Raw genomic sequence first — 46,889 nt, 5'->3', positions numbered from 1 at the left:
CGAATGCTTAAGGCAGCTAAAGCCACCTCGCATCCGAAGCGCCTTATATCCCCCTAGCTAAAGCTAGGGGGATATAAGGCGCTAAGTTATAAAATTGCAATGCGCTGATCCACATACAGGGTCCTCATTTACATTTAGCTTAGGGAAGAAACTTCTTGAAGCAAAATCATATTTTTCGCTTTTTGCTGTGATCGAAACGCCCAGTCCATCCGGCAGGTTTACCAACTTTGAAAAGTCAGGTGAAGCATTATATACATCTTGTTCTTTTTCGAGTACGAACATTAAGTCTCTGCCTAAATAGGTCTCAACAGGCCGTACACCAAGTGCTTCGACCATTTGTTCTGAAAGTGGAAAAACATCAGGCATTCTGCTTGGGAAATCCATTTCATACAGCTCACCTTTCTTTACAACAACAAGTTCTCCGCTTCGTGTCTGAAACTTGATTCTCTCAACATTTAATTCATAGTAGTTGGCAATAACATAAGCGGTTGCCAAGGTTGCATGCCCGCAGAGATCAATCTCATTACCTGGGGTGAACCATCTTAGCCGATAACCATCTCCTTCTTTTACAGCAAATGCTGTTTCAGAAAGGTTATTTTCAATTGCAATTTTTTGCATGATATCATCGGGAAGCCAAGCATCCATAATACAGATTCCTGCTGGATTTCCCTCGAAAACTTTCTCTGCGAATGCATCCACCACAAAATACTTCATGAAATATTTCCACCTTTGCCTCTATTTTTGAACAGCTACACGTCAGACAAGTGACATATCATGCTGCACTACCTTGACCTGAGGCGAACCACCGCTATTTAGCGACGGGTCTGCGTGGTCATCTCGTGCAGCGATCACCGTTCCGGATATCTTCTCGCTAGAAGCCCCGAAGCGCTTCTGCTGTGCAAGCCGGAGCTGTTCCTCGTACCAATTGAGTTTGGCCGTCAGTTCGGTATTTTGTTGTTCAGCCTGGCATGTTGCTGCTGGAGTTGTTCCAGGGTGAGGGATTCCGATTCCTTTTCATAAAGAGAGATTCGTCAGGAGGGCGGAAAAATCCTGCTGCCCATGTGTAGATCGCCACTTCCGGCGAGACCTGAGCGCTGGGTAAGCATCAGGCCGTCGAGCAGCCAGCGCAGCTCACGCTGCGTCAGACATAGTAGAGCTGTGCCGCCAGCGGCCACTGAAACGAGCCGCGCTCGAGCCTGCGGTAGTAGAGCAGAAGCCAGCATGATCCCAATGCAGAATTGAGCTTGTCCCGTCTGCGATTACAAAACACGAACAGCGCCGAGGAAAACGGATTGAGCGCAAATTGTTCCTGTACCATAGCGGCCAGCCCATCAATGGATTTGCGCATGTATTTTAATTGATCTCCAATTCGAATGGTTCCGCCACGCACTTTTTTTCATTTATTTCGTAACATTTGTCACAAAGAAGAGACAGTTTGCCGATATAGAATGTACAAGAAGCTACCGCTTCTTGGAATTCACAAGGTATGGATACGAGATTAGGGGCGAGTGCAAACCTAATTTCAACAAGTGATTACACAGGGGAGCGATGAGAATGAAAAAAAAGAAAAAGTTGGTGGTGTTAATTTTCAGTTTTGTTATCGGGACTAGTATCTTAGGATTAAACGAAATAACGTATGCTGCTGACACAACGAGTCCTAATTTTATGACTCATTATAGCCCAGCGGATAAAGCAAAGGCAGAAGCTTATAGCCAAGAAAGATACGAAATTTGGACGAAAAGCTTTACCAATAGTCAAAAGGATATGATTAATAGCTATAAGAAGGACGCAAATGAAACAAATAAATTACTAGTTGAATTCCGAGGTCATATTCAAGCACTTCAATTTTTAGCGCAACAACCTGGAGCAGATCCTAAATTAGTGAAGCAAGTGAATGAAATAGAAGAAATGAATAAATTAATTAAAGTAGAAGAAAATAAAACACCTCAAACCCAAACTATATACACTAGCTTTAGTGCAACCGATATTGGTTTTGCATCGAATCCAGATATAGAAGATGGATTTCTAAATTTAGATGAGAAAAAAATAAATACAATTATAGAATGTTTAAAAATGGGATCCTTTTCAGATTTTCGAGCAGGAAATTTAGTAACATCCGAACCATATTCCACAGTAAATGCTTTCTTTACACAAAAGCGAATTTTAATAGAGTTAGAGGTTCCGGCTGGTACTTATCTTGCGCATTTAGGAAACGGTCAAACCATTTTCCCTTTAGATTATGGAATGAAGTTAACTGATCAGGCGGGAACGGTTATTGGAAAGCAAGTATTAAAATTGAAAGCGCTTGTTGTCCCGAAGGATGATATTCTGATAGAAGGTGATGCACAGTCGCTCATTTTAAACAAATCAATATCCAATATATTGCGTTCTAAGGGATTTGATGAAAAGGATATAGAGAGTTTGAAAGCTCAGTGCAGGTTTATGTTTTCAGGTCCTAATGTATCGTTGGCAATAGAAAATTCTCAAAGTGCAATGCTTGATTTAGTAACTAATGAGTATATACCAAATAATTTATTAAGAGATATGTTGTTAAAATTAAGACTATGCGCGGGGATTACTTTTCAAAGTGTGCCTATTGGTAGGAATATAGAGATAGATGGGATTACAAATTTTCCAGAAAATGGTGATAATCCCTACATGAGGATAATCCCTACCCATCAAGATTTGCTGAGCCAGTTGGATGAACACCAAAGTACATTACGTACATTACATCATGAATTTGGTCATGTAATAGATCGAGAAATTCTAAATGGGATTTCTTCCACTCCAGAGTTTAAAGCGCTGTTTGAAAAAGAAAAAAATAATATTACAGAAATAAATACGTATGCCAACTATGCAAAAACGAATCCACAAGAATTTTTTGCAGAGGTTTTTAAATCTATGGTTTCCATGGGGAATGAGAAATATCCATCAAGTTATTATCGTGATTCTATTGAGAAAGAAGCTCCTGAGACTGTGAGATTTATAAAAGATAAATTGAAAGAGAAAGGATATGTACTTTAAATCGTAGCCTTCAGTATTCAGGAATTGGATTTCCCAATTTATTAAATTATAATTACCGTTATCTGGTTAATCAACAGGCGTGCATTGGTTAGTACGTATAAACGTATTAACCAATGCATCTAATGCACCCCTCACCTTTAACGGAACAGCTAACGGAACAGCCTATCAAATATCGCTAGGAAGGCAACAAAACCAAGTAATCACATTCCATCAACATCCCTCTAATTTTCTCCAATTCGGGCGGCTCCGTCATGCACTTTTTTTCATTTATAATTAACAATTGTTCAATATACAGTTTGCCACACAGAAAAAGAGCCACGTATTTCGGTCCAAGCGGAGTATTAACAGTATGACAGTATGGAGGAGATTTTCCCCTTGTTAGCCCTAATGGCGAGCGCAATGTTTTTTTCATCGCTTTTCGTGCAAAGCTTCGGGAAGGAATCTGCTGTTATAATCGAATTCCCGCCTAAAAATGATGTCCCACTTTACAGTCCTCTGCAGGCACAGCAGCGCGGATGATAAGAGAGTTTCCTTACATGATAAGGGATGAAAGCGCGGAAGTCGACTTTTTGCATCGTTCTTTGAAGGTATGCTATCATAAATACAGCGTACAACAGATCGGAGTTCGGGGGTGTAACAGATGGGAGGGAATGATGGGACGGTTACGAAGTATGAGCAGTTGCTCTATCATATCGAAGGCTTGAAGCCAGGAACGAAAATATCGGTGCGCAAGCTAGCGAAGGAGATGTCGGTGAGCGAGGGAACCGCTTACCGTGCCGTCAAGGAGGCGGAGAGCATCGGCATCGTCATTACAAAGGAGCGGATAGGAACGGTCCGCGTCGAGAAAAAGCCGCGCAATCTGTCGGATAACCTGACCTTCAGTGAAGTGGTTGACATATTGGGCGGACATGTGTTGGGCGGTGGCAAAGGGCTCGAGAAGACGTTGAATAAATATGTCATCGGGGCGATGAAGCTCGACGCGATGGCGCGCTACATTGATGCCGGTAGCCTGCTTATTGTCGGCAACCGGGAGAATGCGCATCGGCTTGCCCTGCAACACGGTGCGGGCGTCCTCATCACCGGCGGATTCGGCACCAGCCGCGAGGTCAAGCTGCTTGCCGATGCGCTGAATCTGCCGATCTTTTCGTCGAAATATGATACGTTCACCGTCGCCTCGATCATTAACCGCGCGCTGTTCGACCGGTTAATCAAGAAGAAAATTATGATTATCGAGGATATCGTTACGTTGAACTCGAAAATGGATGTGCTGCGTCCTTCCAGCACGGCGCAGGAGTTCGAGCGGATGCGGGAAGAGACCGGGCATAGCCGCTTCCCGATCGTGGACGAATGGAACCGCGTCATCGGGATGATGACGTACAAGGATATGCTCGGCGCGGATGCACAGCAGACGATCGAGAAGCTGTATACGCGAAGCCCGCTGACGGTTACGCTGCAGACAACGCTGGCGACGGCTGCCCATACGATGGTGTGGGAAGGGGTGGAGTTGCTGCCTGTCGTCGATCGAAGCCGGAAGCTGATTGCCGTCGTGACGCGCCGCGAGGTGCTGAATGCCCTGCGGGACGCCCGCCAGGAGACGCAATTGGGCGAAACGTTTGTTGATTTGATATGGAACGGCTTCGAGGAACAGCGGGACGAGGAAGGCAATCCGATGTTTCGGGGGGGGATTACGCCCCAGATGGTTAACGGCTTCGGCGCGGTGTCTGAGGGCATATTGACGACGCTGATGTCGCAAGCCGCGCTGCGGGCAGTCAAGGAGATGCGGAGCTACGATCACGTGATGGACAATATCACCACGTATTTCGTCCGTCCGCTCCAGATTGAAGATGTCGTCACTCTGAAGCCCCAATTGATTGAGATGAGCCGGAAGTTCTGCAAACTGGAGGTCGAGATTTGGCACGGCGAGCTGCTGGCGGCGAAAGCGATGATGACGATGCAGTCGATCGATCACGACTGAACCTCGCCTTCCAACGGCGAGCAGCCTCTGCCCACTCGGGCAGAGGCTATTTGTTGCGCGCCCGAGCGGGTTATTTCGGGGAACCGACCCTATCATGAATGCGCTGGAAGTGCATAGTGTTGCTTTTCATAGGTTATGGCTGTCCCTAGCGTATCATAGATTTCGCCGCACCCCAATTTTTAGGGCACCTTCGCCGGAATATAAGGTTTGACATCGATCCACGCGTGAAGCACGCCCTCGGTGACAAGCATCGTGCGCAGGAGCACGGTGTAGTCCTTCTCATGCACATCGGGATATATCTTGTTGGCCAATAGGCTTTCCACCAGCTTCGAATATTCGTCGATCTGGAACACATCCCTCCCCTTCAACCCGGATAAATCCTTGAGCAGGCGGCGCCGGATTTCGGTCTCGTGGGCCTGGGGAAGAGCCGTGCTCGTGGCGGGTCTATAAATATGAACCTCGATGCTTTTGATAATCGTCCGCCGGTTCTTGTAGCGAAGCAGGTCCTCTGCCTCTGCCTTGTAATGGGCTAGTCTGTCCTGCAGATCGATGTTCATCATCATCAGTTCGTTGAATTGATGCAGGTGCATCGCATGGTATACCGCCGCGCCAAGGACGGCTCCGGCAAGAACGAATGCGAGATCGCCCAGCCAGCCTGGTACTGACTTCAACCGCATAGGATCGCCCCCTCTTGCAACCTACACCCTACGGCTAAATTCGGCTTCGGCATATCCATTGAATCAGTTCGGTTCCCATATGGGCGCCGATGAAGGAGACGAGGATGTAGATCAGCTGCTTGAAGACCGGGGAGAGGTTCCCATCCAGGAAATTGCTTTCGATGACGCGTATCGGATCGATCGTTCCGCCGACGGCGGCGACGACGGCCCATATTTTCAATTGTTCGGAAATATGCTGCATCGTATCGACCGGAGATTGCAGCGCGACGACGGCACCGATGCCGGCCAGTATCGATCCGCCCAGCACAACGCCGAAGGCGATGAAAAAATCGATGAGCGCTTTGGATAGAAACGTACCCATTGAATGACTTCTCCTTTCCTGCTCCCGCAGGTGCCTGGCGGACAAGATGTCCTTAATACATATATAGAATTTCCGTGAAAAAATATGATACAATACAAGATAGACGAAAATATGTTCTCATACATGGCACGGAATAAGAAGGGGAGGGGAAGGCTATGGAACCGTTCGTGCACCTGCACGTTCACAGTGAATACAGCCTGCTAGACGGTGCGGCTCGCATCGAGAATCTGGCCGCGCGGGCGGCTCAGTATGGGATGAAAGCACTGGCGCTTACGGATCATGGGGTCATGTACGGGACCATCGCCTTCTATAAAGCGTGCCTGGCACACGGCGTCAAGCCGATAATCGGCATGGAAGCCTATGTTACGACTGGGTCTCTTCATGAAAAGGGCTCCCGCAAGGAGCAGCCGATCTATCACCTGATTCTTCTGGCGAAGAATGAAGAAGGCTACCGTAATCTGATGCGGATCACGTCCGTCGGGCATCTGGAAGGATTCCATTACAAGCCGAGGGTGGACATGGACACGCTGCGCCGGCATGCGGAAGGCATCATTGCGCTGAGCGCCTGCCTTGGAGGAGAGGTGTCCCATCATATGCTCCACGGGCACGAAGAGGCCGCCCGGGAGGCGGCGGAACGTTACCGCGATGTATTCAAGGACGGATTCTATCTCGAGCTGCAGGATCATGGGCTGCCTGAGCAGAAGAAGGTCAATCTCGGCCTCGTCGCGCTTAGTGAGTCGACGGGCATCCCGCTTGCGGTTACGAATGACGTACATTATATGGAGGAAGAGGATGCTTCGGTGCAGGATGTTCTCATTTGCATCGGCACGGGCAAGACGAAGGAAGACGAGGATAGGCTGAAAATGGGGACCACCCAGATGTACTTCAAGTCGGCGGAAGAGATGAACGCGCTGTTCCGCCACATTCCGGAGGCGGTGGCCAATACGGCGCGCATTGCAGAGCAATGTCAGGTAACGCTGGACCTTGGCGCCTCGATTCTTCCTTCCTTTGAGCCGCTGCCGCCGGGGGTGGCTGCCCCCGGTTATTTGCGTCGGCTGTGCCAGGAAGGGCTTGAACGGCGCTATGCGGATCTGCCCGCCTGGTCAGACGAGGAGTTCCGTACGGCCGCGCAGGAGCGGCTGAACTATGAGCTGGACACGATCGAGAAGATGGGGTTCTCCGATTATTTCCTTATCGTGTGGGATTTCATCCGCTTCGCGCATGAGCAGGGCATTATGACCGGTCCCGGCCGGGGTTCGTCCGCCGGCAGCCTTGTCGCCTACAGCTTGCGCATAACGAATGTGGATCCGCTCAAATACCGGTTGCTGTTCGAGCGGTTCCTCAACCCTGAACGGATTACGATGCCGGATATCGACATTGATTTCAATGACGAGCGGCGCGACGAAGTCATCCGCTATGTCGCGGACAAATATGGCCATGATCGGGTCGCACAGATCATCACCTTCGGTACGATGGCCGCACGGGCGGCCGTACGCGATGTCGGCCGGGTGCTGAACGTGCCGTATAACGAGACAGATCGGGCCGCCAAGCTGATTCCGAACCAGATTGGCATGACGCTCGCGAAGGCCCTGAATGCAAGCGGCGAGCTGCGCACATGGAAGGAGCGTCAGCCCCGCATTGGCGAACTGCTCGATATGGCGGCGAAGGTGGAGCGGATGCCGCGCCACGCCTCGACCCATGCGGCGGGCGTTGTCATCAGCCGCGAGCCGCTGACGGATTACGTGCCGCTTCAGGCCGGAACGGAGCATGCGGCGCTTACGCAATATTCGATGGAGCATCTGGAAGCGGTCGGGCTGCTGAAGATGGACTTCCTTGGCTTGCGCACCTTGTCCATTATCGAGCGTACACTCTGCTGGGTGAAGAAGGATACGGGAGACGAGATCAGCCTGAACGCGCTGGACGACACGGATCCGTCCACCTACGCTCTTCTGAGCAGAGGGGAAACGACGGGCGTATTCCAGTTGGAATCGGCCGGCATGCGCCGCGTGCTGCGCGAATTGAAGCCGTCCTCGTTCGAGGATATTGTGTCTGTCCTCGCGCTGTACCGGCCGGGACCGATGGAGTTCATCCCGAATTATATCCAGAGCAAGCACGGTCTGAAGCCGGTGGAATACCCGCATCCCGACCTGGAGCCGATTCTCCGGGACACGTACGGCATTATCGTCTATCAGGAGCAGATCATGCATATCGCTTCCAAGATGGCGGGCTTTAGCCTAGGGGAAGCGGACCTGCTGCGGCGGGCCGTGTCGAAGAAGAAGCGCGAAGTGCTGGATCAGCAGCGCCAGCATTTCGTGGAAGGCAGTCTGGGGCAGGGCTATTCGGACGAGGAAGCGAACCGCGTGTACGACATGATCGTCCGCTTCGCCGACTACGGTTTCCCGCGCGCCCATGCGGCGGCGTATGCCGTGCTCGCCTTCCAGACGGCTTATCTGAAGGCGCATTATCCGACAGAATTCATGTCATCGATGCTGACGGCCAATATGGGCAGCCATCGGAAGGTGGCGGAATATATCGACGATTGCCGGCGGCTGGGCATCGAGGTGCTGCCGCCGGATGTTAACGAGAGCTTCGTGCCATTCACGCCAGTCGTGGGCGGCATCCGCTTCGGCCTGGGCGCGATCAAGAATGTCGGCACGCTGGCAATCGACAGCATTCTTCTCGAGCGGCAGGAGCGGTCTTATGCGGATTTGCTCGATTTCTGCCAGCGGGTCGATCTGCGTGTCTGCAACCGGCGGGTCATCGAGTCGCTCATCCAAGGCGGAGCCTTCGATTCCTTGCCGGGGCACCGCGCCCAACTGCTCGCGATGATCGACGAGACGCTGGAGGCGGCCGGGAAATGGCGCAAGGATCGGGAAGATTTGCAGATCCAGTTCCTCGATCTCATCGAGGTAAACAACTGGATGATCGATTATCCCGAGGTCCCGCCGCTCACGATGTCGCGGCAACTGGAGATGGAGCGAGAACTGCTCGGTCTCTATCTGTCCGGGCATCCGCTGGATGAATATGATCAATTGCTAGAGGAACTCGACACCGACCGGCTTGTCGACCTGCACGAAGCGCCTGACGAGAGCGAGTGCATCGTCGTCGGCATGATCGTGTCGCTCCGTACCATTACAACGAAGAAGGGTAAGCCGATGGCCTTCGCTGAGCTGGAAGACCGCGTGGAACGGGCCGAGGTTGTGCTGTTCCCGGAAGTGTGGAAGCGGGCGGAGCGGCTCGTTGGCAAGGGAGCGCTCGTGGCGGTGCAGGCGAAGGTGCAGCTTGAGGACGAGGGCTTCAAGCTGCTCACTCACGAGGTGGTGCCGCTTGAGGCCGGCGCTGTCTCCGGCCTGGCGAAGCGCATTGCCGCCCGCCGGCGGAAGCCGCTTGCGGTAGGGAGGGGCGCACCGGATGCCGCCGGCCACCGCGCCGGACCACCGAGCCCGGCTCTGGCCCGCCAGCCGCAGCAGGCGCCACCGACGGGTTCCGGCACCAAGAGCGCGCCGCGCGGGGTGAAGCGCCAGCGCGTCTACATCAAGATTACGTTCGACCGTGAGCGGCAGGAACTACTGGAGGAGCTCAAGCAGCTCCTCCGGACGCAGCCCGGTCCGCTGCCGACCGTGCTGTTCTACGAGCGCGAGCAGCAGTTGCTTGCGCTGAACGACTCGTACGCGCTGAAGCCTTCGCCGGAGCTGTTCAAGCGCATCGAGGCGCTGTTCGGCGAAGGAAGCGTACGCGTAAAATAAGGATGAAGCGGTGAACATTTCTCTGCCCTTCGGCATACATTTTAGATACGTCTCAGATGCAGGAGACGAGTCCGAACGGAGGACAGGGAAGGGAGGGGATGGCCATGCCAACCGATATAGCCGAGCAATGGCTCAACCGGCGGGGTGTCACCCTGGACAGCATCGCGGACATCGTCTATCAGCTCCAGGCGCCATACAACGCGTCTCTGACACTGGAAGCGTGCCTCGAGAGCGTGCGGACGGTAATCCGCAAGCGGGAAGTGCAATATACGCTCATCACTGGCATTGCGCTGGATGAGCTGGCGGAGCAGAAGCGGCTCCCCGAGCCGCTGCAAGCCATTATGGAGGCGGATGAATCCTTGTACGGGGTGGACGAGACACTCGCGATGGGGATTACGAACGTATACGGCATGATAGGTTTAACGAGCTTCGGCTATTTGGACAAAGCGAAAATCGGCGTCATCCGCGAGCTCAACGATAACCGGGAGCAGGTACACGTATTTCTCGACGATATTATCGCCGGATTAGCGGCGGCGGCTTCCGCCCGCATCGCGCACCGGAACCGGGACGCGCGCAGCTACGATGCGGCAGATGACGCGTCGTAGCTTGAGCGGAGGCCCCAAAGATTCCCCCCTGACATAAATGTCGGCTAGTGAGTCTACCGGATTTGGTTGCGGTGAAAAAGTCAATTATGTTATCATTATGGCATTATATAAGCCGTACTTGGGACGTTAGGGGGGGTCATACGCGCATGTGGACAGTCATCTACATCGCTCCGACTGCCAATTTAGCAGAGAAGATCCGGATCAGATTGACAGAGGAAGGATTTCTCGTTCAGGTTCGCCCTGTCCATCTCTCCAAACAACAATTTGAAATCTTGGTACCTTCCGGGGAAGTCGAGGAAGTGCAAGAGGTGCTCAATTCGATTTTGCATACATGAGACGGCTGATGGATGAACGCCAGGCCAGGTTGTTCAGACAGCCGATTTTTATTGCCTGCGTTTGGACAATCTCTGGGGAGCCGCAAGCCGCTCCTTGCTGAGAAAAAAGAGGTGTAACGGGTGTTTAAAGACCTATTTCAAAAGAAAAAGTACGCAACAGTACCTTTGCCGATGATGAACGATGATCGTCCTAAGCGTGAAATACCCGAAGGGTTAATGAACAAATGCCCGAAATGCGGCACGATTCAGTATCATAAAGAATTGCAAAAAAACCTGAAGGTATGCTCGGAGTGCGATCATCATCTGCGATTGAATGCGTGGGAGCGCATCGATATGATCTTGGATGAAGGCCGTTTTTTTGAATATGACGCGGAAATGCGTTCAAAGGATCCGCTTCAATTTCCGGGATATGCGAAGAAGATGGAGCAGCAGCATATCAAATCAGGATTGAACGAAGCGGTGGTTACCGGCGAGGGGACCATCGGCGGCTTCCCGGTCGTGGTTGCCGTCATGAGCTTCGACTTTTTCAGCGGAAGCATGGGATCGGTCGTGGGCGAGAAGGTGACGCGCGCGATCGAGACGGCGCAGCAGAAGCAATATCCACTGATCATTTTCTCCACCTCTGGAGGAGCGAGGATGCAGGAGAGCATCCTAAGCCTGATGCAGATGGTGAAGACAAGCGCGTCCTTGGCCAAGTTCCACGAGGCCGGCGGATTATATATTTCCGTCTTCACCGATCCGACGATGGGCGGCGTATCGGCCAGCTTCGCGATGCTTGGCGACATCAACCTGGCGGAGCCAGGTGCGTTGGTCGGCTTTGCGGGGCGTCTTGTCATCGAGCAGACGATTCGCCAGAAGCTGCCAGACGAGTTTCAGACGGCAGAATTTAACTTGAAGCACGGACAGATCGATTTGGTCGTTCCGCGCAAGGACATGCGCCAAACATTGATCAAGCTGATTCATCTGCATACCGTGAAAGGAGAGGTTACGCATGACGAGTGAGCTTCCGTTCGAACAGCCGTTGGTAGAGTTGAAGAACAAAATCGACGAGCTTGAGCGGTTCGGCGAAGAAAAGAACATTGACTTTACGGAAGAGATCGCCCGGTTAGAACAGCGTTACGCAAAGCTGGCTGAGGACATCTACGCCACGATCAGTCCGTCGCAGAAGATGCACCTGGCACGACATCATCAACGTCCGACCGCGCTTGATTTCATTCAGCATGTTTTTACCGATTTCATCGAATTGCACGGAGATCGCCTGTATGGCGACGACCTCGCGATTGTCGGCGGATTGGCGCGTCTGAACGGCATTCCCGTCACGGTCATCGGCCATCAGCGCGGAAAGGATACGAAGGATAATATTGCCCGCTGCTTTGGCAGTCCCCACCCGGAAGGCTTCCGCAAGGCGCTGCGCCTGATGCAGCAAGCAGACAAGTTCAGGCGTCCGATCATTACGTTCATTGACACCAAGGGCGCCTATCCGGGAAATACTGCGGAAGAGCGCGGTCAATCTGAGGCGATTGCCCGCAACCTGCGGGATATGATGCTGCTCCGAGTACCGGTCATCTGTGTCGTTATTGGCGAAGGCGGCAGCGGCGGAGCCTTGGCATTGGGCGTCGGCAACCGCGTGTTGATGTTGGAAAATGCGATCTATTCCGCCATCTCCCCAAACGGGGCGGCCTCCATCCTGTGGAAAGATGCGTCAAAGGCTGATCAGGCAGCAGAAGCGATGAAGATTACGGCAGACGATCTGAAGGAAATGGACGTCATCGAGGAGATCATTCCCGAGCCGCAGGGCGGAGCCCACAAAGATGTGCCGGCCGTCTCTGCTGAAGTCAAAGAAGCGCTTGCCCGCCATCTAGCAGAGCTGCTGGAGATGAGCGCCGATGAGTTGCGGGAGGATCGGTATGAGAAATTCCGCCGCATCGGGGTTTTTGAAGAACAAACCAAGGTCAGAAGTACCGAATCATAATAACGGTGTTTGCTGGCAACACTAAATATTATGAGAATCTTCATATACAAACTTGCCGAATTATAGTAGATTAGATTAATGAGAGCATGAGCAAGATATGCAAAGATGGACATAATAAAGACAGCACAACATTGGAGGAAACTCATATGCGCAAAACGAAAATTGTCTGTACGATCGGTCCTTCCAGCGAATCCTTGGACAACATCAAGAAATTGATTATGGCCGGCATGAACGTTGCTCGTTTGAACTTTTCGCACGGCGACTTTGAGGAGCACGGCAATCGTATCAAAACGATTCGCCAGGCTTGCGCTGAACTGAACAAGACAGTTGCTATCCTACTCGACACAAAAGGCCCGGAAATCCGTACAGGAAAATTGTCGGTAGAGCCGATTGACCTCGTTCAGGACGAACATGTGACGTTGACGACGGAAGAAATTTTGGGAGACAAGGATCGCATCTCGGTTACATATAAAGAATTGCCGCAAGATGTAGAAGCAGGTTCGACGATTCTGATCGACGACGGTCTGATCGGATTGTCTGTCGTTGATATTCAAGGCACGGAAATCAAGTGTAAAATCGTTAACGGCGGAACGATTAAGAGCAAAAAAGGCGTAAACGTTCCAGGCGTGAAGATTTCTCTGCCAGGTATTACGGAGAAAGACGCAAATGATATCCGTTTCGGGATTGAACAGGGTATCGACTTCATTGCGGCTTCTTTTGTGCGTAAGGCGAGCGACGTCATGGAGATTCGCAGCTTGCTCGAACAGAACAACGCAGGCCATATCCAAATCATTTCCAAGATCGAGAACGAAGAAGGCGTGGACAATCTCGATGAGATTTTGGAAGTGTCTGACGGCCTGATGGTTGCGCGCGGAGACCTCGGCGTCGAAATTCCGGCAGAAGAAGTGCCGCTCGTTCAGAAGCGGATGATTGAGAAATGCAACCTGGTCGGCAAGCCGGTTATTACTGCAACGCAAATGCTGGATTCCATGCAGCGCAACCCGCGCCCGACCCGCGCCGAAGCGAGTGACGTGGCGAATGCCATTTTTGACGGCACCGATGCGATTATGCTGTCCGGTGAGACAGCTGCAGGTAAATATCCGGTAGAGTCGGTACTGACGATGTCTCGCATTGCGGAGAAAGCCGAGTCTGCGCTCGAATATCGTGACATTCTGGCGAAGCAAAGCTCGAAGCAGCAGGCGACCGTAACCGCCGCTATCAGCCAAGCGGTAGCGAACTCCGCATTGGAGTTGGATGCGAAGGCGATTATCAGCTCTACGCAGACAGGCTATACGGCACGGATGGTATCGAAATATCGTCCGACGGCGCCAATCATCGCCGTCACTCCATCGGAGCAAGTGATGCGTGGTTTGTGCCTGACCTGGGGCGTCGTTACTGTCAAGAGCGGAGCGGCCAATTCGACGGACGAAATGTTCGATGAAGCGGTTCGCGGCGGCATGAAGACAGGCATCGTATCCGAAGGCGACCTCGTCGTCATTACGGCTGGCGTGCCTTCCGGCTGCGCTGGCTCGACGAACTTGATCAAGATTAGCCAAATCGGTCAAAACCGCTGCTCCTAATCGGCAGCCTTTGATACGGACATCGATTTCATAATAACGAGCAGAAGCAATGGTGTAACCGCCATTGCTTCTGTTGCATTTGTGAGCGGAGGCTCCATACGATACAATAGGGGGAATGGCAATGAGCGATGCCGGAATGAACCCGCAAGCCGCATGGCATGGATTTCCGCTGCGCGTCAGATATCAGGAGACCGACCGGATGGATGTCGTGTTCCACGGCAATTACGTTACCTGGTTCGAGGTGGGCCGCACAGAATGGATACGGGCCCAAGGCCTGACCTACCGTGAACTGGAAGTACGGGGATTACGACTGCCGGTCGTCGACCTGCATCTGCATTTTATGCGCCCGGCTGTATATGACGATACGGTTATCGTGTTCACGAAGCTCGTTCAGCGGACACCTCTGCGCCTCACCTTCGCCTCCTGCATCTGCCGCGCAGGCGAAGAGGTTGCCGAAGCCGGCTGGTATGCGAAGCCGGAGGGCGAGCGTCTCGTCGAAGGCGAGACGACGCTGGCTTGGTTGAACGCGAACTGGAGACCAGCCCGGATCGAGCGGGAAGCGCCTGATGTATGGGAACTGCTGAAGCAGGCATGCCCATGACGCTCCTTCAAGGGCTGCTCCGCATCGGCGGAGAGCAAGGGAGATAACGTGGGCAAGTTTCGCTCGCGCAAGCCTCGGCTTTGCAGCGGCAGCATGAACTTCTGTAGGAAGGAGATGCGAGCATGAACCCGATGATGATAGGCATACTGATCGTATTGACCATCATTCCGGCCTTGGAGATCTATGGCTTCCTCCTCGTCAGCGGCTGGATAGGAGGATGGAACACGTTCCTTCTAATCCTCTTGACCAGTGTGATCGGCGCGATTATCGCGCGCTATGAGGCGGCTCAAGTATGGGGAGACGCCAAGAAGCAGCTTCAAGCGAGACAGGTTCCGGGGCGGGCAGTCATTGACGGGCTCTGTATATTCGCGGGCGGGGTGCTTCTGCTGACCCCCGGGTTTTTCACGGATATTGCGGGCTTCACGCTCGTGTTTCCGCTGACTCGGCCCCTGTATAGGCACTATTTGCTCAAATGGATTGAAAAGAAAATGAAGGATGGCAGCTTCATCTACTTTCGTCGATATTGATAAGGTACGTCCGCACAGACAACGACATGATGCATGCATCATGTCGTTGTTCCGTTTTCCCCTACACTGGTGATAGCATGCAGGTGCTCGCCCCGGCTTCTCAATGCCTTTCGGCCATAATGTAATTGCGCAAGTCCATGAAGATTCCGGATCTGTGCATCGCGGAGATGATAACGACGGCGACGGGTCCGGAGATCAGGCCGAGTACGCCGAGCAGCTTGAGGCCGGCGAAGGTGGCCATAAGCATGATGAGCGGATCCAGCCCGAGGTTGGTGGCGAGCACTTTCGGCTCCATCACTTGACGGGCAATCAGGACAATCGCATAGAGGACGGCAAGTCCGATACCGAAGGAGGTATTGTCGATTGCGAAGCTGTATATTATCCAAGGGATCATAACCGCTCCCACGCCCAGGTAGGGGATCAGATCGACGAGGCCGACCAGCAGCCCGATCGTAATCGCGTAGTCGACCCGGAGCAGAATAAAGCCGATCGTGACGGAGACCATCGTCATCGAAATGAGCAGGAACTGCGCTCGGCAATAGCCGAACAGGGCCCCCCTCAGACCATGCCAAATAGTACTGGCCGGCGTCCGGAGCGGCTCCAGCACCCAGGCGAGCACCGTACGCCGCCACCGCAGCCAATCTTTGCTGATGAAGAACGCGGCAAGCAGGACGACGATCGCAATGGTCGCTACGTTGGGCAGGCTGGTAAGCAGCCGGACGATGCCGTCCAGGAAGAGCGTGATCAGATTGGTAATCGCGGTTGTTACCGTCTGTGCGGTATCAGCCAGATTGAGGTTGATCGAATCCTGGACATTCGGATTGTCCTTATAGATCGAACTGATCAATTGGATGAACTGTTGCACATCGCCGCTGTCGAAAAAACGGACGAAAAGCTCCCGCCATTGGTTGAGTGTGTCATCCATAGTTAACGACACCGTATATATTTCCTTGACGATTCGCGTAATGACGGCGGCCGCAATCGTCATCATTCCGAGCAGGAACAGCAGCAGCGCCATCGTAACGCTTAACCAGCGGGGGAAGCACAGCGATTCGCTCATCCAATCGATAATCGGATTTAGCAGGAGCGCGATCAACCACGCGATTAAGAACGGGTACATCACAGGCAATAGAACGTAGCAAGCGACGCAGACAAGCACGGATCCCCCCACGACAAGGCTTCCTCTCCATAACCGTTTCAACAGTATGTGATTCATTTTCCCGTCTCCTTTCTGGCTTGGGTGACTGGGATTCCTGCTTCCGGATCCGAACGTAGGACAGACCGTAATATGTAATACTATGCTTAAAATCACAAAACTTTCATTTCCGTTTTGAAAAAAAAAGCATTTATAGCAGTGATAAAGCATTTCTATCCATATTTTGTAATGAAACCGTTCACAATCCTGGCGAGATCGTTTATGATTTAAAGTAGAAAGAAATTGCCTATTTCCAAAGCGTCAGTGAACATCAGGAGGGGCAGAGAAAAAGGAACTGGGATTGATCTAGGATCGTAATGCAAAGGAGAGAGAACAGATGACAGCGACGAAAGGTTTGGAAGGTATTATTGCAGCAGAATCGTCGATCAGCTCGATTATCGACGGCACGCTGACCTATCGCGGTTACAATATCGACGATTTGGCTAATTACGCAACCTTTGAAGAGGTCGTGTACTTGCTCTGGCATGGCAAACTACCGAATTGTGACGAATTATCTGCATTACAGAAGCAATTCGACGAGAATGCGGCAATTTCACCTGCTATCATCGATCTAACGAGATTGTACCCGTCGAGCGTCAATTCGATGGCTGTTCTCCGCTCCGCGATTTCCGCCTTGGCACTGTATGACGAGTTAGCCGACGATATGAGCCGGGAGGCGAATATCGCCAAGGCGGTAAAGCTACAGGCGAAGCTGCCTACCGTGGTTGCCGCTTATGCGCGTCTTCGCGCGGGCAAGGAGCCGGTCGCTCCACAAGCCGGCCGTTCCATCGCGTACAACTTCCTGTATATGTTGACTGGGGAAGAGCCGGAGGCAAGCGCAGTGAAGGCGATGGACAAAGCGCTCGTCCTTCACGCAGATCATGAGTTGAACGCTTCCACGTTCACCGCTCGCGTCACAGTGGCGACGCTGTCCGACATCTATTCCGGGGTCGTGTCGGCTATCGGAGCGTTGAAGGGACCTCTTCATGGCGGAGCGAACGAAGCCGTCATGAAGATGCTTGAAGAGATCGGATCGCTTGAAAGCGTGGAGGATTACATCCAAGATAAGCTCGATCGCAAAGAAAAAATTATGGGCTTCGGACACCGCGTCTACAAGAGTGGAGATCCGCGCGCGAAGCATCTTCAGGCGTTGTCTCGCGAGCTTGGCAGCAAGAACGGCAATGTCGGGCTGTATAACATGTCGGTTCGCATCGAAGAGATGGTGAACGGTCAGAAGGGGCTGAAGCCGAACGTCGATTTCTATTCGGCCTCGGTGTACACGCTGCTTGGCATTCCAAGCGATTTGTTCACTCCGATCTTCGCGGTAAGCCGGGTGTCCGGTTGGACGGCTCATATTTTGGAGCAATACGAGAACAACCGGATTATCCGTCCGCGCGCCGAGTATATCGGACCGGCCGTCCAGCGCTACGTTGCGATTGCGGACCGATAATCACCGGACACGGGACGGCAGAGAGGCATTATCGAACTGGCTTGTGCTGCCAGACGGCGGATTGCTACAATGTTGTTGTGGCTCCTGCTGATCGTATGGCAGACCGAGGCCGCATCGCGTGATGATGCGGCAATTTACTTAAGGAGGAACGTCCATGTTTCAATTGGAGAAGTTCGAACTACCTACTGAAGGCGAGAAAATTACAATTCAAGACGGCAAGCTGCAAGTGCCTGACAATCCGATTATCCCGTTCATCGAAGGCGACGGAACGGGCCGCGATATTTGGCGCGCATCGAAGCGGGTGCTCGATGCCGCAGTCGAGAAGGCGTACAATAGCGAGCGCAAGTTGGCTTGGTACGAGGTGTTCGCGGGTGAGAAGGCCTACAACACATACGGCGAATGGCTGCCGAACGATACGCTGGCAGCGATTCGTGAATATATCGTCGCGATCAAGGGACCGTTGACGACCCCAATCGGCGGCGGTATCCGTTCCCTGAACGTCGCGCTTCGCCAAGAGTTGGATCTGTACACATGCTTGCGTCCGGTCCGCTATTTCAGCGGCGTCCCTTCCCCGGTCAAGCGTCCGGAATGGGTTGACATGGTCATTTTCCGAGAAAACACCGAGGATATTTATGCCGGCATTGAGTATGCTGTCGGATCGGAAGAAGTGAAGAAAGTCATTGCCTTCCTGCAGCAGGAGATGGGCGTGAAGAAAATCCGCTTCCCTGAGACTTCCGGCATCGGCATCAAGCCGGTATCTTCCGACGGCTCGAAGCGTCTTGTGCGCGCGGCGATCGAATACGCTATCACGCATAAGCGCAAGAGCGTAACGCTGGTTCACAAAGGCAACATTATGAAGTACACGGAAGGCGCGTTCAAGAACTGGGGCTACGAAGTGGCCGAGCAGGAATTCGCCGAGCAGACGTTCACTTGGGGCCAGTACGATCGCATTAAGGAAGCGGAAGGCATGGATGCGGCGAACAAGGCCCAGGCGGAAGCGGAAGCGGCGGACAAGATCATCATCAAGGACGCCATCGCCGATATTGCGCTGCAGCAAGTGCTGACACGTCCAAAGGACTTCGACGTCATCGCTACGCTGAACCTGAACGGCGACTACTTGTCCGACGCGCTGGCTGCGCAAGTTGGCGGCATCGGCATTGCGCCTGGCGCGAACATCAACTATGTGACCGGGCATGCCATCTTCGAAGCGACGCACGGAACCGCACCGAAGTATGCGGATCTCGATGTCGTCAATCCGGGCTCCGTGATTCTGTCCGGCGTCATGCTGCTGGAGCATCTAGGTTGGCAGGAAGCGGCTACCCTGATCTACAAAGGCATGGAGACAGCCATCAACAATAAGACCGTAACCTATGACTTTGCTCGTCTGATGGACAATGCAACGGAAGTAAAATGCTCGCAATTCGCTGATCATATCATTGATCATATGAAATAGGGGGGCGACGGGAATGACTATTCGACGCAACAAGATTACCGTAGTAGGTGCGGGTTTCACGGGCGCTACCACTGCTTTCATGCTCGCCCAAAAGGAACTTGGAGACGTTGTATTGGTGGATATCCCTCAACTCGAGAATCCAACCAAGGGGAAGGCGCTTGACATGTTGGAGGCAAGCCCGGTGCAAGCGTTCGACAGCCAGATTACAGGCACCTCCAACTACGAAGATACGAAGGATTCCGACATCGTCATCATTACGGCGGGTGTAGCTCGGAAGCCGGGCCTGAGCCGCGACGATCTCGTCAATACAAATGCAGGCATCGTCAAGTCCGTCTGCGAAAATGTGAAAAAGTATTGCCCGAATGCTTACGTCATTATTTTGAGCAATCCGGTCGATGCGATGACATACGCGGCATTCGAGACGCTTGACTTCCCGAAGAATCGCGTCATCGGCCAATCCGGCGTGCTGGACACGGCTCGTTACTGTACGTTCATCGCGCAGGAATTGAACGTGTCGGTGGAAGATGTCCGCGGAGTCGTACTTGGCGGACATGGCGACGATATGGTGCCGCTCGTTCGGTACACGAATGTTGGCGGCGTACCGATTGAGAAGCTGATTCCGCAGGATCGCATTGCTGCGATCGTGCAGCGCACCCGCGTCGGCGGCGGCGAGATCGTGAACCTGCTTGGCAACGGCAGCGCCTACTATGCGCCTGCAGCTTCGCTGGTACAGATGACCGAAGCGATCCTGAAGGACAAGAAGCGCATACTGCCGGTCATCGCTTACCTGGAAGGCGAATACGGCTACGACCAACTGTTCATGGGCGTATTGGCCGTACTGGGCGGCGATGGCATCGAGAAAGTGATCCAGATTGACTTGACGCCGGAAGAGCGGGCGGCACTAGACAAATCTGCCGAATCTGTGCGGAATGTTATCAAAGTTGTTGCAGGATAAATTGAAATTATGACAAATATGATAGCGATATACAGGAAGATGGCATGAAAATGGCCATCCTTCTTTGTGTTCAGAAGGATAATCTAGTATAATTAGGAAGTAAAATTGCATCCATTATAGGACTATGGAGGGAATGATCCTTATGTACACGGCTCTTGTACTATTGCATATCCTGGGCGCAGTCGCCATGGGAATTTATGCGGTTATCCCGTTTGTCGTCAATAAGCTGAAGCTCGTATCGGCACCGGGACAGGAGGGTCTGCTACTTGGCGTTCATTCCGCGAACCGGGTTGCCCAGTATGCGCTGATCGTGCAATTTCTGACGGGCGGCTATATGATTGGCACAGGCAGCTATTCCATGCTGTGGATAATGTTGACGATGGTAGTGTTCCTCGCCATTGCCGCGCTGGGCGGGATTATGGGCAAGCAGATCAAGGTTGCCCTGCAATCGGCGAAGGCCGGCCAGAGCAATACGGCAGCGATTGACAAGACGCAGATGTTCGCCACGCTGGTCTTTATTCTATTTATCATCATGGTTATTTTGATGGTCTACCGCTATATTTAATCCCAAGCGGCACAGGCACTTTGGTCACGTTCAAGGCGTCCAACTGGCTGATGTCGATTGCGCTGGCGCATGCTGATGAACGGGCTGGTTACGTCCTTCCGGCAAGAAGCAGCTGTCATGATAGGCAAAGAGAGCCCTATTCCGGGGGAATGGCGCTCTCTTTGTTATCCTTCAAGCTGCGTTGATTATTTGGGGCCGGAAAGAAGGAGCCGGTCATAATATAGCGCCAGACATCGCGGAATACATGGGCCCGCTGCAGCGCCGTTAGCACAACGAGGGCAATGATGCCGATGAAAATGCCGATCACCCCGAACAGATGAAGTCCCGCAAACAAAAAAATAAGCAGCATTAGCGGATTCAGTCCGATGCTGGAGCCGTACACCTTCGGTTCGAGGGCATGGCGCGTGATGAGAATAATCGGCCATAGCATCAGAAGTCCGGTGCCGAGAAACAGGTTGCCTTCGAAGAAGGCGAACACCGCCCACGGGACGACAATGGCGGGGATGCCGATAAGCGGAATCAGATCGACAATGCCGCCGATAATGGCGATCGTGAAGGCGTACTCAACGCCAAGAACAAGCAACCCGAGGAAAAACACGAGTGCGGTAATGCTGGATAAAATCATATGGCCCTTCACGTATCCGAAAAGGGCATGCTGCAGATCGCCGATTACGACGCCAAGGGAGGCGCGCACCCGTTCGGGTACCATATGCTTGCTCGCCGCCAGCGTATTCCACTGTTTGCTGATAAGATAGGTAGCGACCATGATGATGACGGTGATTACAGCCAGCTTGGGCAGGAACAGCACGGTCGCTTTAATAAAGTTGAATAAATAGGCGACGAGGGCCGAGCCAGTCGTCGCAATCGTGCTCGTATATTTCGAAAGGGCCGATTGCAGCTCGAGCGATGTCAGCGTTTCATTCAGATCGGACAGGATCACCTGGAATTCAGTGGAATAATAGTAATCAATCAACCAATTCCTCCACTCCGCGATCTGCTCCTGCACGAAGCCTACGATATGCCAGGACTGTGACACGACCTTGGTTGTGAAGATGAAGATCGCGAAGGTAATCATCGCTCCAAACATCAAAATGGAGGAGGTTACGGCGGTCCAGCGCGGGAACCTCCATCTCTGCTCCAAAAATCGTACGAGCGGGTTCATTATGTAGGCCAGCAGCCAGGCAATCAAGAACGGGTAAATCATCCGGAAGCCATAATAAAATAGCAGGAGAGCCCCGGCCGTAAGGATAGTTACCCATATGCCGCGAAAAATACGATGAACCAGTGTGACATTGAATAATGGCATGACGTTCTTCCTTTCTTCCTATCCAACGACGACAATGTTTCGCTGTATTTTTTTACTTTCATTTTAACAGATCGCAGCATAATTTCCAAAATGATTGCCGCCCTCCAGCGCTCGATATCTTCAACCGATACATATAGGCAAAAAAATGATGTCCGTGCGGGCGCCCGGCTTGCGCCTCGTTCTTGGTTGGACCCATTGGTTCCCATCCTTCCCGGCATCGCATCGAGCTCCGGATAACTTTGTCCGAATGTACTCGACTGATACCTCTCATATGCTATTATATTACTATAGGAAGCGGATTCACGCATTCGGCATGTCGAATCGGCGGAAGCAGAGAAGATAGAGTGGGACCCGACAGACAGCCAGATCATCGTAGAGAGACAGCGGAATATTCGAAGAGAGGGGCTTGGGTTTGCTTATGAAATCGTTTTTGCAGAGCGTATATGAGTTGATCTTGGAGACATCAACGAATCTGTCCGGCGATGTGCGCAAGGCGATCCGGGAAGCGCAAGCGCGTGAGGACGCCGCCACGTGCGCCGGACTGTCCCTAGGAACGATTGCTCGCAACATTGTGATGGCCGAGACGAAGGTCTCCCCCATCTGCCAGGATACCGGCATGCCGACGTTCATTGTGCATACTCCGGTTGGCGTGAATCAGATCCTCATGAAGCGTGACGTTCAGGAGGCGGTGAGCCGCGCGACGAAGGCAGGCAAGCTCCGCACCAATTCCGTCGATTCACTGACGGGTACGAACAGCGGAGACAATCTCGGCCGGGGAACGCCGGTCATCCATTTCGAGCAGTGGGAGCGCGACGACATCGAGGTGCGCCTTATTCTGAAAGGCGGCGGCTGCGAGAACAAGAACATCCAGTACAGCCTCCCAACGGAGCTGGAGGGCTTGGGCAAGGCGGGCCGCGATCTCGATGGCATCCGCAAATGCATCCTACATGCGGTCTATCAGGCACAGGGCCAGGGTTGCAGCGCAGGCTTCATCGGCATTGGCATCGGCGGCGATCGGACGACGGGATACGAGCTGGCGAAGCAGCAACTGTTCCGCCGCGTAGAGGATACGAATCCGATCGATGAACTGCGGCAATTGGAAGAATATATTTTGGATAAGGCGAATCAGTTGGGCATCGGCACGATGGGCTTCGGCGGCGAGGTGACGCTGCTTGGCTGCAAGATCGGGGTCATGAACCGGCTGCCGGCCAGCTTCTTCGTATCGGTTGCTTACAACTGCTGGGCTTACCGGCGCCAAGGCGTCCTGATCGACAGCGCAAGCGGAGATATTAAGGAATGGGTGTACGAGCGCGGCGGCGAGCTTCCCATGGACAGCGCGGCCGAAGCAGTGCCAGCGAAGAGCGAGAACCATCGCATCGTGCTGAACACACCGATCTCCGAGGAGCAGATTCGCTCCTTGAAGGTGGGGGATGTCGTCGTCATCAATGGAGAGATGCATACGGGACGCGATGCGTTGCATAAATATTTGATGGATCACGATGCGCCGGTCGATCTGAACGGGGCGGTCATTTATCATTGCGGCCCGGTCATGTTGAAGGATGAGGAGGGCTGGCATGTCAAGGCGGCCGGACCGACGACGAGTATTCGCGAGGAGCCGTATCAGGGCGATATCATTAAGAAATTCGGCATCCGCGCCGTCATCGGCAAAGGCGGCATGGGAGAGAAGACGCTGGCCGCGCTGCAGGAACATGGCGCCGTCTATTTGAATGCGATTGGCGGGGCGGCTCAATATTATGCGGAATGCATGAAGCAAGTGAACGGAGTCGATTTCCTCGAATTCGGTGTTCCAGAAGCGATGTGGCATCTTGAGGTTGAAGGGTTTGCGGCGATCGTGACGATGGATGCACGCGGCAACAGCCTGCATGCTGACGTCGATCGCAGCTCGTTCGAGAAGCTGGTCCAGTTCAAGGACCCTGTCTTTTCATAAGCAATAGTCTAGCCAAACGGCGCAACGGTCGGTAGGATGGAACATAGACCTACAACCTCGAGAATGAAGTGGAGAGATGCGCATGTCGCGGTTTCGCACGCGTTTGACTATGATCTTTGTGCTGTTGATCGGGATATCCGTGACGGCAGCCGGCATTTATATGGCGTCCACCTTCAAGTACAATTATATTCGCCAGCTGGAGCGGAATATGTTCCGGGAAATTATGCTCATGGAGCAGACGTTCGCCTGGCTTAAGCCAGGCGGCATGGACGACATGATTGCGTATTACAGCGGCTGGGCTGGCAAGCTTCATGACAGTGCGGATGCCCGCGTGACGTTTATTCTGGCTGACGGTACGGTCGTCGGTGATTCCGATCATAAGGCCACCGAAATGGACAATCACTTGTCACGCGAGGAGATTGTGAAGGCGCGACAGGAAGGGATTGGCTCGAATATCCGTTATAGCGAGACGCTGGGGCGAAATATGCTTTATGTTTCCAGTCCCGTACATACGTCCCATTTTGACGGGTACATTCGTCTGGCGATGAGCCTGGAGCATGTCGAGAGCAGCGTGAGGGAGCTGTGGGTGTACTTGGCGCTTGGCCTGGCGGCATTATTCGTCGCCGCCGGTATTGTCAGCTACCGGTTAGCCTTCAATCTGACGATTCCGATCGAGAATATGACCCGCGTCGCGATGCGCATTGCCCAGATGGACTACAAGGCAAGAGCTCAAGCTGTGGGGAAGGACGAGATCGGGCAGTTGGGGACGGCCATTAATGCGATGGCAGACAGCCTTCAGGTGCAGATGTCGCAAATCCGCGAGAACGAGAGCCGGCTGCAGACGGTTATGGAGCATATGATTAATGCGATCGTGATGATCGATGTGGAAGGCCAGGTGGCGCTGCTGAACCGGAAGGCTGAGCATATTCTCGGCATCCGAAGCAGGGAATGGATCGGGCGTTTGTTTAGCGAAGTCAAGGCGCCGTATGAGATGCAGCAGATGATAGTCGAAGTCGAGAAGAAGAAGCTGCTGCGCCATGAGGAGATGATGATTTATTATCCGGAGGAGCGTATGCTCGATGTAACAGTCGTCCCGGCCTATTTCACCGATCAGGAATGGGCGGGCATACTGCTGGTGATGCAGGACGTCTCGGAGATTCGGCGGCTGGAACGGATGCGGACGGAATTCGTGGCGAATGTGTCCCATGAGCTTAAGACGCCGATCGCCGCGGTCAAAGGCTTCGCCGAGACGCTGCTGAATGGAGCGATGCATGATCCGGAGATCGCGAAATCCTTCCTGCAGATTATTCAGGAGGAGAGCGAGCGCTTGAATCGGCTTATCGGCGATATTCTCGAATTGTCGAAGATCGAAGCGAAGCGGGCGGTGCTGCAATTTTCGCCGGTGGAGCTTGGAACCTTCCTGGAGCAGACGGTAGAGGTGCTGCGCAAGGAGGCGGGCAGCAAGCGCATCGAAGTCCGGCTGGAGGCGGAGCCGGATCTGTATGTCGAGGCGGATGAGGACCGGCTGCGCCAGATTATGCTCAATCTGCTCTCCAACGCGATTAGTTATACACCGGAGGGCGGACGGGTGAAGATAAGGGCTGGGGGGCTACATAATTCGGATCAGAAGGAACGGATTCGGCTGACGATTACCGATACGGGCATCGGCATTCCGAAGAAGGATCTGCCGCGCATCTTTGAACGCTTCTACCGGGTAGACAAGGATCGCTCCCGCGTATCGGGCGGAACCGGGCTGGGGCTGTCGATTGTGAAGCATCTTGTCGATGCGCATGGTGGAACGATTCGCGTGGAGAGCGAGCCGGGCGTAGGCACGACGTTCGCGATTGAGCTTCCCGTTCTTCAGGAGTGGTTGCCGGGCGGGACAGAGTAATATGTCCGGGCCATGCCCTCGTTATGTCCGCTATACCGGCGGGCGACCATGAAAAAACTCGCTATGTCAAAGGGAGGTATGTTACGATAGGTTTGCGAATCATAGCGTAAATTGGGTATAGCTGCTAGCGATAGGAATTGACTTTCGGAGGATATCATGTCTGAACGAAAAGTATTAGTTATCGAAGACGAACCGACATTGGCGCGGCTATTGTCATATAATCTGACCTTGGATGGGTACGATACGACGGTGATCGACCACGGTTCCCAAGGGCTGCAGGTGGCGCTGCATCATAAGTACGATCTTATCATCCTGGATATTATGCTGCCGGGCATGAACGGGTTCGAAGTGCTGTCCAAGCTGAGACAAGCCGGTATCCGCACGCCCGTCATCATTTTGACAGCGCGCAATGCGGAGGAAGAAGTCGTGCAGGGCTTGAAGTGCGGAGCGGACGACTACATTACGAAGCCGTTCGGCGTCGCTGAGCTGCTGGCGCGCGTCGGCGCCGTGCTGCGCCGCGCGTGGAGCGACGAGCCGTCCGAGGCGAAGGAAGCGGACGACAAAGTTATTGCGGTGGGCGATCTGCGCATTTATCCGGAGAAATATGAAGTAACGCTCCATCATGAACTGATCCCGCTGCGGCCGAAGGAGTTCGAAGTATTGCTCTATCTCGTTCAGCGCCCAGGCATGGTCATTACCCGCGACGACCTGATGAACGTAGTATGGGGCTTCGATTACATCGGCGGACAGCGGACGGTCGATGTCCATGTCAGCTCGCTGCGCAAGAAGCTGGAGATGAACCAGCGCTCCGTTCAGATCGATTCGATACGGGGTGTAGGCTACAAATTGGTCCATCATAAGAAGGTGCACGAATAGATAGTCAAGATAGGGGGGCGCCATAAGCGTCTTCCCGGTTCCCACAGCGCCCTTATCCACATCGTAGCGTTCATACTACTACCATGCAGCAATTTTATTTTATGGTTAAAAACCAATTTTCAGCATCTATAATGCTTTCGAACGACCTAAAGTCGCCTCGCTTGTTATTTTCAGCAAGCATATTTTTGAATTTACCTTTAATTCTTTGCTGATCGGTGATGACAGCAGCCGCCTTAATGCGATACATCGTGAATTTTTGTAATACTGCACCCGCTACCCCTGTTCGCAAGTTAAAAAATTCATCCGAAAGCGCCTCGCTATCAAATAAGACAAAATTAGTGTTGTTTTCTACACAGATAGAAATGATATCTGATACATTTTCTGTACAAAGCGGCGTTTCAGCAAAAGTAAAGTGTATATATTTCACCGCACCTTTATCCATGAAGACATATTCCATTTTTAAATCCTCCTTTCCATTTTGAGCAACTTCCATGTCAATATGATTAACACGATCGGCTTCATTTTCGATACCACTAATGATGTCACGTACATTTTGAATCCACTTCAACTCGTTTGTATATGATAACGTAATATTCTCATGGATCAAATCCCATACGGTCGCTTCAAGCAATGTCCTTTTAGGTGAAAAAATCATCTTTTGCTTACTGTCCTGTTGGATCATCATCTGCATTTTTATTTGATTCTCATAATCAGTAAGCAATGCATCTAATTCATTTGAATTTAATTGTTTTGACCAAGCAAGCTGAACAAGGAATGGCTTTTTAAACTCACAAGGTTCTGGTGATGAAAGCACCCAATCTTTTAGAGCTTCTAACCCTTCTTTTGTAATCGTGTAGATTTTTTTTGAAGGCAAGCTTTCTTGATGGCGAACCTCATTCGTTACAAATCCTTTATCTGATAATTCTACTAATGCCTTATATATTTGATTGCTATTACCAGACCAATACATAAAAGGCGATTCCTGAATGATTTTCTTCAAATCATATCCTGTCATAGGTTCATAACTCAAAATTCCTAAAACAGCATAATTAATTGACATCGCAATCAACCCCTTTTTAACATAGGTTAATGATAACTTATGTTAAGATCAAAGTAAAGCCTTTCTCAAATTAATCTTTTCATTGAACATGCCTCACCGCCTGCGGAACAAAACCGGCTGGCAGCGAGGCATGTTATAAGCTGACGCTTTGGGAAGCTTCAATTGACGTTTAGCCGGAACGGGATTGAATTTTTACATTCCGTTAACATACTTCCCAATTAGGCTTAACAAACAAGCTGTAAGATTCAGATTGTAGAGAACCGAAAATGAGATTACGATTCAAAGGAGTGAATTCACTTGAATAACTGGGTCAAATCAATCAGGCTGCTTACTTTGGTGGCAGTAACGGCAATCGCGCTGGCGGCATGCGGGGATAAAAGAGATGAGGCCTCGAACGCAGGCGCCGGCAATTCGGGAACGGAATCAACGCAGACAAATACATCTGAGCATATGGAAAATCAAGGCGACGAGGACAAATTATCCGGCACGATTGAGATCGACGGCTCCAGCACGGTATATCCGATGATAGAGGCAATAGCGGAAGAATTCGGCAAGGAGCATGGCAATGTCCGCGTCTCCGTAGGAACGTCCGGCACCGGCGGTGGATTCAAGCGGTTTGTCGGAGGCGAGATCGCCATCAGCAACGCTTCCCGCCCGATTAAGGACAAGGAAGCGGAAGAGGCGAAGGCGAACGGCATCGAGTATGTGGAATTGACGGTAGCTTATGACGGCTTGCCTATCGTCGTGAACAAAGACAACTCCTGGGTCGATAACATTACGCTCGACGAGCTGAAAAAAATATATGAGCCGAACTCCAAGGTGAAAACGTGGGCTGACGTCCGTGAAGGCTGGCCGAACGAGGAGATCAAAATCTACTCTCCGGGTGCGGACCATGGAACGTTCGACTATTTCACGGAAGAGATTAACGGTAAGGCGAAAGAAAGCCGCAATGACGGCCAAATTACGTTCAGCGCCGATACGAACGCTATCGTTCAAGGCGTAGCCGGAGACAAAAATGCGATCGGCTATTTCGGATACTCCTTTTTCGAGGAAAATCAAGACAAACTGAAGCTCGTTCCTGTCGATAACGGAACAGCGACGGTAGCTCCGACGATCGATGCGATTAAAGATGGAAGCTATGCCCCATTGTCCCGTCCGCTCCTTATCTACGTAAGTAAGAAGCAGATGGAGAAGCCGGAAGTGAAGGCTTATGTCGAGTACTGCCTGATGACTGCAGGAAGCATTGCGGAAGAAGTCGGCTATGTGCCGCTGCCGCAAGAGAAATATGACGAACAGTTGAACCAGCTTACGTAATTGGAAATGAAACGAAAAGTGAGGTTAGCATATGGAGGAGAATGCCCCGCAACAAGAAGTGAAGCTGACGTTCCGTAATCGCAGAATGCATTTGTCGGATAAAATTGTGCCGGTGCTGCTGTTTCTGTGTGCGGCTGTGTCCGTTCTGACGACAATAGGCATCGTCTATACGTTATTCTCGGAAGCGTGGAGCTTCTTCTCCCACGTCAATATCGCCGACTTCCTGTTCGGCACCCGATGGAGTCCGCTAATTGAGCCGAAGGCGTTCGGCATTTTGCCGCTTATCGGTGGGACGCTGCTGGTGACGCTCATCGCCTGTCTGGTCGCTATCCCGATCGGGCTGGCAAGCGCTATTTATCTGAGCGAATACGCGCCGGATCGCGTCCGCAAAATCGTCAAGCCGATTCTGGAAGTGCTTGCCGGCGTGCCGACCATTGTATACGGCTATTTCGCTCTGACCTTCGTCACGCCGATCATCCGCGAGATCTTCCCGAGCGCAGGCGTCTTCAATGCGCTCAGCGCCGGAATCGTTGTCGGCATCATGATTATTCCGATGGTCTCCTCCTTGAGCGAGGACGCGATGACCGCGGTGCCGCGCAGCCTGCGCGATGGCGCCTACGCTCTTGGGGCCACGCGCTTCGAGGTGGCGCTCAAGATTGTCGTGCCGGCCGCATTGTCTGGCATTGTCTCCTCCGGCGTGCTGGCCTTCTCGCGGGCAATCGGCGAGACGATGATTGTATCGGTAGCCGCAGGGGCGACTCCGCAGTTGACGCTGAATCCACTGGACAGCATTCAGACGATGACGGCGTACATCGTTCAAGTCAGCTTGGGCGACACGCCGCATGGATCCATTGAATACGGTACGATTTTCGCCGTCGGCATGACGTTGTTCATCATTACGTTCCTGCTCAATATATTGGCACTTTGGGTTGCACGTCGGTTTAGGGAGGAATATTGACAGATGGCGATGTTACAGGACGCGAACCGCAAGCAGATCGGCACCCGGCGGAAAATCGATTATTGCCTTCACATTCTTTTTGTTATCGCTACATTGATCGGGATCGTCGCGCTTATGGCGCTGCTCGTGAACATTATGATGGACGGCCTGTCCCGTCTCAATGTTGATTTGTTCACGAACTACCCGTCCCGCCGGCCTGCCGCTGCCGGGATGAAGTCGGCGATTGTCGGTTCGATTTATATGGTGCTCATCATGGCGCCCATCTCGTTCATTGTTGGCGTAGGGGCGGCCATTTATCTGGAGGAATACGCGAAGAAGAACGCGCTTACCCGGTTCATCCAGATGAACATCAGCACATTGGCCGGCGTTCCATCCATCGTATACGGAATTCTCGGGCTGACGATATTCGTGCGCGGCATGGGGCTTGAGCGCAGTCTGCTCTCTGGAGCGCTCACGATGACCTTGCTCGTGCTTCCCATTATTATCGTATCCGCCCAGGAGGCGATTCGGGCGGTTCCGAAGACGCGGCGCGACGCTTCATTCGCTCTCGGCGCGACGAAATGGCAGACGGTCTCCCGTTCGGTCATGCCATCGGCCCTCTCCGGCATTTTGACCGGCGTCATCCTGGCCTTATCCCGGGCGATCGGCGAGACCGCGCCGCTCATTATGATCGGCGCCTTGACGTTCGTCGCCTTTCTCCCGAATAGCCTGTTGGATCAGTTCACCGTTATGCCAATCCAGATTTTCAATTGGGTATCGCGGCCGCAACTGGCGTTCCATGAGTTGGCCGCAGCGGGCATTATCGTGTTGCTGGCGCTGCTCATCCTGATGAACCTGTCAGCCGTGCTGTTGCGCAACAAATATCAGAAGAACAGATAAGGAGACGATCGTATGACGACGGTGGCGACAATATGGAATACGGCAACCGTGCCGGAATTGAAACCTATCATTAACATAGACGGCTTGAATTTGTATTACGGCACCTACCACGCGCTCAAGAACGTGTCGATGACGATTCCCGAGAAGGCGGTTACCGCGTTCATCGGCCCTTCCGGCTGTGGCAAGTCGACGCTGCTGCGGACGCTGAATCGAATGAACGATATGATTGCCGGCACGCGCATCGAGGGGCGGATAGAGATTGCCGGTACCCCTATTTACAGCAATGAAGTCGATGTGGAGACGCTGCGCAAAAAAGTAGGTATGGTCTTTCAGCAGCCGAACCCTTTTCCGAAATCAATATATGACAATATTGCGTATGGCCCGCGGCTTCATGGCATTCGCAATAAGGCGAAGCTGGATGAGATCGTCGAGCAGAGCCTGCGTTCCGCCGTGTTGTGGGATGAAGTGAAAGATTATTTGAAGCGGTCGGCATTCAGTCTGTCCGGGGGGCAGCAGCAGCGCCTCTGCATTGCGCGCGCGTTGGCGGTGAATCCCGAGATTCTGCTGATGGATGAAGCGACATCCGCGCTGGATCCGATCTCGACGTTGAAGATTGAGGAACTGGCACAGGAACTGAAGCATCAATATACGATTGTCATGGTCACGCACAATATGCATCAAGCCGCCCGCGTGTCGGATCAGACCGTCTTTTTCCTCAATGGGGAAGTGGTTGAGTTCGATCAGACGGAGACGCTGTTCTCCAATCCGAGCGACAAGCGGACGGAAGAATATATTACGGGACGCTTCGGCTAAAAAGGAGAGGAAACCAGGATGATTAAGCGCAGGGAATTCGATCTGGGGTTGGATGAGCTCAGCCGCCTGCTCGAACAAATGGGGAGCCATGTGGAGCGCGCGCTATTCGAATCGATAGAATCGTTGAAAACGATGGATGCGGAGCGAGCCCGGGCCATCATTAACGAGGATCCGCTTCTGAACCGGATGGAGGATCAGATTATTGAGCTGGGTTCGAAGCTGATATTGACACAGCAGCCGGTCGCCAAAGATCTGCGGCATATCCTAGTCTCCTTCCGCATCTCCAGCGATCTGGAACGGATGGGCGATCTGTCCATCGACATCGCTAAGGTCGTACTCCGGATGGAAGGCCAGATGCTGATGAAGCCGCACATCGACCTGCCGCGCATGGCGGAGATTGTCCAGCAGATGATTATCGATTCGATTCGGGCCTATGTGCAGGAAGATATCCATCTGGCCTACAAAATGGCGAAGGACGATGATCAAGTCGATCAGCTGTACAGTCAAATATTCCGCGAACTGCTCAGCTATGTGCTCGAAAATCCGCATAACGCCTCCCAGGTGATGCTGCTTGCCTTCGTCGGCCGCTATATCGAACGGATTGCTGATCATGCCACCAATATCGGCGAATCGGTCGTCTATCTCGTCACCAACGAACGTCCTGAGCTGAATCGTTGATGCCCTCTACAGGAACCGTCTGGAGCTGAATCCGGGCGGTTTTCCTATTTGCTCCAGGCGTAACGTACGTGGTGATTCATGTAAGACAGGATCATGGGGCTTCCTATCATCGTGCCATGGCTATATTCGATTTCCTATTCGGGTTTGCGCTATGCTATCATGAAAGCATGAGACGGGATTGAGGTGTTATTTTAATGAAGGAAAAATGGATCGTCATCGACGGCAATAGCATTATTTATCGTGCTTTTTTTGCGATGCCACCGTTGACGAACTCGCAAGGTTTACATACGAATGCCGTGTTCGGCTTTACGCAGATGCTGCTTCGCATATTGGAGGAGGAGCAGCCGACTCATATGCTGGTCGCATTTGACGCGGGCAAGGAGACGTTCCGCCATGACGACTATCAGGATTACAAGGGTGGCCGGGAAAAGACGCCGCCTGAACTGTCCGAGCAGTTTCCACTGCTGAAGGAGCTGCTGACGGCGATGGGCATCGCCCATTTCGAGCTTGCGGGCTACGAGGCGGATGATATCATCGGCACGATGACACGCAAGGCGGATGAAGCGGGACAGACCATGTTCGTCGTCACTGGGGACAAGGATATGCTTCAGCTCGCTTCCGGGCACGTGTCCGTGCTGCTTACGCGCAAGGGCGTGTCAGAGGTAGAGAAGTATACGCTGGCCGAGATAGAAGAGAAGTACGGATTGAAGCCAGAACAGATTATCGATCTGAAAGGATTGATGGGTGACACCTCTGATAATATTCCGGGCGTTCCGGGGATTGGCGAGAAGACGGCATTGAAGCTGCTGCATCAGTATTCTAGTGTCGAGAGCGTGCTGGAGCATGTGAGTGAGCTAAAGGGCAAGATGAAGGAAAATCTGATCAATCATGCGGAAGATGCCCGGATGAGCAAGCGCCTGGCCACCATTTTCCGGGAGGTTCCGCTTGATTTGCCGCCGGAACGGATGAAGTACGACGGCTTGCAAGCGGAGACGTTGCCGGTGCTCGGTAAGCTTGAGTTCAAATCCGTTATCCAACGGCTTGAAAAATCCGGTGTTGGTGGAGAAGCCAAGCCTGCCGCCGTCGATGAATCGTTCTCCGCAGAGAGCCTCAATGTCCGTCTGGCCGGGGAAGGCCGATGGGCTGGGCTGAATGAGACGCTCGCCGCTGCTGACGTGCTGATTGTGGAAGCCCATGGCGACAATCCGCATCAGGCACAGCTCATCGGCCTGCTCGTAGGGACGGAGGAAGAGTGTTGGTATGTGACGGCAGATGAATTGCAGAGCGAAGAAGCAGCCAAGCTGCGGGCGTGGCTGGGAGACGGGCAGCGTCCAAAAAGCGGTTGCGATCTCCACTATAACGAGCTGGTGCTTCATTGGGCGGGAGTTCCACTGGAAGGAGCCGTCTTCGACGTCCACCTCGCAGCCTACCTCCTCAATCCGGAGGATGCTTCGGCTACGCTGCAGGCCGTCGCGGTGAAGTACGGTCTGCCTTCCTCGCAGGATAATGACGCCGTATACGGCAAAGGCGCCAAATTCAAGGTGCCGGAGAAGACGCTTGTCGCGCAGCATGCGGCTCGCAAGGCGAAGCTCGTCCGGCTTCTGAAGCCGGTGATAGAGAAGGCGCTGCAAGAGCAGGAGATGAACCGGCTGTATTATGATCTGGAGCTGCCGCTGTCCAAGGTGCTGGCACAGATGGAGAAGACGGGCATTCGGGTGAACAAGCAGAGTCTCCACGACTTGGGCACGAACTTCAAGCAGCAGATCGAGGAGACGATGGCGCGCATCTACGAGCTGGCTGGTTCCGAATTCAACATCGGATCGCCGAAGCAGTTGGGTGAGATTCTGTTCGATAAGCTGGGCTTGCCGGTCATCAAGAAGACGAAGACGGGATATTCGACCGATGCCGAGGTGCTGGAGAAGCTGGAGCCGTACCATGACATCATTCCACTTATCTTGCTCTACCGGCAGATGACGAAGCTGCAGTCTACCTATATTGATGGGCTGCTTAAGGAAGTGCGCGCGAGCACGGGCAAGGTCCATACCTATTACCGTCAGACGATTGCGGCGACGGGCCGCCTGAGCAGCCAGTATCCGAATCTTCAAAATATTCCGATCCGGATCGAAGAAGGACGGCAAATCCGCCTGGCATTCGTGCCTTCGGAGCCGGGCTGGCACATTGTCGCGGCGGACTATTCCCAGATCGAGCTGCGCGTTCTGGCCCATATCTCTGGCGATGACAAACTGAAAGAAGCGTTCATCCACGATATGGACATTCATACGAAGACCGCGATGAACGTATTCGGTGTCGCCGCCGACCAGGTCGATTCCAATATGCGCCGCCAGGCGAAGGCCGTCAACTTCGGCATCGTGTATGGCATCAGCGACTACGGGCTGTCTCAGAACCTGCATATTACGCGTAAGGAGGCGGCCGCGTTCATTGATCAGTACTTCCATGTGTTCCGCGGTGTTCGTCAATATATGGACGATATTGTCAAGCAGGCGCGCCAAGACGGCTACGTCACGACGCTGCTCGAGCGCAGACGATATCTCAAGGATATCAACGCATCGAACTACAATCTTCGTTCGTTCGCGGAACGGACGGCGATGAATACGCCGATCCAAGGCACCGCTGCGGATATTATCAAGCTGGCGATGGTCCATATGGATGCGTTGCTCAAGGAGAGAGGCATGAAGAGCCGGATGCTGCTTCAGGTTCACGACGAATTGGTGTTCGAGGTGCCGGAGGATGAAGTGGACACGATGAAGAAGCTGGTGCCGGAAGTCATGGAAGCGGCTTTGAAGCTCGATGTGCCGCTTCGCGCCGATGTAAGCTCTGGCAGCAATTGGTACGAAGCGAAGTAAATCGAGACCCGTACTCTGCAGGAGGACGTTATTCGGTATCATGGACAACAAGAGGTGATTGACATGCCGGAATTGCCGGAAGTGGAGACGGTCAAGAGGACATTACATACGCTGGCAGCGGGAAAGACGATCGAGCGTGTGACCGTTACGCTCCCCCGCATCATCCAGCGTCCAGCGAATATAGAAGAGTTCTGCGACGCATTGAGCGGACATACGATTGAACAAGTGGAGCGGCGGGGCAAGTTCCTCCGCATTTTGCTGGACGGGCTGACGCTGGTATCCCATCTGCGAATGGAAGGGCGCTACGGCCTGTTCCAGACAGGGGAGCCGGTGGAGAAGCATACCCACGTTATCTTCCATTTGACGGACGGCAGCGAGCTGCGGTACAAGGACGTGCGCCAGTTCGGCACAATGCATCTGTTCCGGCGCGGCGAGGAATGGAGCATGCCGCCGCTACAGAAGCTGGGGGTAGAGCCGCTTTCGGAACAGTTCACGCCCGATGTGCTGATTGCCTTGCTGCGCAAGCGCCGCAGCTTCATTAAGCCGGTGCTTCTCAATCAGCATGTCGTGGCAGGCATCGGGAATATTTATGTGGATGAAGCGCTGTTCCGGGCAGGTATCCATCCGTTGCGGCCGGCGAACGAGCTGACCGACGCGGAATACGTCCGTTTGCATGAAGCCATTGTCGCCACGTTGACCGAGGCGATCGAGGCCGGAGGCTCCTCAATCAAATCCTATGTCAATGGGCAGGGAGAAATTGGAATGTTCCAGCATCAGCTTCAAATGTACGGTCGCCAAGGTGAGCCGTGCATCTGCTGCGGCCAAATCATTGAAAAGAGCGTTGTCGGTGGCAGGGGCACGCATTTTTGTCCGCGCTGCCAGAAGCATTCCCAACAGGCCAATTAGCATTCACCCCTCTCCGCTGTTGCCCATATGATAGGGTATACCGGCGGGAAGCCCGTGCCGATGCGCGGCCGGTTCTCGCCGAGCAGGGAGGGAATGTGATGCTAATGCAAGCAGCGTCCATGTTCGTCTTGGCGTTTGCACTGAGCCTTGACAGCTTCGGAGTTGGAATGAATTACGGACTGCGTCGCGTAAGCATTCCGATATTTTCGATCGTGATCATTTCGATATGCTCCGGATTGTTCATCTGGCTGGCGATGCAGGCCGGAGGACTCCTGGTGCGGTACGTATCTCTGGCTGCCGCCCATTGGTCCGGATCGGTTATCCTGATTGCGATCGGGGCCTGGGCGATCATCCAGTTGCTTCGAAAGAGGGAGGATACGACGGAAGCGAGCCGAAGCCGGAGTGGCGGTATGAAGCCGATTCCTCCGCAGGAGCTGAAGGAATGGATCGGCCGGGCGGAATCGAAGCCGCTGATCCGCATCCAGTTGCGCCGCCTCGGCCTAGTCATTCAAATATTGAAGACGCCTTCCGCTGCCGATATCGACCGCTCGGGAAGCATTAGCGCCGCCGAAGCGGCATGGCTCGGAGCCGCGTTGTCCCTTGATGCGTTCGGCGGAGGGATCGGGGCATCCCTGCTAGGCTATCCGTCTTTGCTGACGGCTCTTGTGATCGCGTTATTCAGCGGCGCCTTTTTGCGGGCAGGCATGCATCTGGGAATGAAGTTCTCGCACAAGCGCTGGATTCAGAAAATATCATTCATTCCAGGATTGTTGTTAATGTTGATGGGGATGTTAAAATTGATATCTTAATGCAGGCAGGCAAATAAATGAGGTGAAGGCATGAACATCGGATTAACCGGCGGGATTGCGTCGGGTAAAAGCACCGTCTCCCGTCTGCTCGTGGAACGGGGTGCTCTACTTGTTGATGCTGATAGGATTGCCAGGGAGATCGTGCTTCCTGGCAGTTCCGTCTTAGATCAGATCGCGGATCGGTTCGGAGCGGACATGCTGCTGCCGGACGGCTCACTTGAACGCAAGCGGCTTGCCAACGTTGTCTTTTCCGATGCCGCCGAGCGGAAGGCGCTTGAGGAGATTACCCACCCCGCCATCCGGCATGAGATGATGACGCAGATGCGCCGGCTGGAGAAAGAGCATCCGCAATCCCTTGTCGTGGTGGATGTCCCGCTGTTGTACGAGTCCGGTTTGACTGATCGGTTCGAGGAGATCGTTGTTGTTTACATCCCGAAAGCGATTCAATTGGAGCGCTTGATACGGCGGGACGGATGGACCGAAGCGGAAGCGTTCGAACGGCTTCTCTCCCAATGGGATATTGAAATGAAGCGGGAACGGGCAGATTTCGTCATCGATAATAGTAAGGGAATGGAAGAGACTCGGCAGCAGGTGGAACAACTCTTGCTTCAGAAAGGCTTGCTATGAACCGAATCATGAATCTGATGCGGAAAAAGCGTGTTGCTCGTTAAGCTGTACGTCCAGCGCGTAATCCATTATTATGATAATATGAGGATGTATGTGGGATGAAATGAATAAGCATCGGACAATCCGGGGTTGCCGGCTTGCTCCGATGCTCGCAATTCCTTATTTAAATTGTCCTGCGAGTTGTTGCTCTGCGATTTGTACCAGGCGCTTCGTGATGTATCCCCCGATCGAGCCGGTGTCACGGGTTGCCATGTTGCCGTAGTATCCGTCTTGTGGAATGGCAATGCCTAATTCTTGAGCGATCTCGAACTTCATTTGCTCGAGAGCTGCAGTTGCTTGAGGTACAACCAGGTTGTTGCTGGAACGGTTGTTTTGGCCCACATCTATTCACCTCCTTGCGCTTGGTAATTGTATTGTGTGCATTCTCGGTAAGTTCATTACAGGTAACGCCTGGCATTTGCTATTACATCCGAGTTCAATCGGGAAGAGGGGAGGAACACCATTTGAAATGTCCATTTTGTGATCATCTTGGTACAAAAGTGTTGGATTCCCGGCCTGCCAATGATAACAAATCCATCCGGCGGAGAAGGGAATGCGATCTGTGCAGCCGCCGGTTCACGACCTTCGAAATGGTCGAAGAGACGCCGCTGATTGTCATTAAGAAGGATGGTAGCCGCGAGGAGTTCAGCCGCGACAAGATGCTGCGAGGCCTAATCAGGGCTTGTGAGAAAAGGCCGGTCTCGGTGGAACGGCTGGAGATGATAGCGTCCGAAGTAGAGAAGCAACTCCGGAATACGGCTCATGCCGAAGTAGAGAGCCGTATTATTGGCGAGCGGGTGATGGAGCAATTGTATCCGGTCGATGAGGTGGCCTATGTGCGATTTGCTTCCGTATATCGCCAATTCAAGGATATCAATATGTTCATGAAGGAACTGACCCACTTGCTGTCCAAAAATTCATTAGGGGAGCACCCATAAAGAACCCGCATCCAAGAACCCTTGCGGGTTCCTCTATGTGCAAACATAACAAAAAGAACATCTTCCTTCAGATGTTCTCGAATGTAGCTATGATGGTGGAGCATAGCGGATTCGAACCGCTGACCTCTTCACTGCCAGTGAAGCGTTCTCCCCCTGAACTAATGCCCCGTTGCCTGTTACATTGTACCACCACATCTCTCGAATTGCAACAGGATTTATTTATTTATTTATTTAATCAAGCATGTCAGATAAATGGACTTGGCTGTCAATTTGTTCCGTGAAGCTATTCAGACATGAGCAAATGAAGTCTTTTCTGCATACGGGACAAGGAATGGAGAGCAAGCGGCTGATCGTAATTGCTCCTCTGTTGTAGATGACGCGGCATTGAGTGCCATCCTGTAATTTTACTTTGACTTGATACAGGCTGTCTTCATCGTTGCGCTCAATTAACGTCTTTTCCTTTACCATCGGTTGGTAGTTCACGGGTAGGTCACCTGCTCCCTTTAATGTTTTTGCATTTTACATCTTAATGTCTTTTTATTGTCTTTGTCAATTTATTTGTGTATAAGCCGCGAAATGTTTTCTTTGCCTGAGCGTTGAAGGCCTTGTTCAAGCAGGTCGTTGGCACGTCGCCACTTGATTATCTTATCCCCTCCGGCTGACAAAATAAACAAAATACGTTTTCGTTCATCAAGTCGTCACAAATTTTAAAAATGATTTGGAAAATGTAAAGGTGGGGTTGAGAGGCTTAGGAAAAATTTTGTAATATAAAGGGTGATAAATGTAACGACAAAGGGGAGTATGACAGTTATGCAAAAATGGGCAATGTTCACATTGTTCTGCATTGCGTGCGTATTCGCCATCGGATTATTGCTGTTCAATATGCCGAAGGCGGAGCAAGAAGAAGCAGCTCCAGAAGGCGTTAAGCTTGTTAAGATCGCAGCAAGGAATGATTTTACGTTCGATCAGGCCGAATATAAGGTCAAGGCTGGAGAAAAAGTCCGCCTGAAGCTGGTGAATGAATCCGGCTTCCACGGTGCTGCCATTGAAGATTTCAAAATTGATTTGAGAGATGGTCAAATGGAGAAGGACTTTGTTTTCGACAAGACGGGGAAATATGTCATTCACTGTTCGGTTATGTGCGGTACAGGTCATGATAATATGAAATCTTATTTGATCGTTGAATAAGCAGGTTTTTCAGGAAAAGGACACAGATCGAGGAACGGTTGAATATCGTTCCCGAAGGATCTAGTCTCGGTTGCCGGGATAAGATACAATGTCGATACAAAAACAACCCAAACAAAGGTGGTTCGTATTGAAACAGTCTGATTCGAAAACGTCGACCCGACAACAGATGCTGATGTTGCTCAAGACGAATGGAGCGATGTCGGCTGCCCAACTGGCCATTCAACTGAACATGACCGAAATGGGCGTGCGCAGGCATCTGTATACACTGGAGGAACAAGGACTGCTGGAGACCGAGATGGTTCGCCAGCCGATGGGCCGTCCGCTGTGTATATATCGGCTGTCGACCAAAGGGGATGAACAGTTCCCGAAGCAATATCATCAACTGATTCTGGACTTGCTGAAGGAGATGGAGGGCCGGCTGGAGGAAGATGGCATCGGGAAGCTGTTCGAGAGCCGCAAGCAGTCGCTGATCGAAAAGTATGCTCCGCAAATGGGCCAATCCAGCCTGGTTGAACGTGTCGAAGCCCTGGGGACCATTCAGGATCGCAATGGATATATGGTTGAGACGGAGCAGGAAGAATATGGAATCTGGCTGCTGCATGAGTATAATTGCCCCATCGCACAGGTGGCCCAACATTATAAGCAGCCTTGTGCTTGCGAGCTGGCGCTGTTCCGCGAATTGTTGGATGCGGATGTGACCCGCACCGAATGCATCGCGGAGCAGGGCCAGCGCTGCACATATCGGATTCGCAATTTCATTTTTGCGTAATAAGTGTATCAAGACAAGCTCAATCTATCTATACTGTCATTACAACATGGGCATTTGCCCGGGATGATGCTGGAGATAGGGAGGAGCCGCCATGATTGCGTGGAGTATTCTGCTTGCTGCCGTTGCATGTACGGCACTGTGCGGTTCGGGAATAGCCGTGCTGCTTCGCTTGGGCCGGACGCTGGCTAAGGCTGAGGAGTGTGCTGAGGAATCGAAGCGGCTAATTCGCCGGCTGTCGGATCTGTCCGGGAAGGCCGAGCGAACTGTGGAGGCTGCCGAGGAAGTGATCGGCACCTTGAATGAATGGAGCGAATCGCTTCGCCAGACGGGCAGGGTGCTGGCGGATTGGGGGCGCAGGGCCGAGCGGTGGTTCGGGGGCAAGGGGCGACAGGCGAGCGGATCACGCGACGAGTCGGGTTCCCGTTCTCGTCGGCCCTCCGGCCAATGGTTGGAATGGGCTGCAGCAGGATGGGACGAATGGCAGCGGCGAGCGTCCCGGAACGAATCCCCGCCGGAAGCTTGACAATCGCATGAACCCGGGCGATGCCGACAGAGGAGGGCAATCACATGGCAAATGGCAACAAGAAGTTTTGGATCGGGACGCTCGTTGGGAGTGTAGTTGGTTCGGTAGTGGCATTGTTCCTGGCGCCCAAATCGGGCAGCGAACTGCGCGCCGATATTGCGGAGCATAAAGATAATTTCCTGACTGCCACACGGGAGAAGGCGGTCGGCATTCAGCAGCAATGGAGCGAATGGCGTCAGGCAGACAACGAAGCAGAGTTGACGGTGCTTGACGATACAGTGGATGCCGCATCCGAGGAGGCAGAGAAGGAATTGGAAGGTACGCATAGATAAGGCGTTCCGTCTTCGATATGAGTTCACCGCCATCCCTGTTCTTCCTGACATTTACCCGGGAAGGAGCAGGGATGCTTCTTTGCGTGGAGCGCTTCCGTGGTGCTGCTGCCTCTTGCATTGTGTGAAAATGGAACGATAGTCGAACTTGAACCTTGTCTGCATTGCTGTTAAGATCGAGGTACATTTTAGCTCTGCTGTACATATGGTATCACAGGTCAGTCAATCAAGAGACAAAGGAAGCGGTGTATTCGTGCAACAAGCTATAGCAATGCTTGATTCAGGTGTGGGAGGCTTGACGGTCGTCAAAGAAGTCATGCGCCAGCTTCCACAAGAACAGATCATTTATTTCGGCGACACCGCCCGCTCGCCTTACGGCCCCCGATCCTCGGAGGAAGTGAGATTGTTTACGCGTCAGATTGTGGACTATCTTATCCAATTTCAGCCGAAGATGATCATAATTGCTTGCAATACGGCGACGGCGGTCGCCTTGGAAGAGATTCGCGCCCATGTCCCGGTTCCTGTCGTCGGCGTCATTTATCCAGGAGCCCGGGCCGCACTATCGGCTACGAAGACGGGCTACATAGGCGTCATCGGCACGGACGGAACGATTCGAAGCGGCGCATACGATCAGGCGCTCAAGCGATTGTCTCCTCATGTGGAGGCTGTCAGCAAGGCTTGCCCGACCTTCGTTCATCTCGTCGAAAAAGGCTTGTTCCAATCCGGTGAAGCCCTGGGCATTGTCCGGGAAGCCCTGGAACCATTGTGCTCTTTGCCTTTCGATACATTAATATTAGGGTGCACGCACTATCCTTTTTTAACCGATGCGATTCAACTGGTCATGGGCCCGGAGGTTCAACTTATCAACTCGGCCGAAGAGACCGCGAGGGAAATCAGTACAATTTTGCATGATAAAGGGCAGCTCGCCCATAGTTTGGAGATGCCGGTTCATCAATTTTTTTGCAGCGGAGATCCGGAAATGTTCCAGAAGATTGCCCGCGCCTGGCTGGGCGAGCAAATATGCGCCGTACCCGTCGTATGGCGAATGTCTCGAATCTTATAGCTATATTATTCGTTTTCCGCCATGCCAAAGAGCATGCTTTTCGCGATTGTTGCGAAAAGCATGCTCTTTTGGGTTGTGCCAGGTTCAGTCATGTCTGCTTTGTACGGGGCATATGTATCAATAAGGAAAGGAAGGAGGGTTCGAACGATGCATATCCCCTATACCGTACAGCCTGGAGATACCTATTTGCGCATTTGTGCCCGGCATGGAATTAATCTGCCTGCGCTGGTTGCTTGCAATCCACAGCTTGATCCCGACGAGTATGCGCTTCCCGGGCATGTTCTCATGATACCGGCGCGTCCATACGATACTTATGCCGTCCAGCCGCACGATACCTTGTGCCGGATTGCTTCCCGGCATGGCGTTTCGGAAGGACTGCTGCGCTCCGTGAATCCATCCTTGGCCCCGGATCGGCTAACGGTTGGGCAGAGGGTGTTCATTCCATACGTTTGTACAAATGAAACGCTTCGGAAAAAAGCGGAATATGGCCCTGGCCAACTGATGGGGGATCTTCGGCAAGTCATTCGCCGCTATTCATGCGTCAAAGTCGAGACGATCGGATATAGCGTCCTCGGAAAGCCGATCCCGGCCGTCAGCATCGGGCGCGGGCAGGTGCCAATTCATGCGAATGGTGGTGTCCATGCGAATGAATGGATTACTTCGGCGCTGCTTATGCAGTTCATCGAAGATTATGCGCGATCGTGCGAGAGTGGTAAGTCATGGCCTGGCTGGAATGCGCGGGCCGCATACGAGCGAACCGTGCTGAAAATTGTGCCGATGGTCAATCCGGACGGTATCGAATTGGTGCAGGAGGGAATCTCGCCGCGACATCCGTTCTATTCCTTGGTGAAGGAATGGAATCAGGGCTCCCAGCGCTTCCAACGGTGGAAAGCGAACATCCGCGGCGTTGACTTGAATGATCAGTTCCCGGCGCATTGGGAGGAGGAACGGGCACGGCGCGGAATGCGTTCCCCGGCGCCGCTGAATTTCGGTGGGGAGCATCCTCTGTCCGAGCCTGAAGCTGCCGCGCTCGCTGCCTATACGGAACGGAATTTGTTCGAACTGGCACTGTCCTTCCATACGCAAGGACGGGAGATTTACTGGAACTACCGTGGTTACGAACCGCCCGAAGCGCTCGCATGGGCGGAACGGTTCGAATCGGTCAGTGGTTACCGGGCCGTCAAGCTGTCGGGCAGTGATGCCGGCTATAAAGATTGGTTCATTCAGCGCTTCCGCAAGCCTGGCTTTACGGTCGAGGTCGGCCACGGTGCCAGCCCGCTGCCATTGGATGACTTCGATGGAATGTACAAGGAAGTGTCGGCGATTTTGCGGGAAGCATTGAACGGGCAAGTCCAGGAATAGATCGTCTCAGGAGGGCCGTATGATGCGAGCCGGATGGCACACACTAAGGGCAAGGAGGTGTGCGGATGGGCCGCAATCCTATGTCCATCAAGGCCGGAAGCAGGCATCCTGTCCGCCGCATCATCCTGTTCACGATGATTCTGATGCCATGGTTGTCCAAGCGGGTCATAAAATACGATCCCGTACGCTAAAGTTGTGGTCATATCGGTTGCTTCTGCAGGTCCATTCCCTTACAATAACGATAGCAACATGGGTCTTTTCTGTTTACATCAAGATGAAGGGATTAAGATGGAGTGAGCAATTATGGCTAATGATATTCGTATATGTGATAAATGCCGCCATATCAGCATGAAATCGTTCCTGCCAAAGGTGAAGAAGCTGGATCCCGAGGCGGAAATTAAAATCGGGTGCAAATCGTACTGCGGCCATTGTCTGAAGCGTGTATTTATTTTTATTAACGGAAGATATGTCACGGCGCCGACGGAGGACGAGGCGATCGAGAAGGCGAAGGCGTTCCTGAAGGGCTAGCTGTTGGTATAGAAAATGCTGTCGAGCACATCCTAACGTTGTATATGAATAACACAGACGAAGGAGGCTTACATCGTGCCGAACAAGGTTGACTCCAGCCTGCAGTCGCAGAATCCGATCTCCCAGGCCCAAAATGCGGTTAAGACCGCTCGCCATGCGGTCTCCCAGGCGATGTCTCATCCGTCGGAGCAGTCCGTCGAGCAAGCCGAGCAATCGCTGCAGCATGCGGAACGGGCCGTCGAACAGGCCGGATTGAGCTTGAACCAGCAGCCGGTGGAACGAGCCGAAGCGATGCTTGAAGAGCAGCAGAACCGGTTCAACTCTCTTCTCAGCAGCGAGCAATGGGAACATCGCGAAGAATAAAGCTGCACTCAATATTTGTAAATAAGTCAAACTCCCGCGAAATACTGCAGTCGCGGGAGTTCTTTTTGGATGTCTGCATCATTCCGGTATCTCACGTATCTATTCGAACCGTTGCCGCAACTTGCCGAGTTGCAAGAGTCTGAGGCATTCGCTCCGTTCATGCCATGGTCATCGCACCTTCCAGATTCCTGTCGCATGAACGAATCTGCATTCATCATACATTGGCCCCATTCTGACTGCTAGGTGGGGTCTATTTGTCGTTCACGTCTTTGAAGAAGCGTGTGCAGCGTATGACGTGACACATGAACGAATACCGCCGAAGACGCCCAATAAGAATGCGCACATCGAATCGTTTTACAGCCTACTGGAAGCAGAATGCTTGCAACATCTAGTTTAAGTGACCAAGACTCAAAAACTTCGGGTGTTTAGCCGATATATTATTTGTTGTCCAGTAAATTTTTCCATAATATATTGAAATTTATTGAAAAAACTACTGGTGCTACACATGAAAATAGTGCATAAGGGGAGATTAAGAAGTTATGGAAATTATGAAACAAAAGAAGTTACTTTATATTCTTTTAGCATCAGCAGTGTTGACCTCTTTGACATTGCCAACTTGCATGGATCCCGTGATAGTGAAGGTGGCTAAGGCGGATGGTGACAGTGATGATTCAGCAGCAATGACAAAACTTCAACCAGTAACAGTGAAGTTGTACAAACAAGATACAACAGAAGAACTTACACCAAAAAATCCAGCAGAAGTAGAAGGTATTGTAGGTACTGTAGGTGAGCTGAAATGGGTAAAAACACCTGAAGTGGAGGGTTTTGGTACAGATGCTAGGAGTAAGGGGTTTATTATTAAATATGGTAATAACGAAGTTGTGTTCTATTACACCGAAATTAAACCAGTAACCGTAAAGCTGTACAAACAAGGAACAACAGAAGAACTTACACCAATATCCCCAGATGAAGTTAAAGGTCATGTAGGTGCTGAAATAACTGTAGACGCACCTAGAGTAGAGGGTTTTCAGCCAGAGCAGGCCAAAATGGAGTATAAAGTTGTAGATGGTGATAACGAAGTGGTGTTCTATTACAGCGAAATTAAACCAGGAAATTAAACCAGTAACCGTGAAGCTGTATAAACAAGGTACAACAGAAGAACTTACACCAAAATTCCCACATCAAGTTGAAGAAATAGGTGTTGAATTTACTGCATACGGACCAAGATTCCCAATTGTAGGTGCTGAGATAACTGCAAACGCACCTGAAGTAGAGGGTTTTCAGCCAGAACAGGCCGAAATGCCGTATAAAGTTGTAGATGGTGATAACGAAATTGTGTTCTATTACAGTGAAATTAAACCAGTAACCGTGAAGCTGTACAAACAAGGTACAACAGAAGAACTTAAACCACAAAGAGAACCAGCACCAATAATAGATATTGTAGGTGCTGAAATAACTGTAACTGCACCTGAAGTAGACGGTTTTCAGCCAGAGAGGGCCACAATGCCGTATAAAGTTGTAGATGGTGATAACGAAGTGGTGTTTTATTACAGCGAAATTAAACCAGTAACCGTGAAGCTGTACAAACAAGGCACAACAGAAGAACTTACACCAAAAGCACCGGTTGAAGTTAAAGGTAATGTAGGTGCTGAAATAACTGTAAACGCACCTGAAGTAGACGGTTTTCAGCCAGAGAAGGCCAAAATGGAGTATAAAGTTGAAGATGGTGATAACGAAGTTGTATTCTATTACAGCGAAATTAAACCAGTAAACGTGAAGCTGTACAAACAAGGTACAACAGAAGAACTAAAACCAAAAGCACCGGCTGAAGTTAAAG

The 46,889-nt window shown here is 52.3% G+C and carries 46 protein-coding genes, 1 tRNA gene and 2 pseudogenes; 38 read left to right on the top strand and 11 right to left on the bottom strand.

Going from position 1 to position 46,889, the window contains the following annotated elements:
* Positions 1-87 precede the first annotated feature (87 nt).
* From PPOP_RS01120 to tnpB, 3 genes and pseudogenes are all read right to left on the bottom strand, one after another.
* A pseudogene (locus PPOP_RS01120) lies at positions 88-714 on the bottom strand (PhzF family phenazine biosynthesis protein); the annotation flags it as partial.
* Between the two features lie 150 nt (positions 715-864).
* Positions 865-1,028, bottom strand: a pseudogene (locus PPOP_RS25670) (IS66 family transposase); the annotation flags it as partial.
* Between the two features lie 113 nt (positions 1,029-1,141).
* Positions 1,142-1,348: an IS66 family insertion sequence element accessory protein TnpB gene (gene tnpB / locus PPOP_RS01115; protein WP_093470946.1), complete on the bottom strand. Its 207-nt coding sequence runs from the start codon at positions 1,346-1,348 to the stop codon at positions 1,142-1,144.
* 206 nt (positions 1,349-1,554) lie between these two features.
* Between tnpB and PPOP_RS01110 the strand changes: the two genes are divergently transcribed.
* Both PPOP_RS01110 and PPOP_RS01105 read left to right on the top strand, forming a co-directional pair.
* Positions 1,555-3,024 carry an anthrax toxin lethal factor-related metalloendopeptidase gene (locus PPOP_RS01110; protein WP_042226919.1) on the top strand — a complete coding sequence of 490 codons (1,470 nt, stop codon included), beginning with the start codon at positions 1,555-1,557 and terminating at the stop codon, positions 3,022-3,024.
* A 640-nt stretch (positions 3,025-3,664) separates the two neighbouring features.
* Positions 3,665-4,999 carry a DRTGG domain-containing protein gene (locus tag PPOP_RS01105; RefSeq protein ID WP_006284149.1) on the top strand — a complete coding sequence of 445 codons (1,335 nt, stop codon included), beginning with the start codon at positions 3,665-3,667 and terminating at the stop codon, positions 4,997-4,999.
* A 179-nt stretch (positions 5,000-5,178) separates the two neighbouring features.
* Here the strand turns inward: PPOP_RS01105 and PPOP_RS01100 are convergent, their stop codons facing one another.
* Both PPOP_RS01100 and PPOP_RS01095 read right to left on the bottom strand, forming a co-directional pair.
* Complete coding sequence (locus PPOP_RS01100; protein ID WP_006284147.1) at positions 5,179-5,676, bottom strand: sporulation membrane protein YtrI; 498 nt, start codon at positions 5,674-5,676, stop codon at positions 5,179-5,181.
* A 34-nt stretch (positions 5,677-5,710) separates the two neighbouring features.
* Positions 5,711-6,037, bottom strand: a complete 327-nt coding sequence (locus PPOP_RS01095) for a YtrH family sporulation protein (RefSeq protein ID WP_006284145.1) — start codon at positions 6,035-6,037, stop codon at positions 5,711-5,713.
* A 155-nt stretch (positions 6,038-6,192) separates the two neighbouring features.
* Between PPOP_RS01095 and PPOP_RS01090 the strand changes: the two genes are divergently transcribed.
* From PPOP_RS01090 to PPOP_RS01055, 8 genes are all read left to right on the top strand, one after another.
* Complete coding sequence (locus tag PPOP_RS01090; RefSeq protein ID WP_006284144.1) at positions 6,193-9,783, top strand: DNA polymerase III subunit alpha; 3,591 nt, start codon at positions 6,193-6,195, stop codon at positions 9,781-9,783.
* 104 nt (positions 9,784-9,887) lie between these two features.
* Positions 9,888-10,388, top strand: a complete 501-nt coding sequence (locus PPOP_RS01085) for a phosphatidylglycerophosphatase A family protein (RefSeq protein ID WP_042226917.1) — start codon at positions 9,888-9,890, stop codon at positions 10,386-10,388.
* A gap of 146 nt (positions 10,389-10,534) precedes the next feature.
* The gene (locus tag PPOP_RS01080) at positions 10,535-10,723 is read left to right on the top strand and encodes a hypothetical protein (RefSeq protein ID WP_006284142.1); all 189 of its coding nucleotides are present in this window, start codon (positions 10,535-10,537) and stop codon (positions 10,721-10,723) included.
* Positions 10,724-10,843: 120 nt separating this feature from the next.
* Positions 10,844-11,725 (top strand): acetyl-CoA carboxylase, carboxyltransferase subunit beta, encoded by an 882-nt coding sequence (gene accD / locus PPOP_RS01075; RefSeq protein ID WP_006284141.1) that lies wholly within the window; start codon positions 10,844-10,846, stop codon positions 11,723-11,725.
* Positions 11,715-12,695, top strand: coding sequence for an acetyl-CoA carboxylase carboxyl transferase subunit alpha (gene accA, locus PPOP_RS01070; protein WP_006284139.1), 981 nt, complete (start codon positions 11,715-11,717; stop codon positions 12,693-12,695). The genes accD and accA overlap by 11 nt, the downstream gene beginning before the upstream one ends.
* A gap of 146 nt (positions 12,696-12,841) precedes the next feature.
* Positions 12,842-14,275, top strand: a complete 1,434-nt coding sequence (gene pyk / locus PPOP_RS01065) for a pyruvate kinase (protein WP_006284138.1) — start codon at positions 12,842-12,844, stop codon at positions 14,273-14,275.
* Between the two features lie 121 nt (positions 14,276-14,396).
* Entirely contained in the window at positions 14,397-14,876 is a 480-nt protein-coding gene (locus PPOP_RS01060) for an acyl-CoA thioesterase (protein ID WP_042226914.1), read from the top strand.
* A gap of 122 nt (positions 14,877-14,998) precedes the next feature.
* On the top strand, positions 14,999-15,403 hold the full coding sequence (locus tag PPOP_RS01055) for an FxsA family protein (RefSeq protein WP_006284135.1): 405 nt from the start codon (positions 14,999-15,001) through the stop codon (positions 15,401-15,403).
* Positions 15,404-15,503: 100 nt separating this feature from the next.
* Here PPOP_RS01055 and ytvI (PPOP_RS01050) read toward each other — a convergent pair whose 3' ends face one another.
* Entirely contained in the window at positions 15,504-16,619 is a 1,116-nt protein-coding gene (gene ytvI / locus PPOP_RS01050) for a sporulation integral membrane protein YtvI (protein WP_042226912.1), read from the bottom strand.
* A gap of 316 nt (positions 16,620-16,935) precedes the next feature.
* Between ytvI (PPOP_RS01050) and citZ the strand changes: the two genes are divergently transcribed.
* The 4 genes from citZ (at position 16,936) to PPOP_RS01030 (ending at position 21,021) form a co-directional block, all read left to right on the top strand.
* Entirely contained in the window at positions 16,936-18,048 is a 1,113-nt protein-coding gene (gene citZ, locus PPOP_RS01045; protein WP_006284133.1) for a citrate synthase, read from the top strand.
* Positions 18,049-18,202: 154 nt separating this feature from the next.
* On the top strand, positions 18,203-19,501 hold the full coding sequence (icd, locus tag PPOP_RS01040; RefSeq protein ID WP_006284132.1) for an NADP-dependent isocitrate dehydrogenase: 1,299 nt from the start codon (positions 18,203-18,205) through the stop codon (positions 19,499-19,501).
* 13 nt (positions 19,502-19,514) lie between these two features.
* Positions 19,515-20,456: a malate dehydrogenase gene (gene mdh, locus PPOP_RS01035; protein ID WP_006284130.1), complete on the top strand. Its 942-nt coding sequence runs from the start codon at positions 19,515-19,517 to the stop codon at positions 20,454-20,456.
* 142 nt (positions 20,457-20,598) lie between these two features.
* Complete coding sequence (locus PPOP_RS01030; protein ID WP_042226910.1) at positions 20,599-21,021, top strand: hypothetical protein; 423 nt, start codon at positions 20,599-20,601, stop codon at positions 21,019-21,021.
* Positions 21,022-21,157: 136 nt separating this feature from the next.
* Here PPOP_RS01030 and ytvI (PPOP_RS01025) read toward each other — a convergent pair whose 3' ends face one another.
* Entirely contained in the window at positions 21,158-22,327 is a 1,170-nt protein-coding gene (gene ytvI, locus PPOP_RS01025; protein WP_042226908.1) for a sporulation integral membrane protein YtvI, read from the bottom strand.
* 418 nt (positions 22,328-22,745) lie between these two features.
* Between ytvI (PPOP_RS01025) and PPOP_RS01020 the strand changes: the two genes are divergently transcribed.
* The 3 genes from PPOP_RS01020 to PPOP_RS01010 all read left to right on the top strand — a co-directional run bounded on the left by PPOP_RS01020 (position 22,746) and on the right by PPOP_RS01010 (position 27,042).
* Positions 22,746-24,275: a fumarate hydratase gene (locus PPOP_RS01020; protein ID WP_042226906.1), complete on the top strand. Its 1,530-nt coding sequence runs from the start codon at positions 22,746-22,748 to the stop codon at positions 24,273-24,275.
* Positions 24,276-24,357: 82 nt separating this feature from the next.
* Positions 24,358-26,166: a two-component system histidine kinase PnpS gene (pnpS, locus tag PPOP_RS01015; protein ID WP_006284124.1), complete on the top strand. Its 1,809-nt coding sequence runs from the start codon at positions 24,358-24,360 to the stop codon at positions 26,164-26,166.
* A gap of 156 nt (positions 26,167-26,322) precedes the next feature.
* Positions 26,323-27,042, top strand: coding sequence for a response regulator transcription factor (locus tag PPOP_RS01010; RefSeq protein ID WP_006284121.1), 720 nt, complete (start codon positions 26,323-26,325; stop codon positions 27,040-27,042).
* A gap of 94 nt (positions 27,043-27,136) precedes the next feature.
* Here PPOP_RS01010 and PPOP_RS01005 read toward each other — a convergent pair whose 3' ends face one another.
* A complete protein-coding gene (locus tag PPOP_RS01005) occupies positions 27,137-28,102 on the bottom strand; it encodes a DUF4180 domain-containing protein (RefSeq protein WP_006284119.1) in 966 nt (321 codons plus the stop codon).
* A gap of 297 nt (positions 28,103-28,399) precedes the next feature.
* Here PPOP_RS01005 and PPOP_RS01000 point away from each other — a divergent pair, with 297 nt between their 5' ends.
* From PPOP_RS01000 to coaE, 9 genes are all read left to right on the top strand, one after another.
* Positions 28,400-29,416 (top strand): PstS family phosphate ABC transporter substrate-binding protein, encoded by a 1,017-nt coding sequence (locus PPOP_RS01000; protein ID WP_006284118.1) that lies wholly within the window; start codon positions 28,400-28,402, stop codon positions 29,414-29,416.
* 31 nt (positions 29,417-29,447) lie between these two features.
* A complete protein-coding gene (gene pstC / locus PPOP_RS00995; RefSeq protein WP_006284117.1) occupies positions 29,448-30,374 on the top strand; it encodes a phosphate ABC transporter permease subunit PstC in 927 nt (308 codons plus the stop codon).
* Positions 30,375-30,377: 3 nt separating this feature from the next.
* Positions 30,378-31,253, top strand: a complete 876-nt coding sequence (pstA, locus tag PPOP_RS00990) for a phosphate ABC transporter permease PstA (protein WP_006284116.1) — start codon at positions 30,378-30,380, stop codon at positions 31,251-31,253.
* Between the two features lie 12 nt (positions 31,254-31,265).
* Positions 31,266-32,066: a phosphate ABC transporter ATP-binding protein PstB gene (gene pstB, locus PPOP_RS00985; RefSeq protein ID WP_006284115.1), complete on the top strand. Its 801-nt coding sequence runs from the start codon at positions 31,266-31,268 to the stop codon at positions 32,064-32,066.
* A gap of 18 nt (positions 32,067-32,084) precedes the next feature.
* Positions 32,085-32,744 (top strand): phosphate signaling complex protein PhoU, encoded by a 660-nt coding sequence (gene phoU / locus PPOP_RS00980; protein WP_006284114.1) that lies wholly within the window; start codon positions 32,085-32,087, stop codon positions 32,742-32,744.
* 194 nt (positions 32,745-32,938) lie between these two features.
* Complete coding sequence (gene polA, locus PPOP_RS00975; RefSeq protein WP_006284113.1) at positions 32,939-35,608, top strand: DNA polymerase I; 2,670 nt, start codon at positions 32,939-32,941, stop codon at positions 35,606-35,608.
* Positions 35,609-35,671: 63 nt separating this feature from the next.
* The gene (mutM, locus tag PPOP_RS00970; RefSeq protein ID WP_006284111.1) at positions 35,672-36,514 is read left to right on the top strand and encodes a DNA-formamidopyrimidine glycosylase; all 843 of its coding nucleotides are present in this window, start codon (positions 35,672-35,674) and stop codon (positions 36,512-36,514) included.
* Between the two features lie 98 nt (positions 36,515-36,612).
* Positions 36,613-37,323, top strand: a complete 711-nt coding sequence (locus PPOP_RS00965) for an MntP/YtaF family protein (RefSeq protein WP_042226902.1) — start codon at positions 36,613-36,615, stop codon at positions 37,321-37,323.
* Between the two features lie 30 nt (positions 37,324-37,353).
* Positions 37,354-37,950, top strand: coding sequence for a dephospho-CoA kinase (coaE, locus tag PPOP_RS00960; RefSeq protein ID WP_006284108.1), 597 nt, complete (start codon positions 37,354-37,356; stop codon positions 37,948-37,950).
* A 159-nt stretch (positions 37,951-38,109) separates the two neighbouring features.
* On the opposite strand, the gene PPOP_RS00955 is transcribed toward coaE, so the two are convergent.
* Positions 38,110-38,331, bottom strand: a complete 222-nt coding sequence (locus tag PPOP_RS00955; protein WP_006284106.1) for an alpha/beta-type small acid-soluble spore protein — start codon at positions 38,329-38,331, stop codon at positions 38,110-38,112.
* Between the two features lie 122 nt (positions 38,332-38,453).
* Here PPOP_RS00955 and nrdR point away from each other — a divergent pair, with 122 nt between their 5' ends.
* The gene (gene nrdR / locus PPOP_RS00950; RefSeq protein WP_042226899.1) at positions 38,454-38,927 is read left to right on the top strand and encodes a transcriptional regulator NrdR; all 474 of its coding nucleotides are present in this window, start codon (positions 38,454-38,456) and stop codon (positions 38,925-38,927) included.
* A gap of 93 nt (positions 38,928-39,020) precedes the next feature.
* On the opposite strand, the gene PPOP_RS00945 is transcribed toward nrdR, so the two are convergent.
* Positions 39,021-39,095, bottom strand: a tRNA-Ala gene (locus PPOP_RS00945).
* A 63-nt stretch (positions 39,096-39,158) separates the two neighbouring features.
* A complete protein-coding gene (locus PPOP_RS00940) occupies positions 39,159-39,410 on the bottom strand; it encodes a hypothetical protein (protein WP_042226897.1) in 252 nt (83 codons plus the stop codon).
* Between the two features lie 327 nt (positions 39,411-39,737).
* Between PPOP_RS00940 and PPOP_RS00935 the strand changes: the two genes are divergently transcribed.
* The 11 genes from PPOP_RS00935 to PPOP_RS00890 form a co-directional block, all read left to right on the top strand.
* A complete protein-coding gene (locus PPOP_RS00935) occupies positions 39,738-40,115 on the top strand; it encodes a cupredoxin domain-containing protein (RefSeq protein ID WP_006284103.1) in 378 nt (125 codons plus the stop codon).
* 127 nt (positions 40,116-40,242) lie between these two features.
* Positions 40,243-40,884 carry a helix-turn-helix transcriptional regulator gene (locus PPOP_RS00930; RefSeq protein ID WP_042226894.1) on the top strand — a complete coding sequence of 214 codons (642 nt, stop codon included), beginning with the start codon at positions 40,243-40,245 and terminating at the stop codon, positions 40,882-40,884.
* A gap of 91 nt (positions 40,885-40,975) precedes the next feature.
* Positions 40,976-41,407 (top strand): DUF948 domain-containing protein, encoded by a 432-nt coding sequence (locus tag PPOP_RS00925; protein ID WP_006284101.1) that lies wholly within the window; start codon positions 40,976-40,978, stop codon positions 41,405-41,407.
* 44 nt (positions 41,408-41,451) lie between these two features.
* Positions 41,452-41,739 (top strand): YtxH domain-containing protein, encoded by a 288-nt coding sequence (locus PPOP_RS00920; RefSeq protein WP_006284100.1) that lies wholly within the window; start codon positions 41,452-41,454, stop codon positions 41,737-41,739.
* Between the two features lie 250 nt (positions 41,740-41,989).
* Positions 41,990-42,799 (top strand): glutamate racemase, encoded by an 810-nt coding sequence (gene racE / locus PPOP_RS00915; protein ID WP_042226891.1) that lies wholly within the window; start codon positions 41,990-41,992, stop codon positions 42,797-42,799.
* A 147-nt stretch (positions 42,800-42,946) separates the two neighbouring features.
* The gene (locus PPOP_RS00910) at positions 42,947-44,161 is read left to right on the top strand and encodes a M14 family metallopeptidase (RefSeq protein ID WP_006284097.1); all 1,215 of its coding nucleotides are present in this window, start codon (positions 42,947-42,949) and stop codon (positions 44,159-44,161) included.
* A gap of 65 nt (positions 44,162-44,226) precedes the next feature.
* On the top strand, positions 44,227-44,352 hold the full coding sequence (locus PPOP_RS25020) for a hypothetical protein (protein WP_267879046.1): 126 nt from the start codon (positions 44,227-44,229) through the stop codon (positions 44,350-44,352).
* Positions 44,353-44,464: 112 nt separating this feature from the next.
* Complete coding sequence (locus tag PPOP_RS00905; protein WP_006679269.1) at positions 44,465-44,689, top strand: YuzB family protein; 225 nt, start codon at positions 44,465-44,467, stop codon at positions 44,687-44,689.
* A gap of 75 nt (positions 44,690-44,764) precedes the next feature.
* Positions 44,765-45,052 carry a hypothetical protein gene (locus PPOP_RS00900; RefSeq protein WP_006284095.1) on the top strand — a complete coding sequence of 96 codons (288 nt, stop codon included), beginning with the start codon at positions 44,765-44,767 and terminating at the stop codon, positions 45,050-45,052.
* A gap of 539 nt (positions 45,053-45,591) precedes the next feature.
* On the top strand, positions 45,592-46,170 hold the full coding sequence (locus tag PPOP_RS00895) for a hypothetical protein (protein WP_006284094.1): 579 nt from the start codon (positions 45,592-45,594) through the stop codon (positions 46,168-46,170).
* Positions 46,118-46,889, top strand: a 772-nt coding sequence (locus tag PPOP_RS00890) for a MucBP domain-containing protein (protein ID WP_006284093.1), incomplete at its 3' end; no start/stop codon positions are given. The genes PPOP_RS00895 and PPOP_RS00890, both read left to right, overlap by 53 nt.

Origin of the sequence: Paenibacillus popilliae ATCC 14706 (assembly GCF_000315235.1) — a bacterium.
Classification (GTDB): Bacteria; Bacillota; Bacilli; order Paenibacillales; family Paenibacillaceae; genus Paenibacillus_B; species Paenibacillus_B popilliae.
Note: the sequence above shows the minus strand (reverse complement) of the source record. Positions and strands in the feature narration are given on the sequence as shown.

Bases quoted from the DNA above. Each gene is read 5' to 3' on its own strand.
- tnpB (WP_093470946.1), bottom strand. From the start codon at position 1,348: ATGCGCAAATCCATTGATGGGCTGGCCGCTATGGTACAGGAACAATTT.
- PPOP_RS01110 (WP_042226919.1), top strand. From the start codon at position 1,555: ATGAAAAAAAAGAAAAAGTTGGTGGTGTTAATTTTCAGTTTTGTTATC.
- PPOP_RS01105 (WP_006284149.1), top strand. From the start codon at position 3,665: ATGGGAGGGAATGATGGGACGGTTACGAAGTATGAGCAGTTGCTCTAT.
- PPOP_RS01100 (WP_006284147.1), bottom strand. From the start codon at position 5,676: ATGCGGTTGAAGTCAGTACCAGGCTGGCTGGGCGATCTCGCATTCGTT.
- PPOP_RS01095 (WP_006284145.1), bottom strand. From the start codon at position 6,037: ATGGGTACGTTTCTATCCAAAGCGCTCATCGATTTTTTCATCGCCTTC.
- PPOP_RS01090 (WP_006284144.1), top strand. From the start codon at position 6,193: ATGGAACCGTTCGTGCACCTGCACGTTCACAGTGAATACAGCCTGCTA.
- PPOP_RS01085 (WP_042226917.1), top strand. From the start codon at position 9,888: ATGCCAACCGATATAGCCGAGCAATGGCTCAACCGGCGGGGTGTCACC.
- PPOP_RS01080 (WP_006284142.1), top strand. From the start codon at position 10,535: ATGTGGACAGTCATCTACATCGCTCCGACTGCCAATTTAGCAGAGAAG.
- accA (WP_006284139.1), top strand. From the start codon at position 11,715: ATGACGAGTGAGCTTCCGTTCGAACAGCCGTTGGTAGAGTTGAAGAAC.
- pyk (WP_006284138.1), top strand. From the start codon at position 12,842: ATGCGCAAAACGAAAATTGTCTGTACGATCGGTCCTTCCAGCGAATCC.
- PPOP_RS01060 (WP_042226914.1), top strand. From the start codon at position 14,397: ATGAGCGATGCCGGAATGAACCCGCAAGCCGCATGGCATGGATTTCCG.
- PPOP_RS01055 (WP_006284135.1), top strand. From the start codon at position 14,999: ATGAACCCGATGATGATAGGCATACTGATCGTATTGACCATCATTCCG.
- ytvI (WP_042226912.1), bottom strand. From the start codon at position 16,619: ATGAATCACATACTGTTGAAACGGTTATGGAGAGGAAGCCTTGTCGTG.
- citZ (WP_006284133.1), top strand. From the start codon at position 16,936: ATGACAGCGACGAAAGGTTTGGAAGGTATTATTGCAGCAGAATCGTCG.
- icd (WP_006284132.1), top strand. From the start codon at position 18,203: ATGTTTCAATTGGAGAAGTTCGAACTACCTACTGAAGGCGAGAAAATT.
- mdh (WP_006284130.1), top strand. From the start codon at position 19,515: ATGACTATTCGACGCAACAAGATTACCGTAGTAGGTGCGGGTTTCACG.
- PPOP_RS01030 (WP_042226910.1), top strand. From the start codon at position 20,599: ATGTACACGGCTCTTGTACTATTGCATATCCTGGGCGCAGTCGCCATG.
- ytvI (WP_042226908.1), bottom strand. From the start codon at position 22,327: ATGCCATTATTCAATGTCACACTGGTTCATCGTATTTTTCGCGGCATA.
- PPOP_RS01020 (WP_042226906.1), top strand. From the start codon at position 22,746: ATGAAATCGTTTTTGCAGAGCGTATATGAGTTGATCTTGGAGACATCA.
- pnpS (WP_006284124.1), top strand. From the start codon at position 24,358: ATGTCGCGGTTTCGCACGCGTTTGACTATGATCTTTGTGCTGTTGATC.
- PPOP_RS01010 (WP_006284121.1), top strand. From the start codon at position 26,323: ATGTCTGAACGAAAAGTATTAGTTATCGAAGACGAACCGACATTGGCG.
- PPOP_RS01005 (WP_006284119.1), bottom strand. From the start codon at position 28,102: ATGTCAATTAATTATGCTGTTTTAGGAATTTTGAGTTATGAACCTATG.
- pstC (WP_006284117.1), top strand. From the start codon at position 29,448: ATGGAGGAGAATGCCCCGCAACAAGAAGTGAAGCTGACGTTCCGTAAT.
- pstA (WP_006284116.1), top strand. From the start codon at position 30,378: ATGGCGATGTTACAGGACGCGAACCGCAAGCAGATCGGCACCCGGCGG.
- pstB (WP_006284115.1), top strand. From the start codon at position 31,266: ATGACGACGGTGGCGACAATATGGAATACGGCAACCGTGCCGGAATTG.
- phoU (WP_006284114.1), top strand. From the start codon at position 32,085: ATGATTAAGCGCAGGGAATTCGATCTGGGGTTGGATGAGCTCAGCCGC.
- polA (WP_006284113.1), top strand. From the start codon at position 32,939: ATGAAGGAAAAATGGATCGTCATCGACGGCAATAGCATTATTTATCGT.
- mutM (WP_006284111.1), top strand. From the start codon at position 35,672: ATGCCGGAATTGCCGGAAGTGGAGACGGTCAAGAGGACATTACATACG.
- PPOP_RS00965 (WP_042226902.1), top strand. From the start codon at position 36,613: ATGCTAATGCAAGCAGCGTCCATGTTCGTCTTGGCGTTTGCACTGAGC.
- coaE (WP_006284108.1), top strand. From the start codon at position 37,354: ATGAACATCGGATTAACCGGCGGGATTGCGTCGGGTAAAAGCACCGTC.
- PPOP_RS00935 (WP_006284103.1), top strand. From the start codon at position 39,738: ATGCAAAAATGGGCAATGTTCACATTGTTCTGCATTGCGTGCGTATTC.
- PPOP_RS00925 (WP_006284101.1), top strand. From the start codon at position 40,976: ATGATTGCGTGGAGTATTCTGCTTGCTGCCGTTGCATGTACGGCACTG.
- PPOP_RS00920 (WP_006284100.1), top strand. From the start codon at position 41,452: ATGGCAAATGGCAACAAGAAGTTTTGGATCGGGACGCTCGTTGGGAGT.
- PPOP_RS00910 (WP_006284097.1), top strand. From the start codon at position 42,947: ATGCATATCCCCTATACCGTACAGCCTGGAGATACCTATTTGCGCATT.
- PPOP_RS25020 (WP_267879046.1), top strand. From the start codon at position 44,227: ATGGGCCGCAATCCTATGTCCATCAAGGCCGGAAGCAGGCATCCTGTC.
- PPOP_RS00905 (WP_006679269.1), top strand. From the start codon at position 44,465: ATGGCTAATGATATTCGTATATGTGATAAATGCCGCCATATCAGCATG.
- PPOP_RS00895 (WP_006284094.1), top strand. From the start codon at position 45,592: ATGGAAATTATGAAACAAAAGAAGTTACTTTATATTCTTTTAGCATCA.